Below are 57,671 nucleotides of genomic sequence, written 5' to 3'. Positions count from 1 at the left end.
CACAACGCCATCGTCAGCAAGATCGCCGCAAAAAACAGCGTCGCGATGACCGGTGTTCGGGTTTTATCGTGAATAAAAGCAAAACAAGCGGGAGCTGCGCCCTTTTCGGCCAGACCGTACAGGACCCTGGAAGCCATGACGATCTGCACCAATGCCCCGTTCATGATCGCGATCAGGCTGATTAGACTGATGATCTCGGCCGGAATATCGCTGTTACTTTGAAATATTAACGCAAACGGCGCCTTATGATCGGCCAGGACCGGAATCGGTAAGGTCAGTACCGCCGCCAAAGCAACCAACACATAAAACACCGTCGCAATCAGCAATGCCAAGATGATCCCCGACGGCAGATTCTTTTCCGGCTCGATCACTTCCTCGGCTACGTTAACCATGTCCTCGAAACCGATAAACGCATAAAAAGCTAGAAAGGCGCCGAGGATGATGTTTTGCCAGACCGGCCAGGAAAACGGCGGCAATAACGCGTGCCAATTAGCAGGAATAGACCATAGCTGCTCCCGACTGACAAACAATACCAATAGAATGCCGCTGATTTCAATCAGGGTCACCAGCGCCGCGACGTTGACCGACAGGGAAATGCCGACAATGGCGATGAGGCTGATTAATAACACAAATAACGAAATTGCGATGCCTTCGGAAACGACGATCAATTCATTCAGATAGCCATAAGCTCCCCTCGCCATCACCGCGGCGGAAACGATGCCGGTCAACACGATACCCCAGCCGACCAGCGCTGTCAGCCATCGCGCCTGGAATGCGTGATGAACATAGACGGCCTCTCCGGCGCTCTTCGGATAGCGTCCGGATAATTCCGCATAGGTGAAGGCGACGAACGCCGCGATCAGCGCCGACAGTAAGAATGAGAATGGCGCATATTGACCGCTTAATGCGGCGATTTTACCGATCAGCGCATAAATACCGGCTCCCAGTATCGTCCCCGCGCCGTAAAAAACCAACAGCGGTAATGTGATCGCTCTTTTCAGCGTCGCCTTGACTGCCATGACTGCAAGCGCCGCTGGCTCGGCGCTAATCCATCGCCAAATCACCCTCGATAGTCAACTTAAGGTCGACATCGGGCAACTCCAGCGTCATCTTGACGGGCAGGGTTTCCGAGCCCTGCAAATTGCCGTTTTCGATGGCCTTAAGGATCGCATGTTCGATTTCCCGTTGCGATGTCAATCCGACTTTCTTCAGATATTTTCTCACTTCCAAATTCAGGATATCTTCATTCATGTTGACCTCCTCAGTGATCAAGTTAGACGATTCAGCCGGCGCGCCGGCCTTGTGTTCAGCCTAGAAACAGCGGCCGATATGACAGACGAAGAGTTGCTAAGGATGTCGCATCCAGGCCTATAGGGATGTATTCACCCAGACCTAAATTCCATAGGCTAATGGCTGCGATAAATCATCTTCGTTTATTTAGGTGCTGGGTTCACGGCATCTTCTGGAGCAAGCAACTGATAGTTAAGGCAATATTTTCTCAATACCAAGCGAATAGTTACCTATTGTTAGACCTCTTTGTTTAGCCCCTGAATCGATAAAGGAGAAAGCGATGTCCTCAACCGGCCCGTCTGAGCGAACCCTCCCGTTGTCCAAAGCCCATCGACTGCCGAAGAGAAAATTGTCCGCCCAGGGTTTGCGCGCTCAACGGGTGGTCAATAAATATACCGCACTCGCCGGCGGCTCAGGCCTCATTCCTGTACCTTTATTCGGACAGCTGGCCGTAGCCGGACTGTTAACGAAACTGCTGCATGATCTCTGCCGAATTTACGGCGTTTCATTTTCCGACCATCAAATCAAAATCACCGTCGCCGCCATCCTCGGCGGCGCTCATGCCGAGTGGATCAACCACTACCTGATGAAATACATCCGAGGCTATACGCCTGTATCCAATGCCGCCGGCTCGCTGTTGTTGCGCCCCGCTATTTCCGCTTTACTGGTCTACTATATCGGCAAGATGTTCCTAGGCCATTTTGAATCCGGCGCCTGGGTCAGAGTGAAGGAACAAGGTCTCAGATAATTTCGCTGACAAGCTTCGCATTCATCCACCCGGCTTTTGCAGCATCTTGCGGACCTCGCCCAAATGGGTTTCTTCCAGCGCGAGCATGCGCCGGGCATATTCTTCCAACATGACATCGCGGTCCATCGTCAATTCCAGCAAATTCCTATACTCGGCGACGGCCAACAACTCATGCTCCAGCGATTCTTCCAGTATCGCGCCGATATCGTGACGATGGGTCTCCAGCAACGGTCCGATTCCCAACGAGGGATGGCCGCCCAAGTGCGTAATCATTTCGCCGGCCTCAGTCGCATGATTCAACGATTCAGTCGCCTGACCGCGCATCCAGGACACTATCGGAATGCGGCTGTAACCAAACACCATCAGAGAATAATGAGTGTAACGTACGACGCCGGCCAGTTCCGTTTCCAGGATCTTATTCAATACCTCAATCACCGCGTCTTTATCGATTCCGCTGTCAGTCATGATAGCCTCCTGAATTTGTTTAATGGAAATTTGACTATAACGCTTTTTTCCCGCTGTGAATACAATCTTTAAGCGGCTCACCAAGGCAGACTTGTTAGCTTTCGGCCTACAACCTTCCGCTACGCCGCAAACGGCTATTGACCAGTCGATGATAAAGCGAAGCCAGTAACGGTCGAATCAACGGCAGCCCTATCAGCCAGGCCAAAGGACGCAACAGCGGGGTCTTGCTCATCAGCAGAATATAGGCATCCAATTCCGATAAAATGCGTCCGTCCTGATCCTTGACATGCAATTCCTGCAAAGCCCTGTCCGGATCGATGCCTATCTCCCGCAGTTTTTGTTCCTGTCCGGTGATGTCTATCCAGCACACATCTTCAGCCTGCTTGCCGGCCAGCTTTCGATAGGTCTCCCGGTCACGCACGCATTGCGGACAGGCGCCGTCGTAATATACGCAAATTTTGTCATGTTCTTGAGCCATATCGCCCTCAACAAACCCTTTTATCAAAATGGCTATTAACTTACCGCTGGTTGTTTCCTGCCAGGCTTGCAAGATACAGCGTTAATACCTCCAGGGCTCCCTCATTAAAAAATACCTGAACCAACACATTGGTTAATATCGCGTCATTCCTCTCGGCGGGGCGGGTTATTTAACCCGCCCCAAACGTTTAACTTACTCTAGTCACGGTGGCCGCACTAACTATTCAGTATCTTTCAGGGTTTAGGGAGTAGACCATTGATTTCTCGGGACGCGTGAATACTTCCATGGCAGCTAACGGCATCCTGCCTCACGCGGCACTTGCACTTCCCTGTGCGGCGTAAGCTCTGACTGCAACGTCTGACCGTCAGGGACGATGGAAATGCAGATTTTGCAGGAGCAAAAAATCTGCCTGTTGCAGACAGCCCGATAAATCAATAGCCTACTCCCTCTGATAAAAATACGCTGAATAATTACGTCACGGTTGAATCGTTCAGGACCTCGTTGACCTGCATTTCGCATAGCGACATGCGGCTACTTGCGCTGCGGCTCCGCCAAAGTCTGCCTATAGGAGGCCCGCCCTCGGGCCGAATGGCTCTTTTCGCGCCGAAAGCGGAGCTCCTACGCAACGCACCGTCTTGCCTTCGGATGTGTCGAACTGCGTGAAGCGCATCAAAAACCGGTGCGCTTCCTATCATCAGCAGCAATTCCCACTTTGGCGTTCAAAAAGGGCATGGGGTGTGTTTGGCGTGGATGTCGGCAGCAAGGATGCTGCCGTCAAGCCCCCAGGGATGGGTTTACCCAGCACCTAAATTCCATGGCTACTGGACTATAAGCATAATTTAGGTGCTGGGTGAACGGCGCTCCTCGACAGACACACCCCATGCCCTAAACCCTGCAAAAATACTCAAACTGATGACATTGCTGTATCGTCAGCACACCCTACCCCACCCCTCTGTTTCAGGTAACCTGGGGTTTATATAGCCATTTTTATCAAAGAGACCACGTCGCTAAATCAGGGTTCATAGTCGCTAGTCAACGAGGCGCCGGAAATCGTCAAGCCACGGCTTAAAATCGCAACAATAGTTATAGCCGCAAACCGTCTTCAGCGGCCTCGACTTGATCAGCTTCAGGATAATTTGTGCGCCCTGCCTGGTTTCGCGTTCAGGCCCGAATGGATTCAAGCGCATCGACGAACCGGGCGGAAAGGCGTAATCGCAAATAAACAAAACATCCTGATAAATATACAGGGTGAAGCCGGGTGTATGTCCGCCGATGTGATAGGCCTCTATGCCTGCAAAAACAAAATCGTCGCTGAAACGCTTGTCGACCGGGAATGGTTTAGCCAAGGGATTCTCCGCATCCAGAGCATGCAGATACACGGTTGCCTGCCAAAGCTCGCGGTATTGGTTGGAAGCTCCCATGAAATGCGGATGAGTGAATAAAATCGCCTGTACCGGCTCCAGCGTTCGATTAAAGGCCGAAGGGCAGTCGATCCATACCGTTCCCTGTTTGGTTTCGACCCGATAGGCGGCATGCTCCAGTCCCAGGCGGGGTTCGGAAATAAGCTGAGTCACGTCTGCGTTGACGGGATAGGCGCAAACCCGGTAGGTTTTTTCCGCCTGCTCCCAGCTGATGAAATGATCCCTATCGGCGCCACAAAACGGACAGTGCTCGGGCTGTTCACCGATCATGTTGTAGCCGCACGTTTCGCAAACCCATTGTTTCATATGTCTTCTCCCGCGAACAAACGCCGAATTTTTTTATTGGCCTTACAGATCGAATTGCAGGAAAAACTGCCCGGAACCGGCGGGCGTGTCCTGCTGGTAATATAACGACTTCAATATCATATCGCCCTGCCCGGCCAACGCCGGACCGGTCAATAAGGTGCGAAAATCCAGACCGCCGATCAGTTGATGAGTCAGCGTCAGATAGAGGCGCGACAATTGCCGTTCTCTGACCATCGTATCCAGCATTTTCGGTCCCGCAATCAAATAAATGCTTCGATAGCCCAACTTTTTCAGTTGCCCGATTAACGCCTGTCCCTGCACCATCTGCTGCTCGCCGCTGAACAACACGGGGTAACCCTGTTCCTGCCATTGGCGAACTCGCCCCGCATCGGCTTTTTTTCCGGTGGCGATATAAACCTGCTGCCGATGTTCGCTAAGACTGGCATGCATCGGAAACTCCAGGCTGGCGCTGGCGATAATCACCGCCGGCTGTGCTTTCAGTCCGTTGCTGCGGCGCCATTCGGCCAGATCGGCTTTATTGACCTGGAGAATGTTTCCCAGTCTTTGCTCGCTTAGCGCGCGCATATAGCCGCCATGAGTGATCAGACAATCAGCCTGGGCATGCAATTCCATGAACAGGCTGAAATCCGAAGCCGTGGTGATATGTTTGGGAATATAAGGCGGAGTGTTTTGTCCGCTGTCTTCGATGGCGATGCGGCCGTCCAGGCTGGACAGGAAATTGGCGTAAACGAAAGGAGTCTCGGCGCCGCCCTGTCTCTGCAAGCGATGAGCCAAATAGAGACCGCACAAAGAAACTCGCTCACTGAAATGGGGATAAAGCGCGCATAATTGTTCCGACATTGCAATGACCTCATTCATTTTCCGCGGCAGAAAATTCCACCTGATGATTTCTCGACCCGCGCATGCCTGACTAAATACAGGCCGGACTCATTACCCGCTTACGCCGTCATCACGGTACAGACTATCTTTCGCGAACTGCGCGGACCGTCGAATTCACAAAAAAAGATATTCTGCCAAGTCGACAAGCCCAATTCTCCATCGATGATCGGGATGGTTTCCGACGGCCCTACCAAGCCCGCTTTCAAATGAGAATCGCCGTTGCCGTCCCTGGCGATCATGTAACCAAACGCCCCTAGGAATGAGCTTTCGCAGCAGATCGACGACATCGGCCTGTACGCTGTCATCCCAATTTTCTTGTATCATGATGGCCGCCGTCGCCCCCTGAGCATAAACATTGACCAGGCCGTTGCGTATGCTGCTGTGGCGCAACCAGGCTTTCACTTGTTCGGTAATATCAATCAGCTGCTCGCGTTGATGACTGCTAATTTCGATCATTTGCATCGGTCGGCTCCGTGTATGACTTAGGAATATGCAAAAATAACTTCCCGAAACAGTAGGCTTTGTGGAGGTTCGGTAACTCGCTTGACAGAACGCCGTGAATACATCCGTGTAGGCTTGACGGCGGCTATCCCTGCCGCCGACACCTGTCAATCGAGCCACCGATTCCTCTTCCGACATTTGGAAAAGTTATTTCATACTCGTTCCTTAATCGATCAGCGGCATCATCGTCCACTTTAGCGCCCAATGTGGATACTCGTTTTGCTCAAGACAGACGATGCCTCCATGCTGAAACTTAATGATGGCTGGCTCGGCACGGCCGGTCAACAAATAGGCGGCCAAACGCGCCATGAAAGGCAAATGACCGACCAGCATCGCTTGATCGGGCCATTGAAAATGTTGTGCGAAGACCTCGACATCGTCCAATGGCGCAATGCCGTCAATCGCTTCCATCCGGTCGACGTTAAGATGCTGCGCAAATAGCTCGGCCGTTTGCAAGGCGCGTAGCTTACCGCTATGAAATATGGCGCCGACTTCTATCTGTGCCTCAACCGCCTGCCCCGCCACCTTGATAACTTCTTCCCGGCCTTGGACCGTCAGGCTTCTGTCCGGATCGGCCTCTTTGGCAAAACATTTGCCGTGTTGCACCAGTAAGATGTTCATCAGCCCTCCTTCGTCGATTGAATGACCTCAGCAGCAAAGCGGCGCCAAACTGCGGATGTCGACTTGCGCCTCGATAGCCTGTTGCAACGATTGGGAAAATCCGCCCGGCTCGCTGGAAAACAGATTGCCCGTCGCGCAGGACACCGCCGTTTTGACGACTTCCTCCAACGGTTTTCCGTGCAAAGTCGCCGCCGCCAGCCCCGCCACCAGCGCATCGCCACAGCCGATGTGACTGACCACATCGCCAGGCAAGGACTGAACGCAGGCGGCCAACGACACTTCGCGGCCCACGACCACCAGACCTTGGTCGCCGCGAGAGACACAAACCCAGTCTACGCCTTGCTCTACAATTCTGCGCGCGGCGGCGACGATCGCTTGTTCATCGACCAACGATTCGCCAGCAATTTCTTCGAGCTCAGGCAGATTCGGTTTGATCAAATAAGGCTTGGCCGCTAACCCCGTCCGCAAACCGTTGCCGCTGCTATCCAAAAACGCCATCACGCCTTTAGCGTGACACAATTCGATCAAACTTCGATACAAATCATCGGCGCCGCCAGGCAAACTGCCCGACAAAATCAGCAGGTCTCCGGCCGCAAGCATATCATCCAGCTTTGCGCTCAGTAGCCGACAATCGTCAGCGCTCACACAGAATCCGGCTGTTCTGATATGCGTTTCCCGCCGTTCCGCCGCATCGGACAAGGTGATATTGGTGCGGGTTTTGCCATCGACGGCGGTGAAATCGACATTCAATCCGGCCGAAATGAGTTCGCTAAAAACTTGCCAAGACTGGCGACCGACGAACCCTACACAAGTCACCGGTGTCTGCAACGACGCCAGCCCGCGGGCGACATTAATCCCCTTGCCGCAGGCAAATTCGCGACTGCTGCGGGCCTGAATGTTATCCTGGCGGCACAGTCCTTCGACTTCGATAAAGAAATCGATCGCGGTATTCGCGGTGACGCTGATAATCCTACTCATTTACTCCGGCGCGAGTCATCAACGCGCCGCTTATTTCAGCAACTCGGTCAACTCTTCTCTGCCTATCACTTCTTTTTCCTGCAGCAGCTCGGCTAATCGGTCAAGCAACGCACGTTGCCGGGTCAGTATGCCTTGGGCTCTTTTCTCCGCCTCGTCGATCAGCGCCTTGATTTCGTTATCGATCAAACGGGCCGTTTCATCGCTGTAGTTCCGTTGCTCGGCCTCTTCGGTCGGCAAAAACTGCAGCTGCTGACGCCTGCCATAGACTAAGGCTCCCAGTTTTTTACTCATGCCCAGATAACAAACCATGTTGCGGGCGATTTCGGTGGCTTTTTCCAAATCGTTTTGCGCACCGGTGGAAATAGCGCCCAACACAATCGCCTCGGCGCTGCGTCCTCCTAACAAGATCGCCAGTTGATCTTTCAGCTCTTCCTCGGTAGACAGGAATTTTTCCTCGACCGGCAGTTGCAAAGTAAAGCCCAATGCCGACACACCTCGGGGAATGATGGAAATTTTATGCACCGGTTGACCGGTCGGAACCTTTTCCGCAACCAGGGCGTGGCCGGCCTCATGATAAGCCACCCGGCGTTTTTCCTCGACGCTCAAGGCCCGGCCTTTCTTCTCCGGACCGGTCAGCACCCTATCGATCGCGGCCTCAAAGTTGGCCATCGTGACTTTATCCTGATTGTGGCGGGTGGCGATAATCGCCGCTTCATTGGCGATATTGGCCAAATCGGCGCCGACCAGGCCCGGCGTGCGTTTCCCGATAACCGACAAATCAATATCCTCGGCCATGGTCAGTTGTTTGCAATGCAGTTTCAGGATTTCGATACGATCCTGTAAATCAGGCTTGTCGACAACAATACGCCGATCGAAACGGCCGGCGCGCAGCAAAGCCGTATCTAACACCTCAGGCCGGTTGGTAGCCGCCATCACGACGACTCCGGAAGAGGGATCGAAACCATCCATCTCGGTCAATAACTGGTTCAGGGTTTGTTCGCGTTCATCATGCCCTCCCATCACCACAGGACCGCCGCGTGTACGTCCGATCGCGTCGAGCTCATCGATGAAGATAATACAAGGGGCTTTTTGTCTCGCTTGTACGAACAGCTCTCTGACCCTCGCAGCGCCAACACCAACGAACAGTTCGATAAATTCGGATCCGCTGATATTAAAAAACGGCACCCCGGCCTCTCCGGACACCGCCCTCGCCAACAGTGTCTTGCCGGTTCCCGGCGAACCGACCAACAGCACGCCCTTAGGCATGCGTCCGCCCAGTTTCTGGATTCTTTCCGGAGCCTTGAGAAAATCGATGGTTTCTTTCAGCTCCTGCTTGGCGCTTTCGGCGCCAGCCACGTCGTCGAAGGTGACTTTGGAGCCGGTATCGGGATGGATGCGTATCTTATTGCCGATGTTTAGAAAATCGCGTCCGGGTCCAGCCGCGGTGCGACGAAAAAACCAGGACCAGATAAACACCAGGATCACCATCGGCACCACCCAGTTGAAAATAATATTGCCCAGCCAGCTTTCACCGCTTCTGACCACATATTCAACGTCATGCTTCTCCATCAAATCGGCCAACTCCTCATTCCACAACGGAAACGTCATGAATTGTTCACCGTCTTTCAGCTTACCGATCATATATTTTTCGGTGACGACGACATTATCCACCTGATTTTCCTTGACCGCTTTCAGAAACTGGCTATAGGGAATTTCTTCATGCCTCAATTCCGCGGCGTTGTCAAATATGGACAGCAACAAGATAACGCCCAAGGCAATCGCAACCCAGCGCCAGTTTCCCGGTTTCGATGATTTTTCCTCGGTCGGCTGATTGATATCATAATCGGCTTCTTTCTTTGACAAGCTATTATCCAGCCTTGTAAATGCCTTCTTCAGCAACTGATAAACATTGGCAAAGAAGGCCTTAAGATAGGTCAAGAAATCATCTTTTTTTGAATCGGCCATGTTGCAGTCTCCACACAAAATAATCTTATCCAACAATACACCGTGATTCCGCCTATACGCAATAAAAGACTGTCATTTATGCCGGTTAATTTTTAATGCTGAAATACGTTTTGATGATGTCGCTAAGCAAGGGCTGATTAAATTGGGACAGCCAAAAGCTGTCCGCCAACCATGAGAGAAATCCAGGGATGAATTTTATTCAGCGTTTGTCCAGGAATTCCGCTATCAACCGATAATATTCGCCTCGACGGGAGATGGAGTTATGATTGCTGTCGGACAGCACATGCACATCGACCTGTGGATCCGGAAAAGCCGCGATTAAATGATAGGAATGACAAGGCCGTATAATCCGGTCATTGCCGGCCACCAATATCAAGACATCGGCGTTGATCCTTGCGGCCCTTGCTAATGAGTCATATTTGTCGGTCAGTATCCATGATATCGGATAGACCGGAAATTTCTTTTGTGCGACCTGTTCGATGCTGTCGAAGGGCGTCACTAGCACCAGTTTCTCGATATTTCGCTCCGCCGCCAGATAGGTGGCGACGGCGCTGCCTAAACTCCGGCCGATCACGGCAATACTAGCATGCCGTCGTGCCAGTTCATCATAAATATGCAACGCGTCGCTATATAAGGCCGCCTCGCTGGGTTGACCGGTGCTGCCGCCATATCCTCTGTAATTGATTAAATAAACGCTGCGTTCGGGTAAGGAGGCCTTGAAATAATGGGCATTGTAGCCCACCGACTCGGCATTCCCGCCAAAATACAGGACCGCAGCGTCATGTCCTGGGTTGACGACAAAGGTCTTGATGATGTCGCCGTTAATTCGGAAGTCCGTTTCGATCAGGCCATGATTTTTCACCAACGGAGTTGGATAGTAAAGAAAAGCATGCTGAAAACAATATAAAAAAATCCCGAATAACAAATAATTGATGACGATAAAGGCAACAATGTTCTTATAGGGCTTCATGATGTTATTGTTGCCAGCCGGTAGCTTCCGGATTTGCGAAGACAGACTGATCCGAGCGCTATACTCCGACTATGCTGTCGGTGCTTTACATCTGCGATTGCAGATAATTTTCGATGCCGATTTTATCGATCAATTCCAGTTGAGTTTCCAACCAATCGAGATGCTCTTCCTCACTTTCGAGAATATGCGTAAAGATATCTCTGGAGATATAATCCTTGACGGCTTCGCAATATTCAATCGCTTCTCTTAACAAGGGCAACGCTTTTTGCTCCAGTTTCAGGTCGCAACTCAACATTTCCTCCGGATTCTCGCCTATCATTAATTTGCCGAGGCTTTGCAGATTCGGCAAACCTTCGAGAAACAGGATGCGTTCGATCAACTGATCTGCATGCTTCATTTCATCGATAGACTCATGATATTCCTTCTCATTGAGTTTCTCGAAGCCCCAGTTTTTGTACATCCTGGCGTGTAAAAAATATTGATTGATTGCGGTCAGTTCGTTTTCCAGCGCCTGATTTAAAAATGCTATGACTTTGCTGTCACCTTTCATTCCCATCTCCAGAGTTGTTGATACATTAAGCGGTTGAGTAGACCGGTTTCTTTCGACCAAATAACATCGTACTTGCCATGCTTCTCTGGAACGCCCCGCCGCACGCGGCTACTACGTGATTGCAAATAGTTTGTTATTTCATCAATTGTTACCAAGCCCCTCACAGAACCGTGCTTGCGCTATTTACGCACACGGCTCCTCATTAAGAACCCTATTCACGGATTCAGAATAGATTCACCAAGATTTTAGGTTTCGGCAGTGGAAAACGCGCTAACAATAGAGCAAACTTTGCCCAACTACAGCAGTTTCTCCGACCTCGCCGATTCAGCCATTTGTGTAGAATGCGTTGCACTTGATAAAAGTACAGGTTTATTCCTCGACTGTTATCGGTGACGCCATAGTAGCCGTAATGGCCTCGCAGTTTGCGGGCGGTTCGCTTGAGTATTTCGGCGGTCGGCAGGTTTCGGTTTGCCTTAAGCCATGCACGGTAGGCTTTCAGCTTCGCCGTTAGGCGTTTACCGATCGTCTTCCGCTTCATCCGAAAGCGTTTTCCGTCTCGCGTCCGTGAACAGTAATGGGTAAACCCCAGAAAATCAAAGGTCGCCGCCTTTTCGCCACGCGCTCTCGCACGTTTGACCGCTAACGGGCCAAATTCAATGCATTGCGTTTTCTCCGGTGCTAACGTCAGCTCAAACAGGGCGAGCCGTGCTTCTAGCTCGTTCCGGAATCGTTTGGCATCCGCTTCCTGCTGGAAGCAGACGACAAAGTCGTCCGCATAGCGTATCATTCGGGCGACTCCACCGCAGCTTTTCGCAAACTTGCGGGTCATCCACAAGTCTAGGCTGTAGTGCAAATAGAGATTAGCTAGCAAGGGCGATATCACGCCACCTTGCGGCGTACCTGTTTCACTGGCTTTAAACTGTCCGTCTTCGACGATACCCGCTTTCAAGAAGCGTTTGATGTAGCGCAATACGCGTTTGTCGGCGATACGATGCGCGAGAAAAGTCATCAGCTGCTCTTGGTCAACCGTATCGAAAAAGCCTTTATATCGGCTTCCACAATGTGGTTTATCGGTCGATTTTCGACTGTTTGGCTTAACGCTCGCAGCGCATCATGACAGCTTTACCCGGCCTGAATCCATACGAGTCGTCTATAAAGTCTTGCTCATAGATAGCCTGTAAGATTTTGACCAGCCCGGCTTGCACCAGTTTGTCTTCCAGCGCCGGTATCCCTAAGGGCCTTAACTTATCAGTCCCGGGCTTGGGGATGTAAACCCGTTGCACCGGTTGGGGTATGTAGGCCATTCGGTGCAGTTTACCAACTAGCTGCTGAAGGTTTTCCAGTAAGTTGTTCTCGTACTGTTGCTTGGTGACTCCATCAATACCTGACGCAGCATGATTCCTCAGCGCGTCAAAGCATCCCCATAACATTTCCACTGTCATCAGATGAAACAAGCTGGTGAACTGACAGTTCGGTTCGTTACGGGCTTTCTCCGCTATACGTTGCAGTTTCGTGGTTACCGTTTCTTCGTTTCTGGGCACGTTCGGTATGTCTCCTTAACGTTGTTTCTTAATGTAACGGTCTTCCCTCCCGCAGCATTACCCGCGTTCATCGGTACTACACCGTTATCCGACTACCTATAGGCATTTGTCTTTCTTACTTTATGATCGCTTGTCCGACATACTCGCTTCCTTGTGAGGCCTGATAGGTTCTCCCAGGTTGCCGTTTATTCCCGGTGTCCAACATGCCATGCTCTTCGACCCCGGAGAGGCAGAGTAAGACTTGTCATGACGCCTCACTCTGTGTTGATTTCCGCATAGTTAACTACGTCATCCCTCTCTTGTCTCTGCTTTCGAGGCTCAATCACTTCAGCTTTCGCTTACGGCCTGTTGTCTTGAGTTGCTTTGTGCTTAATCTTTGGGGTTACCCCCGCCGACCCAAAGACTCTACCCAGTGGCTGACCGGCCTTCTGGGACGGGATTCTCGCCCGCTGGAATAAACGACCTTGCCTGGCCGCACTAACTACTCACCCCCCATTCGTAGGGTGGATAAGCGGAGCGCATCCACCGGATCGGCTTTGGTGGATGCGCCCTTCAGGCTTATCCACCCTACATGCTGACCGCCATGGATGGCGGAAATGCCGATTTTTCCATAATGCCAAGGTTGGCATGTATTAGAGCAATGCAGGAGCAATTGCCAATAATGCCAAGGATGGCATGTATTAGAGCAATGCAGGAGCAATTGCCGAGAAGCAAAAATCGGCCCTGCCGCGTTCGATAAGTGGGGCGAGCAGTTACCATTAAGCGACTAATTCATTAACCGCTATTGTGAGCTTATGCTCAGTCTGTTGATTTATCAACTCTCGGATCTCTTTATTGCATTTTCCGCAAGCGCTGCCCACCCCGAAACTCTCGAATAACTGACGACGGGAACACAGCCCTTCATTCATCGCTGCTTGCAGTTGATTATCTGTGACGGCTTTACAAACACAAACGTACATGGAACACCTCTAATAACAAAGCTCATACAAATGATAACAATTATTATTTAGATGTAAAGTATTTTTGACTATCCCGTCATAGAATATCCCCGCTGTCAACGACTTATACCGGATATGATAAATCTCTCGAATGCTCAGTTTGAGTATTTTTTACTTTATTTCGGGCATCGGGAATGCCTGTCGAGTTACCCCATCCATGGGGTTTAATGAAGCTTTCTTGGCGGATGCCGACTAGTGATAATGTTGCTCTATTTCTCTGTTAAATCTTTCCTGAATCATCGCATTGTAATGGCGCTGTAAATTGAAGTCACTTGGACGAGGCGGCAACTTGGCCGCAATTCTTGCCTGCAATTCGGCCAGAAAATGCCTTCTCAGCATCGAGTCTTCAGGAAGTTTCTGGACCGGCTCCTCCGCTACATCATTTTCAGCAGAGGAAGCGAAAAGCAGCGCTTGAATCCGCGTTTCGTACTCGGCATCGACCATCGCGTCATAATGTCGTTTCAATGTTGAATCGGTAGGTCTGGAACCGAAACCCGCTTCGATTTCTCGGCGCAGCTGGGAGAGAAAATGGCGCCTCAACATCGAGTCTTCGGGAACAGCCACGGCAGGCGGCTGTTTAGTCGCGCGTGGTTGCACGGCAACTGACGATACGACCGCCTCCACTGCCGGTTCTTGCGATAAAGTCTGTAAACGTTGCTCAAACTCGCTGAATATCAACGCGTCATGATGTCGTTTCAATATCGAATCGGTCGGTCTGGGAGGCAAGCTACTTACGATCTCGACCACTAAACTAGAGACAAAATGACGCTTCAAGGTCGAATCTTCCGGAACGAGATCATAGCCGCTCGCCACCTGATATAAATTACATAAAGGGATGTCGCTGGACTCCACGGCTGCCGGTTTTGAAGTTATGACTGCTGTAGGCGAGACTTGTTCGGTCGCTTCGACTTTAGGTGTCGCTATTTCCGTGGGTTCGGTCAATGTGTTTTCATAGCGCTCCAACTCAGCCTGTAACTGAGCGTTAGCCGTTCTGGCTTGCAGAATTTTTCTTTTTGCATAAAGCATCGCAAAGACGCAGACTATCGCGAATCCTAATGTCAAGAAGGCCGCCTCGACCAGCTGTAGGTTCATCAGATAGATGCCCCATGCCAAAAAGGCGCAGAAGATAAGCGCGGCAAAGAGGTACGCTGTCCTGCCTTCACGGTGAATCGCGGAAGCTTTCTCCGATTTGATATGAAAAGGCTGCAGTCCCAGGGCGGTCAGATTTTCAGGTTTTCTGGTATCGCACTTCAGTTGTCTAGCTAATTCCAGCGTCTCTAAATCCTGTTTGATTCGCCTTTTCCTAGTGCTGCCCTTTTGCAGAAAATACATGACAATGAAAAAAGCCACCAACATGGCGACAAGTGTAACTACGATTTCTAAGTTGATCATGACGACCTCCTCTTAATCACCAAGTTTTTATAATAATTATATTTACACTCTCACTAACCTCATGATTTATAGATGGTTAGGCTGTCAGTATCCTCTCTGTCACAATTTAATACAAGCAAATTGTCTATTTTTTATACATCCTGAGAGTATGGTTATCGCAATTCCTCTGATAACAAGCTTACCAGCCGTTGCCTGTGGCCGGCATTCGGCGCAGCAATTCATCAAGTTGGCGTTCAAAAAGGGCGTGGGGTGTGTTTGGTGAGGATGTCGGCGGCAAGGATGCGGCCGTCAAGCCCCCACCCAGCACCTAAATTCCATGGCTACAGGACTATATTTTACATTCCAGGATAATTAGGTGCTGGGTGAACGGCGTTCCTCGACAGACATACCTGATGCCCTAAGCACCGTAAAAATACTCAACCTGGGAATTGCTACATTCGGCGACACGAGGATTACCGTCAAACTGGTCGACTTCATCTCGAATAGCCGCCTGACTAGTAGCTAGTGGTCAATCTCTGCCGGCTTAAAAATATCCCCATCCTCGGCGAAAGCGACGGGACCCTGATAATTTTTCCGGATCAACGCGAGCGTCTCCGCTTCCTTTCCTAGCGTGCGATTCATGCGATGCGACAAGATCACCTTGTGAACCTCGGCTTGCGCCGCGATCTTGCCGATTTCCGAAGGCGGCATGTGTAAGGCTCGTCCCGCGCCAGTAGTCTGTTCAGGAATGGCATGGTGGGCGATCAATAGATCCGATTTTTTGGCCAAATCAGCCAAGGTTCGATAACGGTTGCTAGTGTCGCCGGAAAAGGTCAATGCGCAACCGGCCACCTCGACGCGCCAGGCCAACGTCGGAATCGGACCATGATGCACCGGCACGGCGGACAACTTAAACTCATCATTGTGATAAACCTGCTGCGGGCGTTTGTGCTCAAGGGAAATATCGTGCGGATGAATCTTGTAACGACTCGCTTGCTTCTCGTTCAAATATTCATTGAGATAACGATAAACACCTTGCCGGCCCAGCAGGCCGTTAACAAACGCTACGGTAGCCGGCATCACCCGATTGCCCGCCGGGCCGTAAACCGGCAAATCATGGTCTCGGCCGCTGAAGTAAAACGCCTTGATAAACGCCGGAAAATCGGCGCTGTGATCGACATGAAGGTGGGAAAAAAGCATCACTTGTAAATCGTTCAACTTAGCGGCGCTTTTCTCGTAGTTCAATGAGCTGCCGGAACCGGCATCGACGAGCACGATAGCTTTATCATCCAACCAGATCAAATAAGAGCTGGACGCACGTTGATCGCTCAATTCCGGACCACCTGAACCGAGCACCTGCAATTTAACCCGCTGGGGTTGACAGTCTGCATAGAGCACAGGCGCGCTAAGCAAGCAGAGCCCTATCAATAAAAATTTGGACATACATTTCTCCCCATTAGCTGGTTAACACAAGCAATAAATCATCGGACTCCTTGCTGATACAAAAATTCCGGAATCCGTCGCTCCAGCCAGTAATCCGGTTTACATGGATTATGGCCGCAGACAAAGCCGACATGACCGCCCCCTTGCGTCGTTTCGAGCCGGATACAGGCGGACATTTCATCGTTCCCGGGCAGCACCTCGGGCGTCATGAACGGATCATCCAGGTCCTGTATCAATAGGGTAGGAATGGCGATATTTTTAAGATACTGACGTGAGCTGGATACCCGGTAATAATGCGTTGCGCTGTTAAAACCATGCAATGCGGCGACAACTTGGTCGTCATATTGCCAAAATGAACGGATCTTCGATAAATCACCCAGCCGGGCAATCTTTTCGGCCTCGCGGATATTGCCGGCCCTGATTAAGTATTGATGTTTGTCGTGTATATAGGCTTTTAAATCGCGGATCAGTCTATCGCGATAGATTCTGCTAACGCCCCGGTCCATAGTCGTCGCACAAATGTCGAGTTGCAGCGGTACACAGATCGCGGCCGCGGCGGACAGATTCAGCTTCGCTCCCCGCTCTCCCAGCCATTTCAGCAGCGCATTGCCACCCAACGAAAAACCGACGGCGGCCAGTTTCGTGTCCGGTTCTCGTCGCCGCACGGTGCGATAGACAAAATCGATATCCCCGGTATCGCCGGAATGGTAACCTCTCGCCAGACGGTTCGGTTCGCCGCTGCAGCCACGAAAATTGAGCGCAACACTGCGTATGCCTTGATGCCATAAAGCCTTCTGCAGCCCCTGAATATAACCGGAACGGGAACTACCGGTCAGACCATGCAACAGCATCACCAGCGCCCCCGGGCCTTCGCCGCACCAATCGATATCGACAAAATCACCATCCGGGGTTGGTAATCTTTCCCGCTGCAAAGAGTGCGATATCGACTCCCTCCGCAACAAGGCCGGATACACTGTTTGCAAATGAGCATTGCGCAGCCACCAGGCCGGCTTGAAAGAGCTTCGAATTGTCATGATTTACTCCGCGCCTTATCGCCCTATATTCATGTCGCCGTCCTGACAGCCGGATCGATTCCCAGATGACGTCAGCGAGCGACACCCTGTCCGCTCAAGTTTCCTTGCGCCAACTGACGTCGATCAATTGCGTGCGTTCCTGCTCCGACAAATGGACGATATTTTCGCAATCGCGCTTATGAATGGTAATGCCTTTGTGATGGGTAATAAAGCCGATAATGTCATCGCCGATTTCCGGCTCACAACAATGCGCTAACGTAGTCGCGACATTATTGATCCCGTCCACCAAAATTTCCGATTTCACGGTCTTTGCTTTTGCGCGAGAAACCGTCCTGGCCGGTTTCTTAAAGACATTTTGCAATTGCTGCGGAGTGATGTCGCCGCGACCGACGGCAACCAACAATTTATCTTCATCGGCCAATTTAAAGTTATCTAGCAATTGGGCGATATCTTCATGACTGCGCCCCAGTTGCTGAAACAGCTTATCGATAATTTTCCGTCCCGCGGCCAGATTTTTGTCGAAACTCTGTTGTTTTATCCAGCTCTTCACCTTGCCGACGGCGCGGGGCGTCTTTAGATAGCCCAGGTGAGGATCTATCCATTGCCGGTTAGGCCCTCCTTCTTTCGCGGTTAAGATCTCCACCCGTTCCCCGGTCTTTAACGGATATGTCAACGGCACGATACGCCCATTGACCTTGGCGCCGCGGCAACGATGACCGACTTCGGTATGAATCGCATAGGCGAAATCCAGCGGCGTCGCTCCCTTGATTAGATCAATCAGCTTGCCGGCCGGGGTCAACACATAGACTCGATCGCCAAACATTTCGGTTTTAAAGCCTGCCAGCAACTGCTCATCACCGTCCCGATCATCGAGCAACTTTCTCAGCGACGCGATATTCTTGTCCACGGCGGCGCTATGATGGCCGCCTTCCTTGTAGCGCCAGTGAGCCGCGACCCCCAGCTCGGCAAACTCATGCATACTCCGAGTCCGTATTTGCACTTCAATGCGATGCCCCTGTTGGTCCAGGACGACGGTGTGCAACGACTGATAACCGTTAGGCTTCGGATTGGCGATATAATCATCGAATTCCTTGGGGATATATTGCCAGCGTTCGTGAACCATCCCCAAGACTGCATAGCATGTGGTCAACTTATCCACGATCACCCGCACCGCCAACAGATCATAAAGTTCGTCTATGTCCAGCTGCTTACGCTGCATCTTTTTCCAGATGCTATACAAATGTTTGGGTCTGCCGGCGATTTCGGCGCTGATCTGTTCCCGCTCCAAGATCCCCTCTAATTCGGCAATGAAGCGGGCAATGCAATCTTCCCTTTGCACCCGTGTTTCAGTCAGCGATTTCACCAGTTGCAGATAGCTTTGGGGCTGCAGATATCGAAACGCCAAATCCTCCAACTCCCACTTCAACTGACTGACGCCGAGCCGATTAGCGATCGGCGCATAAATATCCAACGTTTCCCGAGCGATATAACGTCTAACCTCATACTCTTCCCCGGCGATATGACGCAAGCGATGAACACGGTAAGCCAACTTGACCAATACCGCCCTGACATCCTTGATTACCGAAAACAACATTCTACGCAAAATTTCCGCCTGATTAGGCTGATCCGCCATTTCGGTCGAATAAACCTTCAAGCGGTTCAAGCCAATGACATCCTTGACCAGCGCTGCGACAGTTTCGCCGAAATGCGCCTTAAAATCGAAATCGGGCCGCACATCATTAAAAAGCGGATCCGACAACACAGCCGCTAACAGGGTCTCCGCGTCAACATGAAAGCCGGCCAGAATCAACGCCACTTCAGGGCCTCTGGGTCGCCGATTGAACTTAGGGCGTTTAACCTCATCGACCAAGGCCAATGCCTGTTTCATCAAGTCCTGATAAGGACCGGAAAAACGTTCCGCCAAGTCATCGATCGCTGAAATTTCTTTATACATAAATATTGCTAGAACCGTCTTTGCCTGTTTAATAAACGGAAAATTAGTTATTTTAACGAATACGCGATAAATATCCCGACTTATTCCGGAAAGATCAAAAATAGTTGCATTTAGCCATAACTGAAAATAGAGTATAGGTCCATTTCGTATCGAAACTTGTTGCAATAATTAAAGATCAGTGAGTGATTCCGGCGAGACCATGAAAGCACCCATCGTATTAATCGGCATCGGAGAATTAGGAGGGGAATTTGCGCGCGGTTTTTTACGCTGCGGGCGCCCGGTTTACCCCATCACCCGGAAAACAGATCTCAGCGCCGTGGCGAACCAATTACCGTCACCAGGCTTGGTATTGATTACGGTACAGGAAAATGAACTCGACGGCGTATTGGCGAAACTGCCGGAATCTTGGCGCGATAAAGTCGGACTGGTGCAAAACGAATTGCTGCCCCGCCATTGGCAACGCCATGCCATCAGTGACCCGACCGTTGCCGTGGTCTGGTTTGAAAAAAAACCGACACTGGCGCTGACTAATATCCTTTATACGCCGGTTTACGGTCCTCGGGCCGCCCTGTTGATGGAGGCATTGGATGCCATAAAGATTCCCAACCGATGCGTGGAAAACGAAGACGAATTGCTCTATCAACTGCTGCGTAAATCCCTCTATATTTTAACCGTCAATATTTGCGGACTGGCCTGCGGCGGCACGGTCGGGGAGCTATGGCGACACCATCGCGCCCTAGCCAGGGAAGTGGCGACAGAAGCGGTCGGTATACTGGAATGGTTGACCGAGCGCGAACTGCCGACGGAAAAGCTGATTGCCGGTATGGTCGAAGGCATAGAGGATTGTCCCGACCGAAACTGTCTCGGCCGCAGCGCCAAACTGCGCTTGGAACGCGCCTTGCACTATGCCCGAGAAGCCGGACTGGAAACGCCCCGACTCAATGAAATCTATCGGCAAATCAACGCGTCATAAACCTGGCAAGAATGCCGCCAACCACAGGAGACGCAACGCTCATGCCCCCTTGTCTTCCTAGACTTTATGCGCAAGTGTCGTTACTGTAATTGGCCAGAACCCATAATTAAAGCTTGAATAAGGTAAATGGTATGAATGAATCATCAAAACTGCGTTGGGGAATTCTCGGTGCGGCCCGCATCAATCAGAAACTGTTGCCGGCCATCGTTGAAGCCGGCAACAGCCGACTAATGGCCATTGCCAGCCGGCGCCCCGGCGCCGCAGCCGAGACGCTGGCGCAATACGCCCCTGAACAGCAGGATGTCAAAACCTATGATGATCCGGAACTCTTGCTGAACGACCCCGACATACAGGCGGTTTATCTGCCGATGGCCAATCATGAACACGCCGAGTGGGCGCTGCGCGCCATCGAACAAGGCAAACATGTACTCTGTGAAAAACCATTGGCCTTGAAACCGACCGATATCGAGGCGATTGAAGCGGCCGCCGCCAAACATCGCGTCACGGTCATGGAAGGTTTTATGTATCGCTTTCATCCTCAACATGGCCGGGTCAAGGAGCTGATTGATTCCGGCCTGATCGGCGAGATTCGTAGCGTGCGCACCTGTTTCTCCTTCATGATGAAGCCGGCTCGGCTATATCGCATCGAAAACGATGTCGAAAACGGCGGCGGTGCGATGTGGGATATCGGCTGTTACGCGATTCATAGCGCGCGAATGTTTTTCGACCATCCTCCGCTTGCCGCCACCGCGATGGCAAAATACGTAGACAGCGGCGCCGATGTCAGCAACAGCGGCGTATTGGATTTCGGCGACGGCAAATACGCCCAGTTCGATTTCAGTTTCGAACGCGCCCGCCGCAGCGAATATGAAATCATCGGCACCGAAGGCGGTTTGAAATGCCATAATGTCTGGGCGATGCCGGAAGATACGCCGGTCATTTCCTGGTGGACCGAAGATGGCCGCCAAGATGAAGAAAAATTAACACCGGCCAGCCATTTTCGCCTGGAAATAGAACATTTCAGCGATTGTGTGCTGAACGGTAAAGCCCCGGCCTTATCGCTGACCGATGCCCAAGATAACTGTCGCACTATCGTCGCCGTCTTGGAATCGGCCGCCAGCGGCCAACGCGTCAAGATCGCCTGATAGCTGCACGATCAACTGCGACCGTTCATTCGTCTGAGGGGTGTCAACCGTCATCGCCCTGAGGCCAGGGCTCCCTCATTAAATGAATGAGTGGCCAAGCAGAAAATTAACAACAAATATGCCAGGCATGATGATGATGTGAACTCCTTTCCGCTGCGCCTGATCCATCTCACGGATGTTGGTAGGGTGTGCTGACGATAGGAAGCGCACCGGCTTTTGATGCGCTTCACGCGGCTCAACATCCGAAGGCAAGACGGTGCTTTGCGTAGGAGCGCCGCCCTCGGCGCGAAAAGAGCCATTCGGCCCGAGGGCGGGCAGACTTTGGCGGAGCCGCGGCGCAAGTAGCCGCAAGTCGCTATGCAAAAGCGGGTCAACGAGGTCCTGGACGATTCAACCGTGACTAAAGTAAGTTAAACGTTTGGGGCGGGTTAAATAACCCGCCCCGCCCAGAGCTTCCTGATACCGGCTGGTTTCTTAACCCGAACTCAGGTTATTTTAATGTAAAGCAGTTTTTAAAGAGAGGCTTGATATGTCGGAATTTAAAAAATACCAATGTATGGAATGCGAACACATTTACGACGAAGCCAAAGGCGATCCCGACAGCGGCATCGCCCCAGGCACACGCTGGGAGGATGTTCCCGACGACTGGGAATGCCCTATTTGCGGGGCGCCGAAAGACTTTTTCAGATTGATCAACTGATAAACGATTTGGCGGAGCCGTAGACGTGAGCCGCCAAATCGATTCGTCGCTTATGCCTACAAACCTTTAACCCTTTCCAGGATGTCCTGGGCATGGCCTTCATGATTGACGCCATACATAGCCTCTTCCAAGACCCCTTCTTTGTTGATAATAAACGTGGAACGCACGATTTTCCATTTCTTCACGCCTTCTTTTTCCACTTCCTGCCAGACGCCGTAACTTTCACACAAGTCCCCGCTGGTGTCGGCTAGCAATTCGACATTGAGATCATATTTTTTGATGAAATCACGATGACAGGCGCTGTTGTCTTTACTGACGCCAACGACAACGGTATCCAATGCGTTAAAGTCATTGGCCAGCGCGGTAAAATCGTTGGCTTCTATCGTGCAGCCCGGTGTATCGTCTTTCGGATAAAAATACAGAACCACATTTTTTTTGCCCAAATAATCATTCAACGACACCATATCGTTGTCTTGATTGTGAGACCTGAAAAAAGGGGCTATATCATTTTTATTTAACATTTTTATTCCCTCTTGGTGATGATGAGTTCAAATTGAACCATAAAACCCGAGTCAATTACTAGGGATTTAATGCACTTTCTACTCGTTTTTTTTGCGCGCGACGATCACGCCATCACGTGTCGGGTTGATAAAGGCGTCGAACTCCGGATCCTCGAAGACCAAGCGGTTGTGCTCCATAATCGCCTCGGTCCAGCCGGGCACGATATCTTCATAATCATCGACGGCAACCCGCCCATGCCAAAGCACATTATCGGCGATATAAAGCCCGCCGGGGCGAACACGCTCTTTGGCCATTTGCCAAATTTGCGGATAATCGCCTTTATCGACATCGTTATAACAAATATCAAACGAACCGTTAGTTGCCGCAAAGACTTCCTGCGCCAAACCGGTATGGAAACTGATTCTGTCTTGTAAACCGGCCGCTTGTAGATATTCTTTCGCCCGGAAGGCATTGGCGCCGTCCCCATCGCTGCATATCACCTCTCCGCCCGGCCCTACGGCCCTGGCGAACCAGTAGGCCGAATAACCATATCCACTGCCGAATTCGAACACTCGTTTGGCACTCACCATCTTTGCCTGCGTTTCCAGAAAAACACCCACTAAACGTCCGACAATAGGAAAATTATGCTGCAGGGCATAGGCCTCCATTTCCGACAAAACCTTGTGATCAGTCGCGCCGACCAGACTGTACAGATAACGTTCAATGGCGGGATCAACCGGAATCAATACAGAAGGATTAGCCATATTGGCGGATTTTATTTCAGTCATCATTGCAGCCCTCGCTGACAAACATTAAAAACTCTCGACGTTGTCGATAACGCACTTCGCTTAAAGCGCGCTTCCTTCCTTTATTCACGATATCGGGCCCTCGGCGCATACACAAGCAGCCGCGCTCGTCGTCAATAGCTTAAGATCAACAACGACAATTTATCTCGATCCAAAAAAGTAAGTAATCGATTAAAAATAACTTTTTAATCGGCCATTTTTTATACAATTTAAATAACAGGCAATAAATCCGCCCTTTCTCGAACAATAAAAACAACCAATCCACAGAGTCATCCACAGCTTCTGTGTATAAGCCAATTTCCTGTTAATTTCCCTATACTTCGCAGAAACGTAGAATAAATATACCCCTGGCTTTCTCAGCAATTGCCGGTGTAACCGTCGTAGATCGCGTAACTATGGCCAGTGTACGTCATCGCGCCACTGACCGACGACTGGATTCCTCCACTAACTTACGCTCATCCATATCGGCCGCGCCGACTTAATCGGCACATCCCCAGCAAAGATGTCATTACTCGTCCAGACTGCTGGCTAACGTGTACCTGACGATAAACAACGTCATCGCGACCGGATATAACAGGAAATGCTGTTTAACAAACAAACCGACTACGACAAAAATCCCAATCAATACCGGGTTGAAACGGCCGGAATCGAACAACCATTGCAGAAACTGCAGCATTTCAGGTTCGATCTGCTCGCGCTTTTTGATAAAAACGAGCGTAAACAAGGCGGTAATCAGCGCAAAGTACAACGGCAGATAAAAAAACAGCGGCGAACCGTCACGAAAATCGGGATACCAAAAAGGTAACCATACCAATACCGAGCCGCTGGCGAACAAGTCATACCAGACATGACAAGACACCTTCCTGAACCAAGCTAACAAGGCGGCGCCGATGATAAAGGCCGCGCCTAAATATATCGGCAGCTCAGAAGTCAGCAGAGCCATCAAGCGGTGTTCGGTCTCCATTAGATAAGCAACCGCCAAGTTCAATATAATAAAACCATACATTTTTAATAATTCACTAATCAACAAGTAATAGACATGATAAACTTATTCTAATAATGTCAGACAAAGACGACTGATAGTAAGATGTAGTCTCGGCGACAGCAATTCCCACTTTGGCATTCTAAAAGGGCATGGGGTGTGTTTGGCGAGGATGTCGGCAGCAAGGATGCTGCCGTCAAGCCCCCAGGGATGGGTTTACGGCGCTCCTCGACAGACACACCCCATGCCCTAAACACAGCAAAAATGCTCAAACTAGGAATTGCTGGTATCGGCGACCGGCCGCTATATTTTTTTGCGCCTGGACCTTGATTCTAGCGCAAAGCAGCGATAACGCTACCAACTGAATTGGATAGATGGGCGATTTTAATATCCTTTATTTGGATAATAATCTTTTTTTATCCCAGCAAGTCAAAATGCGGCTTGAATGGCGGGGTTATCGTGTCGAAATCAGCGACAGCGAACGGGAATGCCTGACTAAACTACGTGGGCAACAGGTTGATCTATTGCTGCTTGATTATGGGACGCCAGAATCAGATGGCTTAAAATTTCTTGACCAGTTGAAAAGACTGGAGCTGATGCCCGCAACCATCATCGTCAATCCGCAGCAAGATTTTCAATTAGCCACTCAAGCGATGAGCCGCGGTTGCCTGGATTATGTCTTAAAAGACACCTTAATTCAGCGCTATGTCGACCGCCTGAACCTCAGCATTTTTCAAATCCATGAACAGCGACGCCTAAGCAAGGCGCAGTTGCGAAAGTCAACGACAAACAATTCCCAATCCCATACCATAGACTGGGAATATTACCCAGACCGCGATATCGTTTATTGGCAACCCCATGACAACGAAAAAACGACGTTCAGTTATGAAGAATTCATCAGCAAAGTCCTGAAAGATGATCTAGCCACCGTCAAGACGCAAAACAACATCTGTTTATTTTCCCAGCAAGCAGTCGAATACCCATTTCATTACCTGACCGCCCCCGACCGGCTCTGTCGTTACCAGGCCAAAATTCAGGCCGAAACGGATGAACAAGGTGGTGTCAAGCGCCTGCACGGAAGATTATTACCCTTAGCGACTCAACCCTATTTCGATGAGACTTCGCGTCTGAAACTGTCTTATCTCGACAACACCTCCGACGCCATTTTTATCAGCGACGCCCGTAAGCGGATCATCAAGGTCAATGACCATTTCAGCAAAATCACCGGCTATGCCAAGCCAGACATCATCAACCGGCCCGTCAGCATTCTCAATCCAGAACACTACGATGCGGAATTTTTCCAACCGATCGCAGCCACATTAAAACACAATCATTTCTGGCAAGGCGAAATAGTGATCCGCCATCGGCAAGGACATAGCGTGCCGGTCTGGCAATCCATTTCCGTATTAAAGGATGACGACGGTAACATCAGTCGATCGATTTCAGTATTAAAAGACATCAGCCAACAAAAGGCCTACGAGGAATCGATACAATTTCAAGCCAATTATGATCCCTTAACACAACTGCCCAACCGAACGTTGTTCCTGGACCGCCTGGCCAATGCTTTGAAACAAAGCAAGCGCAATCAAAGCAAACTGGCATTGATGCTGGTGGATCTGGATAAGTTCAAATGGATCAACGACAACCTGGGGCATCATGCCGGCGACATACTGCTGCAGGAAACGGCGAAAAAACTGCAATGCGCGGTCAGAAACTCCGATACCGTCGCCCGCTTGGGCGGCGATGAATTTTCGGTGATCATTCCGGACCTGGACAAAGCCACCGACACCGAGGTGATCGCCAATAAAATTTTCACCGCCTTCAGACAGCCCATCTCGATCGATCAGCAGGAAGTATTTATCACCGGCAGCGTCGGCATCACCCTTTACCCGGATGACGGCGAAGACATCGAAACCCTGCAGAAAAACGCCGATTGTGCGATGTATATGGCCAAGAACAAAGGGCGCAACAATTACTACTACTACACGCCGTCGTTACAAAAGGAAACTGAACAACGTCTGCAATTGACCCATGACCTGCGCCAGGCCATGCAAAACCAGGAATTCAGCCTTCATTTCCAGCCGATTATGGACATGAAGACCGAAAGAGTCGCCTGCGCCGAAACCCTGCTGCGCTGGAAGCGGCCTAAATCCGGTTACATCCCGTTACAAAGTTTCATCCCGATTGCCGAAGAAAGCGGGCTGATACGCGACATTGGCAACTGGGTGATCGGCGAAGTCGCCGACAACATTCAGCGCTGGAACCACCTGGGCATAGCGCCGATACAGCTTTCGCTGAATCAGTCGGTCGCACAATACAATCGCAGCGAGTGTTATGTTGAGTGGCTGGATATCATCAAGCAGAAACAAATTTCACCGCGCACCCTCGCCTTTGAGATCAATGAAGGCCTGTTCATCGACGACAAAAGCAACTATTCCGCCAGCGTAAAGAAATTGCAGCAAGCCGGCATACAGATTTCCTTGGACCGCTTCGGCACCGGCTATTCATCTCTGAGTTATCTGAAGAAATACCCGGTCGACGTGATTAAAATCGACCGCTCTTACATCCACAGCATGCTGGAGGATAGTTCCGACGCCATCATGGTGGAAACCATCATCAGCCTGGCGAACAAACTGGGCATCAAGGTCATCGCCACCGGCGTGGAAAACCGCCGACAACTGGCGCTGTTGAACCGGCAATGCCGTTACGCGCAAGGTTATTTATTCAGCAAACCCTTGCCGATCAACGAATTCGAAGACTTCCTGAAAGTTAAAAACCGTTAAGCGGATAACCCTGTTGCGCCGCCGTCAACCAGCCGGCTAAAACGGCCACCACGATAAATACAACGACGCCGATGAAGACGCGCCGAGTTAATTCATATCGACCCGAGAACCTGTCCCTTGTCGCCCTGATTGCCGCCCACAATCCCGCCAGCAACGCCAAGACAAACGACAACCCGCCGGCAAACAAAGAAACGCACCACGGACAGCGATATTCGGCTTCAGGAACATGGAAATTACACCCCTCATCCAGCCCCAAGCCGGGCCAAGTGCATCCGCAGTCGAAAATAAAACCGCATAATGGCGTGAATACAATCAAGGCGATCAGCGCCACAATGGCCGACGCCATCCCTTGCTGCCTCGATAATGTCAGATTAAAAAAATTAATGCGCATAGAAACAGATTAAACTATGGACGAGAAGAAATTTTTATTTCCTCGCAATCATGATTGATGTGCTAGATATCGTCATGCCATTTATCTCTGTTTACTTACTGACGTTGATATCATTATGTACTAATACATCATTGTGCATATCATCACATGCAAAACCATATTGTCAAAAAAAAACCGACAATTTGTCAGTGAAAAAGCAACAATGCAGTTCATCTCCCAAAATCTCATCGAAAACTAAATTCTGGCAGTTCTGGAAAACAACGGTGCTGACGAGCCAATATCACTTATTCAAGAACACAATATTTCAGTGAAAAATCCCGTCATGTCTATGGCCTAATGGACTTTAGTAAAGTCAATCAACTACTACGAATATGTCGATTTTTCTTACAAATTTTTAGGTTTAACATTCACGAATCCATTTCAGAACAACATAAGCTATTGTAAATTAATGCCTTTATTTAAATGGCGCAAAATATGCTTCATTCTATAGTAAATTTTATGATTTTTTAAGGAGAAAAAATCTCATTTTTATGTTTGAAGGAGAAAGGGCCATGAACACTAAAACATTTATACATTTAGGTGCAATCATTCTGTCAACATTGCTGTTATCAGGTAGCGCCCAATCCGCATTTATCAGTGCGTCGAATAGCTGTCCGGGAGGTACAGGGTGTGATACGAATATTTCAGGGAGTTATGGTTTTGAATTTATCATAGAACAGGACTCAAATGATCTTACAATATTCTATGCTTCCTTAACCAATACGTCAGATCCGACTGCTGATCCAGAAGCGTTAATTGACGAATTTGGCATGAATATCGATGCAACATTAGGTTTGGACTTTACTGTATATGACTTCGCCCCTTCTTCATGGAGCTTATATGTACCCACCGGCGGTGGCATCCAATTCGATTATGTAGGATCTGATACAACAACCGGCTCTCCTGATAGACTAGGTGCTGAAGACGTATTAACGTTTACTTTCGATTTCGTTTCAATTGACTCATTCACTGTTTGGACCGGTACGGATACAAGCACTGGCGGAGGTCTTGGTGGGGGTGAAGATTCAGGTCAACTCGCTGTCAGCTTTCAACAGCTAGGCCAAAATGGTCAAGGCAGTGATCTGCTAGCTGCTAACTGGTCAGAATTTCCAGGTAACCCAGAGGATCCGCCGACTATCCCGGAACCCGCATCACTGTGGTTGATGGGACTTGGTTTGCTAGGTTTCTATGGAGCATCGCGTAAAAAAGCTGATTAGTCTCTATTCGCAATAAAAAGGGCGCTTAATGCGCCCCTTTTTTATGCCTACCGTTATGCATATCTTCGGAAATCTAAAACAGCGTAGCTGCAAGAATAGCAAGCAGCCGGGTAGGATGTGCTGAACGAAGTGAAGCGCATCATTGCTCGCCGGGATAAACGTGTTTCTTTTTTTTGACCGTCAGGGCGCCCCGTCCAGTCTTCGGAACAACAATGTTAGCTTTACCTCAAGCAAGTGGCTTTACAAAGAACGATGAAAGTTTCGCCATGCTGCTAGCAAATATCATGCTTTAGGAAATCACCGACAACTTGTCAGTTTTTTTTACGATCGGGTGCAGCTAAAAAAGTTCACGCCTGCGCTAATAAAAATAACAGATTGTATTAGCAATATATATCATCTCATGGCATGGAACGTGCTTTGATTCGGCGAGGAAGTTTTAGCCCGATATAGGGAAAGAATAGGAATAAGCACCATAACACGAGGAACAGGATGAATAACAATGTATTGCTAAAGTGCAGCACGGCCTTTGCTATCATATTGCTCAGCGGCGCTGTCGAAGCGGCGACTTGCAGCGTAGACAATTTCACATTTGGCGTTAATGCCCCCAGCGGCACCTCATTGGTCGAATCTAGCGCCGATGCCTGTAACGGGCCTACCAGTGGAAACGATTCCGGAAATAACGCCATTACGTTAAAAACCGATTGGACGGGTTTTACTGGAACCTGGATCGAAGCCGCGAAATATGATTACGCTACTCAATCTTCAGACAATAAGACAGTCGCTACAGAGTTTGGAGACCTATCATTCTCTTTAACAGCAACTGATACAAACGGAGCGACGGATTCATTTCAGTTTGATTGGACATATGACTTCACTGATCCAGAAGATGTCCCAGTATCATTAGACTTTAATTTTGTCACTAAAGCCTCACACGGCCTGGTTGAATACTATTTTGACGACATCGTTTTACTCGCTGACGCATTCTATGAAGGTTTTGGGAGCGGCCGTTTCATAATCGACTTTAGATGCACCGGCAATGATACATGTACCAATCCAGACAATCCCGCCAGTATTTCCCACTTGTCGACTTGGGTGGGAGATATCCAACAGCCCGATAATCCGCCTGATAATCCAAATGATACCGTGCCAGAACCTGCATCACTGTGGTTAATGGGAATTGGCTTGCTAGGCTTTTATACCGCAGCACGTAAGAAAAGTTGATTGAATTGTCATTCCTGTTGCAATAAAAAAGGGCGCCCAAAGCGCCCTTTTCAATAACAACTTAACTCTTTATTTCTTTTTGTCGTTATTCCCTTTTCCGCCGCCTTTATTGCTTCCACCTCCAGAACTGTTGCCGACGGTAATGGAAGTCGTACTGCTTTGGGCGTTACCGACTTTATCAAAGGCTGTTACGGTATAGGTAAACGTGCCGCTGCCCGGTTTATCGTTATAGTTCGTACTGCCGGTCTCCGCAATCAATACCCCGTCCCGCATCACAGCATAGTGATCCAAACCAGATCCGGAATCAGTCGACGAATTCCAGGAAATAGCGACCTGGTTTTTCCTTTTCTCGGCCGCCGTAACATTAGCAGGTGCGGTCGGCGCCGTGCCATCGACAATAATCGTGGCCGATTGGGTAACGTCGTTATGCTCTGCCGCCGTCGCAGTCACCGATTTGGTCGCGATGCCGTCTGCCAGAGGAGCGTTAGTCGACCATGAGGTGTTGATGTAACTGCCGGCGCTCAGAGAATAAGAACCGAGTGTCGCACCATCACTGCTTGTCAGGGTGAAAGTCGTCACGCCACAAACCGAGCTATCCCCATTAGTCAGCGATACATCAAATGTGATGCTCGCACCTGCCTGGCTGTACACTGAGGTCGGCGCCAACGTTAGCGATGGGGCGTTATGAATACAAGTTTCCACGACCGTCGCATCGGTTGTGGCGCTGCCGATGTTGGAATAATTTGAGTTGCCGTTACTGTTATAAGCCCTCGCCCGATATTGATAAGTGGTTTCCGCAACCAGACCGTTATCGGTAAAGCTGCTGACATTGCTGTCCACAACGGCAACTTCAGCCCAATTAACACTGTCCGCCGATCTTTCCAACCTGAATCCTGTTTCGTTATTCGAATTATCGGCCCAGTTAATGACGATTTCCGTATCCGACAATGCCGATGCCGTCAAATTACTGGGAGCCGTTGGCGTTGAAGTGTCGACGCTACCGCGGAATGCCGCAACGATCGCCTTAGTATTCGACATGGAACGGGCGTTATCATCGGCGCTGGTGCCGGTATATTCGCCATTATAAATAACGTTGGGATTGGAAAAATGGCCTACGCGAACGCCGCCGCTGCAACTGTATGACATCACGGTCCTAAAGCCTCCGGTTTCGCATAAGCGGTAGCCGTAGGAGTATTCGTAGGCGCCGGATGTGCTGGCATTGCTTCTGTCATGGTGATCACCTTGGTTATGCCCCAACTCATGCGCTAGAGTATGGTTGGATAAACAAGAATATCGGGAATCATCATGGACAATGCTGAAAGCATAAGGCGCAAAGGAAGTACTGGGGTTACTCATCAAATAACCCGTTCCGCATGCGCTGGTGTCGGTTGTGATCAGCACGACCTGATCCGCCCCGTATTGATTGCGTAATGAATGCACGGCATCCATTTTTCCATCACTGGTGCCGGTAATATCCTGTAGACTGGTCGACATTGAACCGCTTTCTGTATAACTAACCTCGGCCATATGCACCAGGTTTATTTGCATATCGATCTGACTGTTGAGATAAGCTTGGTTAGCCATGGCGACCGCATTGATTATTTTGGCTTCAATACCGCTTTGCCCGGAGGCATTGGCGCGCGCGTTAGGTGTATAAACAACCATGACATCAATGACCGTCCCGGCATTTGTTTCGGCATTCGCCGCTAATGGCTCGGAAGATGTCGCGCTATCGATTTCTCCTCCTGCGGCAATAAAGTCTTCTACGCTTTTAGCATCATCATCGAAATTAGGATTCTTGCCCGGATCAATTTTAGTAATTTCATGCAGATTATTACCCCGAAAATTGATTTCGTATAGGTCTTCTCCAATGCGTACTGTGCCGGACATCGTACGCCCTCTGATTGTCAGAAAGACTGCGCTATCCAGCTCACCTTCCACATGACCAATCCAAGTGGTACTGCCTTTGACTTTATCGATCAGCCGATCACGAACCGCAGTCACCACAACATCGTCAAACAATGTTAATGTCAATGCATCCGACCACATTAAATCGGTATGAACCTGAACCGCACGATTTCTTGCTGCTACCGCTTTAGCTGGTAGACTTATATGAGACGTTTGATCAACGCCTATATCATCGAATAATTCGGGCGCTGATCGACCATTCTGCGCATGATTTTGGCCAATTAATTGCGGCGCATCACCTGCTATGGCAGGTGTTTGAACCACCGGCATCATAGCAGTCATGATAAAGGCTGCCGTGATCGATTTATTGTATTTCATAATCTTTCTCCTGGAAGATTGCTATTCGTTAATGACTAGTCTAGTTTTGCGCAGAAATTAAACTGTGACGTATCTACGGCTGTGGGATTTTTTATGTGAGAATTTTCGCACTTTGCAATGAATGTTCGGCTAATAACCGTTTTGCGGAGACGGCGGCTAAAATCTAGTACATAGCCAATATTATTCTGTCGGCCATTGTGAAAGTAGCTGCAGATTTAGCCGCGCAATGCGAATAAATCCGCACCTACCGCAGCATTTCCTGTTTGGCGTTCAAAAATGCTCAAACCGCGAATAGATGGCGCCTGCCGAGTACTCGTCATATATAAAATGACTACTAGGCCACACAGAGATGCACGTACTCAATGCTAGACCGAAAGCCGTGTATCGACATCCCTATAAAGACATCAATGACCTTACTAATGAATGAACTGAAGTTTCCCAATTTTTTGAGGGCAAGGAATATCAGATAATGCTAATATTCAGCTTAAACATTAGCCGGCTCTAATATTGATTGTTAGGCTATGCCGAATCTCATTAAAAACAATAGCTTATGGGTGAATGAGGTCGCCTTTTGTAGTATAATATTGGTTTCTAAATCATTGATTACACAAACAAAAGGGCCTCATTCATGTTCATTTTACGCGATCTTCTCCGCCCTCTCCAAGCCCATTTTTCCGAGACTGATCTGGGACGGGAGCGAGCTTCTTTGTTTGTCTACACGCTGCTCGCCGTGATTGTTCCGTTTACCTCATCGATGTCGTCTAATTTATGGCGGGCCTTGGAGACTTTGTTCGGGATCGAGATTAAGCAAAAGCGGTTCTATACCTTCATGGCTTCGTCGACACTGCCCTGGGAAAGGCTTTGGACGACGCTGTGGGGATTGATTCCGTCCCCCACGACCGATGGCCGCTTATTGATTGGCTTGGACGATTTTATCAACCTCAAAGTGGGTCAACACATTTTCGGCTGCGCGTCGATTTTCGATCATGCCGCCAAAGCGAATCAAAGCCGTTACCCCTGGGCGCAAAATGTGGTGTCGATCGGCTTACTGAAGCAGGTCAAAGGTCGTTGGGCCTGTTTGTTTTTGGGCTTTCGTTTTTACTTACCCCGTCACATGATCGCCGAACAAAAGGAAACCGCCAAAATCAAAGGCCAAGTCGCGCCGTTTCAAAGCAAACTCACGCAAGCGGCGGAATTGCTAATCGCCGTCGCCGGTCACTTTGCTTCGACACCAATGCTGGCGGTCACCGACAGCTGGTTTGGGAATCAGGGGTTATGGAAGCCGGTGCGCCAAACGGTAGGCGAACGTTTTCACCTGTTATCCCGATTGCGCAGCAACCAGGTGCTCTATGCGCTCCCCGACGCCCGGTCCGCCGATGCCAAGACACGCGGACGCCCCCGTAAATACGGCCAGCGTCTGGGGACCGTGACCGACCGAGCGCACGCGCTCCGGCAGCAAACTGCTGCCTATCAGGTTAACCTGTATGGCAAAGTACGCGAAGTACTGGCGGTTGAGAAAACCGTCATGCTGAAGACCTTAAAATGCCCCATCAAGGTCGTGTGGGTGTTTCGTAAAACCCAGTGGGTCGCCTTGTTTACGACCGATCTCGACTTGTCGGTCACCCAGGTCATCGAATATTATGGCGCTCGCTGGAAGATCGAGTCCGGCTTTAAAGAACTCAAGCAAGACATTGGCAGTCAAAAATGCCAGAGCCGGAATGCCCAGGCCGTGATAAACCACCTGCATTTCTGTATGATGGCCACCACGGTCACCTGGATGTACGCCGATCGCATCAAAGCGGATCCGCAACGTCGGCACAAGGTCAAGGGGCGGACGAGTTTCGCCTTTTCCGATGTCCGGCGCCTCATCGCCGAAGCCTCACTGAGTGAAGATTTTGATAGGCTTTGCCATAAACCCACCAATCCCATGAAAAATTCGCTGGTCGCGGTGTTGTTACGCATGGTGGCTTGAGGCGTTTTTAGGAAACTTCAGTTAATAAACGCAGTTAAATTTCATCATAAATACTGGCGGCGAAGTGTAGATAAGTAAGCTTAGGACTACCTTAAAATATGAAAATGACCATTACCTTATTGCTGATTGCTCACTGCACGGGCATCACTGACCCTCCATAAACATAAGCGAAAAACAAGTTGTCTACACGCACCAGTTAATGTTCAGGCAATCAGCATCATGGTTGACAAAGACAGCCATCCCTAGCCTATGCTATTATTTTTTACAAGCACGCTGAATCCGTACTCCAACCTCAGACAATCACCATGAAAAAACAAGCGCTGGATGCAAATCAACTCTATAAACCCTGTAATGTCGAAAATTTCCATTTCAAGAGTACCGAAGAGCTAGAAGACGTCGATATTTTTCTGGGTCAGGACCGCGCCATCGACTCGATTCAATTCGGCATCAGAATTGACCAACGCGGCTACAATGTATTCGCCCTGGCGCCGTCCGGCACCGGCAAGCTGACGACCATTCAACACCTGCTCAATCAGGAGGCCAGCGAGCATCCGGCGCCGTCGGACTGGTGTTACGTCAACAACTTCAGCGCCCAGGCCAAGCCCAATGCCATTGAGTTCGCTTCCGGCAAGGGCAAGGAATTTCAAGAGGATATGGAACAGTTGATCGATGAACTCAGCGTCGCGATCCCCGCCGCCTTCGATGGCGATGAATATCGCTCCAGAACCGAGGAAATCGAGGAAGCATACCGCAAACGCGAACTGCAGGAAATCAATCAGCTGCGTGACGAAGCCAGCAAAGCCCGCATCATCCTGACGGAAACCCCGACCGGCTATGCCTTCGCCCCGGTCGACGACAAAGACAACATCATCAATTCGGAACAGTTCAACAAACTGGATAAAGAGGAACAGCAAAAATACCAGCAAAGCATACTCGAGTTGCAGCAGCGTCTGCAGAAATTGTTGAAGAAATTTCCGGCCTGGCGCAAGGAAACCAAACGCAAGCTGCAGAATCTCAACCGGGAAGTCGCTGCGTTAGCGGTCAATCATTCCATCCGGGAACTGAAACAAAAATACGCCGATCACCCTCAGGTGCTCAGCTACCTGGACGACGTCGATACCGATATCCTGAAGCATGTTCGCGATTTCATCCCCCATCGTGAACAAATGGTACTGCCTTTCATGGAACCGCCCCAGGAAGCCAATCCGTTCAAGCGCTATCATGTCAACTTGATCATCTCCAACGGAGATCGCAAATCCGCACCGGTGGTGTTGGAAGACCACCCCAACTACGCCAATCTGCTGGGACGAGTCGAACATCAAGCTTACATGGGGGCGTTGGTCACCGATTTCACGATGATCAAACCCGGCGCGCTGCACCGGGCCAATGGCGGCTATCTTATTCTCGACGCCCGTAAGGTACTGATGCAGCCTTATGCCTGGGAATGTCTGAAAAGGGTCTTGCAATCCGGCGAGATTCGCATTGAGTCATTGGAACGCTCTCTCAGCCTGGTCAGCGCCTCTTCGTTGGAACCGGAACCGATTCCGCTGGAGCTGAAACTGATTATCTACGGCGACCCTATCATTTATTATTTACTCAACATGTATGACCCGGAGTTTCAGGACCTGTTTAAAGTCGCCGCCGACTTCGATGACAGCCTGAACCGCGCAGACAGCGAGCTGGAATACGCCCGTTTGCTGGCGACCCTGGCCAGACGGGAAAAGTTGCGCCCCCTCAGTCCGCAAGCCGTCGCCAGACTCATCGAGCAAAGCGCTCGCCTGACCGGCGATGCGGAAAAACTATCCACTCATCTGCGCAGCGTCAAGGATTTGCTAACCGAAGCCGATTACTGGGCGAAGTTTCATGGTCACGACATCATCGCCAACAGCGATGTGCAACAGGCGATCGAACATAAGATTCACCGCCTCGATAAAATGCGCGAAAAAATCTATGAAAACATCCATCGCGGCACCGTAATGATCGACACCGAAAACCGCGTGGTCGGTCAAGTCAACGGTTTGTCGGTAATACAGCTGGGCGAATTCATGTTCGGACAACCCTCCCGCATCACCGCGACGACCCGCCTAGGCAACGGCAAGGTCGTCGACATCGAGAAGGAAACCGAACTGGGCGGCCCTATTCATTCGAAAGGGGTGCTGATCCTGTCCAGTTTCATCGCTTCCCGATACGCCCGCAAGACCCCGTTCTCGCTCGCCGCCAGTCTGGTGTTCGAACAATCCTACGGTCATGTCGAAGGCGATAGCGCTTCGATGGCGGAGTTATGTGTGATCTTATCGTCACTTGCCGATGTGCCCTTGCGCCAGGACCTGGCCATCACCGGATCGGTCAACCAATTGGGACAGGCCCAACCGATTGGCGGCGTCAATGAAAAAATCGAAGGCTTTTTCGATATCTGCAAGGAAAAAGGCCTGACCGGCACCCAAGGCGTGATTATTCCGGCCAGCAACATCAAATATCTAATGTTGCGCTGGGATGTCGTGCATGCCGCAAAAAGCGGCCAGTTCCATATCTATGCCGTCGAAACCGTCAATGAAGCACTGGAATATCTAACCGACATGGAAACCGGCGAGCGCAATGAGCAAGGCGAATTCCCGAAAGATTCATTCAACGCCAAAGTACAGGAACAACTGCAGCATTTCACCACACTGAAGCAGCAGTTCGGTAAGGAAAATAAATCATGACGATTCGGCATTCGTAACTATCCAGCTTGATACTGATAAAATATTTCTTTTACTATCAATTGCTTGCGGAAGAAGTGTATGCGATAGGGATGTCGCATACAAGCCTATAGGGATATATTCACCCAGCACCTAAATTCCATAGGCTAATGGCTGCGATAAATCATCTTCGTTTACGGCGTCTTCTGGAACAAGCAACTGATAGTAAAGTTATTTTGTAACGACTCACCCCCATTCGTGGATAAGCGGAGCGCATCCACCGGATCGGCATATTTGGTGGATACGCCCTTCAGGCTTTTCCACCCTATGAAGGCCAAATAGGCAAACAAACTGCAATCGCTTAATGACCAGATGTTTTAAAAATACTTGCCCAATCAAAAGGTAAATACGCCAATAGAAGCAAAAACAATGCGGCAACAGCCGAATAAACCCTAATATCTTCCGAGACCATTTGCGTGTCGGCGAAATCCTCACTCAACGCTTGAACCAATTTATCCAACGTTTCCAAACGATGATAGCTCCAGCCCATTTCTCGGCTCAGCTGTTGCAGATGCGGTTCGTATAAACGACTCATATGCTGATCGCCAATCACTTTAGCTCCGCCAAACGGCGCATTGCGAGCATGATAATTTCCGGCATCGGCAGGCAGTCGGCTCGGGATGCCGAAGGTGGAACGATGAGGCACGTCATCGACCGAGTAGATCCCCACTTGTTTCCCTTCCTTATCGTATTTCGGTATCGGCACATTGTTCAGCCCCCCGACGCCGACGATCATGCCTTGGGATTTTCCTTTGACGTCGCTGAAATCGGTGTGGTAGCGGGGATTGACCGGCGGCGCTTCCTGTCCATCGGTCAAAAACACGATCGATGTTTTACGGGACATCAACATTGTTACCGTTTCATGCAGTCCTTTGCCGATACGGCTGTCGGCTGCCCAGGCCATGCGCCAGTCTAAAGCGGCGAGCACCCGATCGATTTCGTAGCGGGCGGAACAAATTTCCAACGGTTCGAACAATAAAGCGGATTGGCGATCGGTGAAAACACCCAAGCCGATTTTCGACTGGCACGGTAAGGCAAACAACAACTGACGCAATTCATGCTTGATAAACTCGATCCGACTGACCGATTCGCCGTTCAGTCGATAATCACGCGCATTCATGCTGCGGGTAATATCGACGATAAACGTCAAATTATAAACGGGAGCGATATGTTTCATGCTCGGCTTGATAAACAACGCCAACATCGCGGCCAATGCCAATAACAAGAAGATAAAGCGGCAGTCTTGAAGGTTTTTTTTCAGATGCTTACTTAGCATATTGATATCTTTGTCTCGCTATTCAGTTATCCAGAAGGTCTGCTCGCCTTTGCCGTCCTCGGGCCGAATCAAGCTTTTCGCGCCGAGGACAACGCTCCTACGAGTGTTGCGGTTAATTTTTAGACTCGAAACCCAACATGTCCGACATGCCATGAATTTACCTGATTACCCATAAATTTCCGCCAACTTTAATAAGCGTACTTGCTAAGATAGGTGAAAAACGAGCATTCGGTCACTCGCTCTGCAAGACGCTGTTCACCCAGCACCTAAATAAAGGAAGATGATTTATCGCAGCCATTAGCCTATGGAATTTAGGTGCTGGGTAAATATATCCCTATAAGCTTGGGTTCGGCATCTGACCGCCAGGGATGGTGGAAATGCAGATTTTGCAAGGAGCAAAAATCTGTCATGCCTCACACACTTGCGGATCAAGCCACCGAACACTCGCGCTGTGGGTTATAAGTAGTTAAATTTATTGGATTTCTGGAAAAGTGGAGAACAGAAAATACAAATTAGGGCAAGCCCCGCGGAAATCCCGGAATAGTAGTCCAGGGTTTGCCTTTTTTCTCATTTTCCTGCTCGTCCTCGACATTGATGCGCTCCATCTCCGGCAATAAACGCATCGCCACCTCCAGGTTATATTTGGCATCCCAATAGCGACTGTTTATCGACAGCGCCTTCCGATAGGCGTTTTTAGCCAAGCCCGTCAGCGCCATCGCTTCATCGAAACGCAATTCGGTGGCATAATCTATGGCCTGACTTAAATAGATATTGCCGAGGTTATAGCGGCTCGCCAATCTAATCGATTCATCGCCCTGCCCCATCATTCGGCTGAGCACCGCCAATGCATCATCGTATCGTTGATGTCGTTTCAAATAAGCGGCATAGGCCAATTTAACGGGCGGCGAAGCCAGCCGGCTGCGCTCTACGGCTGTGTCCTGGTCGTTGTTCAAGCGGGTGATCAGCTGATTGTCCCGCTCCAACCGGTACAAGGCTGCTGCGTTGTAAATACCAGCCAATAATGCCAAAATCAACAACGCCCAGCTTCCATAATAAACGATCATTCTCATGGTCTCGCCTCACACAGCTTCAAGCCCAGCAACAGGGACAGTAACAACGCCGCAGCCGCATAACACACTCCGGACAAGTCTTCTCTGGGGATGTTTTCCCGATAATGCAGCGGTTTATTTTCCAGCCGGTCTATTTCGGCAACGGCCTGTTGCAGCGCACTCGGACTCTCCGCCTGGTAAGCCCTGTAGGGAATGCCGAGGCTCTTGAAAAATAAATGCAAGTAACGTTCCGGTCTGGCCTGGGCATTGTCATCCCGCGGATCTTCCGGTTTGTCAAAAATCCCCGGATTGTTCTTGCCGCGCAGAAAAATCCAGTACAACCGTATCGGTTGGCGGGCGATCCATTGTCGCAGTTTACGCTCACTGTCCGCATCGATCGCGGCGGCGCCATCGGAAACCAGCAAGATGATCTTAGAACCGCTCTCGGGCGTTTGTTCTTGAAAAAACGATAAAGCCATCGCCAAACCCTTGCTGATATTGGTATAAGCCAGTCCCGGAGTATCCGTTGCCGAAATCGCCGCCGCCACCGCCTCCTTGTTTTCGGTCAGCGGCATCACATAAAGCGGCGAGGTGCTATAAGCGGCCACTCCGATGCGGTCATTTTTCCTGCGCTTGATTAATTCCATCAGCAGATGCTTAGCGGCGCTGGCCTTCGATTCCTCTCCACCGCCCGGCGCCTGGCCGGCAAAGGTATGATCCATGCTGCTGCTACGATCGAATAGCATGACGATATTAGCGCCGCGCCCCACTCGTTCGACCCATTGTTCGCTGCGATAAAGACCGGCCATGCCCAGAATCAGCGACGCCATCGCCGCCGTCGCCACTAACTTGAGCAGCAGCGAATATAGCTCCGAAAGCCTGTCGTCGGGCAAGACCGAAGCATCGGGATAACGATGAGAACTGACACCGTTGTTGAACAAAGGCAATAACGCCAAAGCCAGGGCGGTGAGCGCCCAAGGATAAACGACGGCAAGATTCATCGCACCCCTCGCTCAATGTTGAGGCATTGCCGACACAGCCGTCGAATTCTTTTCACGGTCTGGTCATCGACGTGTCGCTGATCGGAAAAATGCAAGCGATTGGAAGCATCGAAAAACCATTGCAGCTCCGTATGTAGCGCCTTGAAGCTTGAGTGGCGACGATAGAAATTTTCCAATTGATGCTTGAATAGCGTCGCTTCATTTAATTGATTCAACGCATCATGCATCACCTTGAATTGATCCTGAGGAAAGTCATCGCCGAGTCTCGTCAGCCGCGTCATGGCCTGTTTGAAAATCCGTCGCCGTGGAAAACCGGAAAATACGCCATGCACAAAGCTCAGAGATAGTCCGGCCAGCGCGGCTGTAAACAGGCAGATCAGCAAGCCCAGCCGCCACGGTCCAGTATCGATGAACGGCGCCGAAGCATCCGGTCGCATATACTGCTTATTTCCTTGCTTACGTATCGCCAATTCCCGTAGCGGCGCAACGGTAAAATACCAGGACGGGACGGTTCTTTCGACCAGATTGACTCCTTGCCGCAATTGCAATTGAAAACCGGGCAGGTTTAACATCTTCACTTCCAGCGGCGCGTAGAAAATCTGATAACGCAGATCGATGCGATAGCGTAGGCCATGATTGCCCGCCATCTGTTTGACTTTGATATTTTTCAAAGTTAGCCAGCGGTTGACCCTGCCTTTCGCCGGCAAGCTGCTGTACTGCAATGAGAATCCCCGGCGCACCTCAACTTCGATGCGCTGGCCGATTTCGTCGCCGATTACATAACCGAAAGGTCTCGGCGTTTGCACCGAAAAATGACTGACCGCCTCATCGATGCGGCCGGAACAAGCAGTGATCATCAGCATCAAGCCCCACAACCAGAGTCTCGAACGCCTCAATGAAGAACGCTTTACGCATGAATTGATCTCGCTCAACATCCCCATCCTCGTCATTGTTCAAGCCGATTGCCGTAAAAAATATTGGCTCAATTGTTCGGCGCGATAACCGTCTTGTAAAAATAACGGCTCGCAGCCAAAGGCCCTGAAAATCCTCTGCAACTGCCTATGACGCTGTCGAAAAGCATCGATGATTTTTCGCTTTAACGCCGGCCTTAACAGCAGAGTGCGCTGCTTGCCGCTTTCCAGATCACGCAGGCGCATGCTGCCCCAATCCGGCAACTGTTGATATTCCTGCTTGTCCCACAGCACCAACGGGACGACAAAGTGGTGATTCAGCGACTGCAAAAGCCGCTCAATACTGGTCATCGATAGATAAAAATCGGACAACAGAAAAACCAGGGCCGGCTGCGAGGGTAAATACCGTCTGGCCTGCATCAGTCCTTCGGCGCCGCCTTGCAAAGACGAGGTAAGCAAGTTATCGGCTAATTGCCGAACGCGCCCCTGGCTGTTGGCGGAAGGCGTGACGAGATAGCGTTGTTCCACTGAATCAGAGCAACCTACAAAGCCGAAACGATCGCCGCTCCGCCAGACCGACGCAGCTATAGACAATAAACAGTCGACCAGCGCTTGTTGTTTGTCGTTAACGCCCTGAAAGCCCATCGAGGCCGATAAATCGGCAACTAAATAAACCGTCAATTGCGAGGTTTGTTGAAAAACACGCACATTAAATTGCTCAAATGGATCTAGCGCACTGACCCTCAGATCGATGCGCCGAGGATCGGGACTGGCGATCAGCGGCGCATGGCGTTTGAACAACTGACCTGCCCCCACCATTTGTCCGACATGAGCGCCGGGATAAGCGCCGCGGATCTTCGCGGAAACCCGGTAGTCGAATCGTTGCGGCTCTTTGCTCGTCATCACGACACCTATTATTGTTGGTTGATCAGCACCAGCACGAATGCGGTGGTCAACAACAGATAAGACGGCAGTCTATACTTCAGCGGGCTGCTCAAGGCCCAGGTGACGACGCCGGAATAAGACTTGTCCTGACGGTTATATATTGATTCGCCCAGCCACCATAACAGTGAATTGGCCAGGATCATGGCCGTCAGAATTCCAACGCTGTTAGCGCTGAACAAAAATGATTTGGAAATGATTAAGTCGGCGCGCCCGCTGACGCCGAGCATCGTACCGAGTAAGATGCCCACCATTAAAGCCCCCTCGTCGAAGGCCACCAGAAAAAACATGTAGGTGAAAAATCGCAGACGCTGCGAAATCCAATCATAATGCGGATTAGCCTGCAGCCAATATACCGGCGGCAGCACCAGGCAATACAGCAGAACCCCGATGCTACTGATCAACAACCAGAAATTAAAGCCGATCGCGGCATTCACGGCATCGGTGTAATGTGCGGCATAGGCGACCCCGGACAAGCTATCCAGCCGATCGGCGACCAAGACACTGACAAAACCGACTCCAGACCAATTGATATATACGGTTAGCAAATCCTTCCAGCCGCTTTTCGGCAATAATTGTTTCATCCGCTGTTGCATGTTCGTTTAATCGTTTCTCTGTTAGTTTTTATCATTTCCACGCACCAGCGTGGAAATGTCTCCGGGGAGCGTTCATCGTTATACGCTCATAGGTCGAAAGTTGGGCTTCATTTCATTCTGCCCAACCTACGGTGCGGCGATCTGTTGCAGCATGCCGTCTAGCAAGGCCGGCAACAGCTCATCCTGACGATAGGCGTAGATAGGATTGAGAAAAATCCTGTGCCTCATGACGACGGGAAGAACGGCCTGCAGGTCTTCCGGCAATAAGGTGGTTCTATCATCGAGCCACGCATGGACTCGGGCGGCTCGAATCAAATAACTCATTCCGCGGGGACTGGCGCCGGCCAATATTGCCTGTTCCATATCGACATCGCTTAAGCTGATGCCGTATGCAGCCGGCCGGCTGCTGGCCAGGCACAATTCGACGGCGTATTGCCGCAGCGTCGGGCTGGGCGTAATCGCCAGCTGTATCTGTTCGGCGATGTCATTTAATTGATAGTAAGGAATCGCGCCGGTTTCCGAGTCGGCAACTAGCCGATCGACATCATGAAAGCGCGGATTGAAAATCAACTCATCCAGCATCGCGACATCATCCGGCTTGTCGATGGTGATTTCCATCATGAAACGGTCGCGGGCGGCAGCCGGTAATTCAAAGGTTTCTTCCTTCTCGACCGGGTTTCTATCGGCGAACACCTGAATATGGGGAAAAAGATAGTCGCGATTGAAGGCGCTGACACTGCGTTCAGCCATCACCCTGAGCAGCAGCGAATGTACTTGCGGCCTGGCCCGGTTGATTTCATTGAAAAAAAAGGTCGCCAGTCGGTCTCCCTGCTGCAACAGCGGCCCCGGGTCGACGCTGGGTCTGCCATTGCTGTCCAGGTGGGTGTAATAGATCAAATCAGCCGGCATTAGGTCGATCGTACCCTCGATGCGTTGATAATCGCCGCCCAAACCATGAGCGACGGCCCTGAGCAGGGTCGTCTTGCCCACTCCGACATTGCCTTCCAGCAACACATGGCCGCGCGCAAAAACGGCGATCACGACATCGCGAATAGCCTGTCGTTGGCCCAAAACGGTTTGATTGATTTGTTGTTCAAACTGCAAGGCGCGATCGCGCCAATCACTGAGTTGATGATCTGAATTCATAGAAAAAAACTCCGGCACTTTATTACCGGAGTATGAGGTTATATTAGTCTTTAAACACAATGGAACGCCTGCAAGCTTAAACAGGCGGTTCCTGAGGAAACGCAATCGACTGAGTCTAGTCCGCCAGGAAGGGAAAAGCGGAGCAGGCTCGGTCGTTTGAGTTACCGTTGACATGAATACCGGAGAGACAGGGTATTCATGCCCGAGAAAACCGTTAAATTTCCTCTACGTCATAAACAAACTCGCCGGTTTTGTTCAGATGCTGCCAACGCTTGTGATTGCGGGCCTCCATCTCTTTAATCGACTGAGATTGTTTATTCAGTTCATTGGGGTCATGCTTGGGGTCATACTTGCTGCCGGCTACCTGAGCTGGATAGCCTGGCTTAGGTTCCCAGCACACCCCGGGTTCTTTACAATTGGTGCCGTCATAGGCCTGGGCGGCCAACGGCAAAACTAAGCTCAACAGCGCGCTTGTCATCAATGTTTTTTGCTTCATCGTTCACTCCTCAATCTTTCATTCACTAACGTTACTCAATCGTCACGTAACCGCTAACACGGCAACGTGACCTACGGCCTTCTCGCTAACACCGATCGGTAGGTCAGGGTGCGCGATAGCGTTCCCTGACAATCCCGAAGTGTCACGTAACCCAGCACCTGAGCGCATTAACAGGTTTTATTGTTTATTCCTGTTTCAAACTACAGCGTGGTCCGACGTTTAGGTGCTGGGCAACGTGACCTACAAACAAAACCTATTCGGCGACGTTGTTTAACGGTCTTACTTCAACCATTTGGCTTTCTTGGGATCGCCGTTGTATATGGAGCGTATCCAAGCCATGATGTGCAGCATTTCGTCGGTATTGAAATTGACATATTGCGGCCCCATCATGCCATTGGCGCCACCAAACAGGATTTCGAACAAACCTTGGTCGGTAAGGCCGCGCGGATACGTCCAATAATCATCGCCCAAACCGGGGCCTAACTTGCCCTCGGCTTCGTGGCCGTGGCAGCCCGAGCAACCGGTTAAATAAAGATCGTGCCCTTGTTTCACCGCCTCCTCATCGCCGTTATAGGGGTTTTTACCGGTTTTCAGAAATTGCTTGAAGGCCTCGGTATTACCGCCTTTCTTGGCATAACTGAGATCCAACACTTCCCCAGTCAAAGCATGTCTCGGGGTGATTTCCGCCTGCACATTCGCCGCCATCGATGTGGCGACGATAGCGCCGGCGATCCATAGTTTTTTCACTTTCATTGATTATCCTGTGAGTTTAGGGCCAATTCCGTTTCCGGCACCGGCAACAAGGGAATGCCCTCCTGCTCCAGCACCGCGGTGATTTGGCCTTGGTTTTGTTGAATAAATTGATTCAGTTGTTCCAACAGCTCGCTATCGTCCTTGCGCACTGCCATCGACGTGCTGTAATGAAATCCGACTTTCCGGCCGTCAGAGCGGGTATTGTTGTCCGGGATCACCGTCATCTTCAGCGGCGTGTTAGCCTCTTGCACATATCGCGCTGCTGACGGCCCCCACAACACCGCGACTTCCGCCTTGCCGTCGGCGACATCGTCCACCAGCTTGACGGGTTCGTACTTGACATATTGGTTGCGGCGCGACTTAAAGCCAACCAACTCCTTGTTGTAATTGAACATGTCGTGGTAACGACCGATTTTCTTCAACATCACTTCAGACGGTGTACCGGGAATGAAACCGATACGCTTGGCTCGACGCAACACCTCGCTATCCCAGTTCTGCAAAGCCAGATCGTCCTGCTCGCGGGAAATGAAGACATAGCCGGAACGGTAATAAGGAATCGTCGTCGCGACGCGAGGGTCGCCGGTATCGACGCCGACAGCGACATCGCACCGCCCCTTTTGCAGGAAGTCGCGTACGTAATAACGCGGGTCCTTCCAATACACATATTCAATCTTGCGGTTCAGCTTCGCGCCCATGAACCGAGTCAGCTTGTTCTCAAAACCTTCGCCTTGTTTATTGGAATAAGGCATTTCGTTTTCCGCAGCGCAGACCCTCAACACCGGCCCGTCGACCACGGTATTTTGCACATAACGCTCGATATCCTCGGCTTGCATTCCCGCACAGCCTGGTAGCGCGGCGCAACTGAACCCCACAGTCAAAAAAGAAACTATTTTTTGTTTAAACGTCATCATTCACTTCATTCGTTATCGTTGTGTGATCGTTGCCGGCCATCTGCCCCCGTAAGATCAGATCGTCATGTACCCGCTACCACGGAAACATGACCTACGACTTCCACATCATACTGAGGTGGTAGGTCAGGGTGTGCGGAAGCACTCCCTGACAGTTCAGTCTGGCAACAATGTCAAAAGTTTACAGTGAGAACACCATCACACCGCCACCCATTTGGGTATGATGCGCCAGCTCCTTAAACGCGCCCACCGCGCCTAAACCGGCAGTCGGATCCTGCAGGTCGAAGACCAGACCGACGCCAGGCCAGCCGCCGACGCCATAGTAGATCGCGACATATTGCTTGCCCTCGTGTTTATAAGTAATCGGATGACCGATCACGCCGGACGGCAGCTTGAATTTCCACAACTCCTCGCCGGTTTCCGAATGCAGGGCCTTGATGTAACCGTCCAGCGTACCGTAGAACACCAAATCGCCGGCCGTCGCCAAAGTGCCGCCCCAGACCGCGAATTTCTCCTGCACTTCCCAGGCGAACTCGCCGGTTACCGCGTTCATCGCCTTGACCTGCCCCAAGGTGCCTTTAGGCCCCGGATACATGTTCAAGGTCGCGCCAACGAAAAACTGGCCCGCGCGGTATGGCAACATGAACGGTTCCCAGTCCATGCAGATGTGATTGACGCCCATGAAGAACAGTTTTCTGGCAGGATCGTAGGACTCGATGCCCTGGTTGTGATACCCCATTGCCGACGGGCAAATGCCTTTGGCCTCATGATCCATGCGTGTCGAATATTCGGGATCGCGGATCGGCAAACCGGTTTTCAAATCGACTTTCTTGACCCAGTTGACGGTATCGTCGATCTTGAAGGCATTAACCAAATCGCCGGTTTCGCGATTCAGGGTATAGACGATGCCATTGCGGTCCGGATGGGTCAGCAGCTTGGTCATCTTGCCGTCGACTTTTTGTTCGGACAAACCCATGTAGTTGACGCCGGCATAGTCCCATTCGTCGTGCGGCGTTTTTTGATAGCCGAACTTGGCTTCGCCGGTATCGATATCGCGGCCCCAGATGGTCATGGTCCATTTGTTGTCGCCGGGACGCATCGTTTCGTTCCATGGCGCCGGGTTGCCGGAGCCGTAATAAAGCATTTCCAGGTCGGTGTCATAGGCGTACCAGCCCCAGTTGGTGCCGCCGCCTATTTTCCAGGCGTCGCCTTCCCAGGTTTTCAAGCCCAAACCGAAACGACCGTAATGCGGATTGTCTTTATTGAAATCCTTGGCCAGATTGATGTCTTCGTCGGGACCGGTCGCGTAAACGCGCCATTCCTGCTTGCCATCCTTGATGTTATAGGCGGTCGCATAACCGCGCACACCCAGCTCTGCGCCGGAACTGCCGACGATCACCTTATCCTTGGCGACGAACGGCGCGACGGTCAGGGTCGAGCCCATCGCGATATCGGAGTTTTCCATTTTCCAGCGTAATTCACCGGTCTTCGCGTCCAGCGCGACGACATGGCCGTCCAGTTGGTTCAGAAAAATGGTCGCCGGATAATCCTTGGTGCCCGGCGCGTAAGCCAGGCCCCGATTGACCACGTCGCAACAGGCCACGGCCCTCGCCGCCGGATTCTGTTTCGGCTTGTATTGCCATAAAATGGTATCCGGGCTGTCCAGATCGATCGCGAATACATTATTGGGATACGGCGAATGCACATACATGATGCCGTCGACCACCAACGGCCCACCTTCGTGCCCGTTCAACACGCCGGTCGAAAAAGTCCATGCGGGTTTCAGCTTATGCACATTAGTGACATTGATGTCATACATCGGGCTGTAATGAGTGGACTTGTAATCCTTGGTCTGCATCACCCAATTGGTGTTCTGCATCGACAGCTTATCGAGTTCTTTATTGGCGTAGGACGGCTGTGACAGCGTCAAAATTGCGCCTGACACGACGGCCGTCGCGCTCATGTTCCGAGCAAATTTCGAAATTTGCATGTTTCCTCCAGGTATCTTTTTAATGGTAAGCGTCAGCCAGTGACGTTATTGTTGCAGTGAAATAACAGCCACTTGATCAAGGCAAAATAAGTTTTCCCACTGACCGACGCCAGGTGCATATCATATTTTTTTTAATACGAGCGGCATACGGAATCAGCGCCTAATGAGGCGGGAAAAATCCAGAGAAACTATCAAGAAAAATTCCCGTTTTCCGAATTTCTCGTTAAACGGGAAAAGCTCCTATGGCGTTCGTGACATAAAACACTCATGATAAGCGGCTTTTATATGGATGGACTTACTTGCGGATGTCTAAATACAGTGTTCTGTTGGTTGACGACCATGCTGTGGTCAGAGCGGGATATAAAACCTACCTGTCGCTTTCCGATAAAATCGGCGACATCTATGAAGCCGATCGCGGCGAAACGGCTTGCCAACTCTATCATCAACAAGCAACCGATGTCGTCGTATTGGATTTATCGATGCCCGGAATAGGCGGACTCGAATGCATCCGACGATTGTTGAGCCGCGACAGCAAATGCAAAATCCTAGTCTTCAGCATTCATGACGAGGCGATTTACGCCACCCGCGCGATCAAGGCCGGCGCCAAAGGCTACATCACCAAGAACAGCATACCGGAAACCCTGATCACCGCGGTCTGCGCGGTCGCCCAAGGACAAACCTATATTGATTTGGAACTGGCGCAAAAACTGGCCGTCTCGATGGTGACCGGTGAAGACGAAGAGCAAAAAGTCAGCAAGCTATCGCCGCGGGAATTCGATATCTTCTGCCTGCTGGCGCACGGCCTGACTTCCCGGGATATCGCGGAAAAGTTACATTTAAGCTACAAGACCGTATGCAATCACGCTACTAATATCAAAGAAAAACTGGAGGTCAAGAACATCGCCGAATTGACTTTATTGGCCAACCGGCAGGGCTTGATTGAATAGATTCGCAAGGGTTCGGTGCATGGAATGCACCCTACACCAGACTTGCGCGGAAGCACTGGGTCGCCCGAATATCCTTCATCCGCTGTAGGCGCATTTCATGCACCTTGAATGATTCGCCTCTATCGGTTACTCAAAACGAACCGGCCGAAGGCGCGACTGCCTTCCTCCAACTCCACCGTTTGCAATAAATTGTGATTGCGTGTATCGAATATGCTCAAGGTGGCGTCCAGCCAGTTCAACACATACAGACGTCGATTGTCTTGATCCAGGGCGATGTTTTCCGGATAGGCGCCGGTATTCATGGTCTCGGTGATACGTCCTTTGACCGTGTCGATGACGCTGACAGTATTTTCCAGCTGATTGCTGACATAGAGCCTGTGTCCGGAGCAATCGAGCGCGACGCCGTAAGGCATCCGACCGGTAGCGATGCGCCGGATTTCGATTAAACGATCCAGATCGATTACGCTCAGATCATTGCTGGTGGAGTTGACCACATAGGCGTAGCGGCCATCATGGTCGAGCGCGAACGGCGCCTTACCGACCGGGATGTTTTTCAAGCGTTGCAACGTGCTCGCGTCGATGACCGAAATACTGTCGCTTTCCCGGTTAAGCACCAGCACCAGATCTCTTTCCGTGACGGCAACCAGTCCGGCCGGGGATTGGCCGACCGGAATTTTTTTCAGCAAACGGCCGTCTGCCGGATCGACGACCCCGGCGAAACCGCCGTTCCAGTCGCCGTAAAACAGCTTGCCGGCGGCGATAGCTAAGCCGAAGGGGCTGCCGCCGACGGCGATATGCTCCAACGGAATCAGCCGGCGGCTGTCGATGAAGCTGATCATGCCTTGTTCCGGATAACTGACCGCCAACCAATCGTTTTCGACGTCTATGGCAATGCCGGCCGGACCTTCCAACGCGGGAATGCTGCGCAGCAGACGCATGTTCTGGCCATCATAAACACTGATCGAACTCCCCTGCTGCTGGTTGATGAAGACATAGGAGCCTGCCCCGGTCACTCCAGAGAAGGTCAGCATCATGACCAGAAAAAAAGCCTTCATGCTATTCGAATTTGCCTTTCAGTCCGGCCAAGCCCTGCTTGATGAACGCCGTCATCGCCTCGATCGCTGCGGCGTCATTGAGGTTTTCCGGCGGGAAGTTACTGGTGTCGCCGCGATAAAAACGCCCCTTCCATTTAACCTGGGTTTTTTCGCCTTCGGCGATCAGTTGCAGCGACATGGTATAAAAACTGACCGGCAGCGCCTCGAGGTTTTCGGTCTTCAGACGATAACTGTATTCGTGATCGGCGTCGCTGTAATAATCCAGGCCTTCCTCCAGCACGCCGCCGTTTTCCAGGGTTAACCTGCGCACCGCGCCGGCCTCGTTATTGCCATCGCCGGAACTGTCTGTCACGCCGGGATGCCATTCGGCAATACGGTCGAAATCCTTAACCAACGGCCAGACTTTAGACGCCGGCGCATTGATGACCAAGCTTTCTCTGGCTTTCTGAGGCGTCGGTCCGTGCGCCTCGGCAACAAAGGGCAACAACAGTAGATAAAGATAAATTAAGTAGTATGGCTTCATATCAAACATCCGCTTAACAAAAGGCAGACATTATCGAAGACCCGCGTCAATTCGGTAAGGGAAGGTCTCCCGCGCGTAACCGGGAATTATTCATTCCCCATGCAGACCGGCGAGGTTACAGTTCCGCACGACTTCCCTGCACGGAAGTCGTCAACCCGCAAAACTCCGATTTTCTGTTCTGTCATGCGATCGGGATGCTGGCCTCGACCGTCATTCCCTCGCCTGGCCGTGAATGTAGCGAAAATTCTCCGTCCAATGATTTGATTCTTTCTTTCATGCCCAACAGTCCGAAACCGGTGGCGACCTGATCGATATTGCAGCCCTGACCATCATCGACTATCCGCGCCATCAACAGATTCGGACGCTCCGGATCGATTGCCAGGGTAATGTTAACGCGACTGGCATCGGCATGGCGATTGATGTTGGTCAGGCACTCTTGAATCACGCGAAATAACTGAATGGTGATGGCGCTGTCCAGCGCGTCGATCGCATCGTCGCATTGCAGCTGCACCGATAAGGCCGGATTGCGTTCCATCCAATGTTCGACCAGGTCTTCCAGCGTCGCTTTCAAACCCAATTCGCGCAATATCAACGGATGCAATTGCTGCATCATCGAACGCACCACGGTAATCAGATGATCGCAAATCTCGGTGATCGATTGGGTGATTTTAGGCGTGTCGGCATTCCGGTGCGCCGCCGTCGCCGCCATCACCTTGATTGCCGTCAACGACTGTCCGAGCTCATCATGCAATTCCTGGGATAACCGCTGTCTCTCCTCCTCCTGTATCTGCAAGGAATGCTGGGTCAGCGCACGGTTCAGTTGCCGCGTCTTTTCCAACACATCGGTCATGTGATTGATGGCTCCGGCGATACTGTCATATTCCTGAGTCGAAAAATCCGGCAATTTTTTCCGATATTCGCCGGTTTCAATCAGCTTCAACGTGTCCACGATCGTATCGATGGCCTGTAGGGTTTTATTGAAGACTACATGAACGGCCAGAAAAATCAACAACACCAACATACAGATGGTCATGAAGAATGCGCTGGTTTCCTGCCAAACTTCGGTGATTTCATCCATCGGATTGGCCTGAATGATCAGTGTCAGCGTTTTATCGTCGATCGTCTTGATTTGATGTTCGACCTTCGGATAATCTCCGCTGACCAGGTTCGAAAACCAACGCGGCGGCAAATCGTCTTGTCCCGTTGCGCCACTGCTGCCGGCAATATCGATCAGTCTGCCCGAAGGGTCTTTCAACTGTATATTTAAATGGCGGGTCTGTTTTAACGCGTTCAGGCGATAAATCCAGTCGGTTTGGTCAAGTTCCGGATTCGGCGCCGCCGAAAATCCCAGCTTGACCAATTGCAAAGCAAGATTAATCGAGGATTCGACTTCGTCGTCGACGGCATTGCGCGCCTGCCAGATCGCGACCGCGCCGCCCAGTACCATGATGCCAACGGCAAACAACAATACCCGATAGGTAATTTGAAAACGTAAACTCATACTTTTCATCATTGATTTTTTCCATTTGTCTTATTTCCGCTTCCGCCTAGTACAGCATCTATTGTAACTATTCAATATCTTTCAGGATTTAGGCAGTAGGTGATGATTTCCCGATAAATCAATAAGCTACCCCTGTGACAAAACTACGCTGAATAATCACCTACAGCACGAGGCAGCTGAGCAGGACGAGGTTTGTAACCCCGTCCTGAACGATTCAACCGAACCCAAAGCAAATTGAACGTTCGGGACGGGTTAAATAACCCGCCCCGCATGTGGCGGCATGGACGTATTCACCCAGCACCTAAATTCCATAGGCTAATGGCTACGATAAATCATCTTCGTTTATTTAGGTGCCTGAGCAGGACGAGGTTTGTAACCCCGTCCTGAACGATTCAACCGAACCCAAAGCAAATTGAACGTTCGGGGCGGGTTAAATAACCCGCCCCGCATGTGGGTTTACTTAGGTGCTGGGTGAACGGCGTCTTCTGGAAGCGCTAGCTAATACAGGCTGGTTTCTTACCCCGTACTCAGGTTAAACACAGCAAAAATGCTCAAACCGGGAATTGCTGCAAACTCAAGAGCGTGGAAGCAAACCGCATCGGACGACGATCATCTTAATACCCGAATCGAACCCAGCATGCCGGTCTCGACGGTGACGCTCAGGCGCGTTATCTTACCGATTCGAACCGCATTTTTCGGCTGTGACGGATCGATATTAAATTCATCGCCTTCTCGCACCATAAACGTGCCCACCCCCTTCACTTCGAGCAAGGCGATAAACTCCTTGTCGTCAGGGTTGATCAAACCACGCAGTTTCATTTGCGGGATACGCTCGGCTTCGAGCGAAGGCACGAAGCCGTAAGCCCCTCTCGCCATACCGGATTGCGTTCCCACGATCTCGTACATCTGCCTGCTCGGCGTAAAAGGATCACGCACCCATTGCGCTTCCGTTTGGCCAGGCCTTGGCGAATAATGATCGTTGGCGGAACCATTGGCCGAGGCGGCCTGATATACCAACAACGATGCACACAATACCCAATAAATTTTCATTAAACCCTCATTTTGTCCCAACGGTGATGGCGCTTGACGCCACGCTCCTCTCCCCCTCTTCCACGAAAAGAGGCTTTTGCCGCTCTCCTGAGAAACATTGCAGTTTCGCTTTACGCGCTACACCGTCATTCTTAACTCACACTCGTTTCAAAATCCCGCGCAACCATGACGCCATCATCGGGAAGATGGCAAGTTTATCACCGGGCGCACGTTAGCGCCCGCTCACCAACGAGAACAAGGCCTGGAAGAAGGCGTAATAAACGAACCCGACCATGCCGCCAATCACCAGGATCATCGCCGGTTCGATCAGCGCCGACAGGCGCTTGATCGCGACTTCCAGCAATCTTTCGTAATACTCCCCCAATTCTTGCAAGACATGATCCAGACTGCCGGCGCTCTCGCCCACCGCGATCATCTGCACCACCAACGCCGGCATGCGCGGATGGCGAATGCTGCGGGCCACCTCCCGTCCCTGGAGAATTTTTCCGGCGGCCTCCTGCAACTGATCGCTATAAACCCGATTACCGAGCAGACTGGCGGTGATTTTCATCGCCTCGTATACGGTAACGCCGCTGCGCAACAGAATAGACAAGGCCCAGGTCATTTGCGCCATCGCTCCGGTCGTCGACAACTTGCCCAACACCGGCAGGCGCAGCAGAGCGGCATCGATCCAGCGCCGCCCGACGCGGGTTTGATACAACACCAACAACGCAACGACCACAGCGATCAAAGTACCGACGATAGTCAATCCATTCGCGCGCACCGCATCGGACATGTCGATCAACGCCTGCGTGGACGGTGGCAGCGGTTTGCCCTGGCCAAGCAGGAATTTGGCGAACTTGGGAATGATCTTGACCACCATGAACACGCCCACGCCGATCGCGGCCAACACCACGACGACCGGATAAATCATCGCGTTGATCATCTGTGCGCGCAGCGCCGCCTTCTTGTCCAGATGCAGGGCCAATCGCTCCATGATGGTAGCGAGATCGCCGGTCGTTTCTCCGGCCACCACCAGATTCACCGCCATGTCGGCAAACACGACCGGATGCTTTTTCATCGCCGTGGACAACGATTGCCCGGACTGAATGTCCAGTAATATCAGGCGGATGGTCAAATTGAGCCGGGGGCTCGAAATCTGTTTCTGAGCCAGCTCCAAGGCCTGCGTGATGGAAAGACCGGCGCGCAGCATGAACGCCATCTGGCGGAAGAAAAAAATCATCGAAGCGTTGCCGACCGAGCGCTGCGAGGCCAGCCAATCGGAGAAATTGGCCTGACCGAGAAAGCCTTCCTTTCTGTTGCGCTCCTGCAACTCCATCACCCGTAATCCGCGCTGACGCAACATCAAATTCGCCGCGCCCATGTCATCGGCCTGCACCCGGCCGGAAACCTCTGCGCCGCTGTTGTCCAATGCGATATAGGAATAATGCGGCATCTCAGTTCATTTCCAGCGTCGCATGGGTTTTATACACCGCCACGTCGCGAACTTCATCCAACGTCGTCAAGCCCAGCCGCACCTTTTGGCAGCCGTCCTCCCACATGAAGCGCAAACGCTGGCCGGCGCGCGCCTCCAATACTTCTTCTTCGCTCCCTCTTGCCACCAGTCGCGCCAGGTTGTCGTCGAACCATAAGGTTTCGAACAGTCCCAAACGACCGCGAAAGCCCGTACCCTGACAAACCGCGCAACCGACCGGCTGATAAATCTCGACCCGTTCCTGCTCTGTAGCCAAGGCCTCCCGTTCCTCCGCGGAAGCGGGACGAGGCCGCCGGCAATGCGCGCACAAACGCCGCACCAGGCGCTGGGCGATCACCGCCGTCAGCGTCGAACCGATCAGGAACGGCTCGCAACCGATGTCGACCAGGCGGGTCACGGCGCTGACCGCATTATTGGTATGCAGCGTAGAGAACACCCTGTGACCGGTCATCGCCGCCTTCACCGCCACGTCCGCGGTCTCCTGGTCGCGGATCTCGCCGACCATCAGCACATCGGGATCGTGGCGCAGGAACGAACGCAACGCGCTGGCGAAACCGACCTTCGGCCCGGTCTGAATCTGCGAGACGCCGTCGATGACGTACTCGATCGGATTTTCCACCGTCATGATATTGATATCGGGACGATTGATTTCCTCCAACGCCGCGCACAGCGTCGTCGACTTGCCGCTTCCGGTCGGCCCGGTCAGCAAAATCATGCCGTAGGGTTTGTTGATTGCCTCGCGAAAATAGCGCAGGTCCGTCTCCAACATGCCCAGGTCGACTAGAGTCAAGGCGCTCGATTCCTGCCCCAGCAGCCGCATCGTCACCCGCTCGCCCAGCCGTATCGGTGCGGTCGCGACGCGAATGTTGAACGAGCGGTCGATCGGCGGCGCCAGGCGATAGGAAAAACCGCCATCCTGGGGCTGACGCTGTTCGGCGATATCCAGACCTGCCAACACCTTGACCCGCGAAATCAGCGCCGCCGCGGCCCCCACACCGGCTTCGACCGGATAATCGCGCAGCTTGCCGTCCACGCGCAAGCGTACCCGCAGCCCATGAATCTCGGTCAACAAATGAATGTCTGAGGCGCGATGAAGATAGGCCTCGCGAATAATTGTGTCCAGCAACGCCACCAAATCGGTGTCGTCCTCCGCCGAATCCGTCTCGGGCGCGGCGGCCTTGCCGGCCAGCGCCCGTTCGATGCGCAGGCGCAACTGCGACGGGTCGGCCATCGCCAATGGCAAAGGCCGCCCCAGCAAGCGTTGCACCATATCGATCGCGGCGCGGTCGAAAGGATCGGACAGCACCAGCATGGCTTTATCGCCATCGTTCGCCGGCAACAGTTGTTTGCGCCGCAACAGACTGGCGGGAAGTTTCTTCAAGGCTTCCAGGTCCTCGCTCAGCGAGGTCAAATCGACATAGGCATGGCCGGCTTGCTCGGCCACGGCCCGGTATAAGGCCGACAACGGAAAGCGGTAATGCGCCTGCACCATCGCCAACAACGGCAAGCGTTGACGCCTGGCCTCGAGGCGCAGACGTTCGACCATCGCGGGTTCGATCAGGCCGCTTCGCGCGCCCGCGCTCAATAATTGTTCCTCGGTTAACGCCATGGATTCATCACCTGCCTAGTTTTACAATGCCAACACCAATTTCGCCAACAAGGCTTGCGGATAACCGGCCGGTGAGGCGAGCGGCAATTTTTCGATATTCAACTGCAGCACGGTGACCTGATAAGACAAGTCATCCAGGCCGTGAATGAATTTGCGTATCCCCATAAAGGAGCCTTCCAGCTCGATCTGCTGCATCGGGCGATGAAACATCGTCCCCGGCGACATCCGCACGACCCAGCCTGAGGTTTCCGGCAGAATCAGCGGCTCTGTTGGCTTGGCTGCGGTCTTGCCGCGTTTTTTGCCCGCTCGCTTGGACTTCTGGTCATTTTTCGTTTGCGGCGGAGGCTGCAATTTTTCGTTGCTGCGTATCCTCACGCCGCTGTCGCGCGCCAGTTGCGAAATCCGCACCTTGAGTTCCTGGGAATCGAACGGCGCCAGCCGCAGCTCCATCAATTCCGCCTGATCGCGGACCAACGCCATCGCCCGCTCCAGATCGTCTAGCTGCGCCGTCAACCCTTCCACATTTTCCAGCGGTTCGTCCGGGATACGCGCCTTCAACAGGCGTTTTTGCATCGATTCCGTGCTTTTTTGCAAGTGCTCGATGCGCTCGTCGACCGCTCGATAGCGCAGCAAACCATAAGCGCCGGCCACGATCGCCACGATCACCAGCGCCGACAACAATTGTTCGCGATTGTTCAAATTCGATCGTTTCATCAAACTTTATCCGGTTGCCCCGACTTATCGGCCGACCGTAACTTGACCAACCGCATCGTCACGCTGAAGCCGTCCAATTTCAGCGGCCCCTTACCGCTGAATACCCGGCTATCTCGTACCTCCAGATCCCACGGCGCCGCCGCCTGCTGCATGCGCTGAACGAAGGTCTGCGCCGCCGCCTCGCTGACCGCCCAGGATTCGAGCGTGAAACTTTCCACTTCGACACGCCCGTCTTTCGCCGCGAGCGAATTCGGTGGGAGCGGCATCGCCGGCGTTCTGCTGTCCCGCTCGTGCAGACCGACCATGACGATTTCATCACTGACGCTGTTCTGCAATACGCCCAACACCCCTTTTACCAACGCCGCACGTTCGGGAATGTCGCGGTCATAAAAATCCAGCATCGCCTGCAGCCGATGCTGTTCAAGCTGTTGCTCGAGCAACG

53 protein-coding genes and 1 pseudogene (2 of these 54 only partly in view) are annotated in these 57,671 nt (G+C 51.3%); 10 read left to right on the top strand and 44 right to left on the bottom strand.

The genetic code is table 11. From position 1 onward, the window contains the following. On the bottom strand, positions 1–1,019 hold the 5' portion of the coding sequence (locus Q9L42_RS08735) for an APC family permease (protein WP_305908825.1). 193 nt of this gene lie to the left of the window's left edge; the window shows 1,019 of its 1,212 coding nt (coding positions 1–1,019); its start codon is at positions 1,017–1,019; its stop codon lies off the left edge, out of view. Between the two features lie 25 nt (positions 1,020–1,044). Beyond that, positions 1,045–1,251 carry a DUF6494 family protein gene (locus Q9L42_RS08730; RefSeq protein WP_305908826.1) on the bottom strand — a complete coding sequence of 69 codons (207 nt, stop codon included), beginning with the start codon at positions 1,249–1,251 and terminating at the stop codon, positions 1,045–1,047. Positions 1,252–1,570: 319 nt separating this feature from the next. Between Q9L42_RS08730 and Q9L42_RS08725 the strand changes: the two genes are divergently transcribed. Next, positions 1,571–2,038, top strand: a complete 468-nt coding sequence (locus Q9L42_RS08725) for a hypothetical protein (RefSeq protein ID WP_305908827.1) — start codon at positions 1,571–1,573, stop codon at positions 2,036–2,038. Between the two features lie 21 nt (positions 2,039–2,059). Here the strand turns inward: Q9L42_RS08725 and Q9L42_RS08720 are convergent, their stop codons facing one another. The 18 genes and pseudogenes from Q9L42_RS08720 to Q9L42_RS08640 form a co-directional block, all read right to left on the bottom strand. Beyond that, positions 2,060–2,503, bottom strand: a complete 444-nt coding sequence (locus tag Q9L42_RS08720; RefSeq protein ID WP_305908828.1) for a ferritin-like domain-containing protein — start codon at positions 2,501–2,503, stop codon at positions 2,060–2,062. A gap of 106 nt (positions 2,504–2,609) precedes the next feature. Then, positions 2,610–2,981 (bottom strand): thiol-disulfide oxidoreductase DCC family protein, encoded by a 372-nt coding sequence (locus Q9L42_RS08715; protein ID WP_305908829.1) that lies wholly within the window; start codon positions 2,979–2,981, stop codon positions 2,610–2,612. 1,028 nt (positions 2,982–4,009) lie between these two features. Continuing rightward, on the bottom strand, positions 4,010–4,708 hold the full coding sequence (locus Q9L42_RS08710; RefSeq protein WP_305908830.1) for a rubredoxin-like domain-containing protein: 699 nt from the start codon (positions 4,706–4,708) through the stop codon (positions 4,010–4,012). Between the two features lie 42 nt (positions 4,709–4,750). Then, positions 4,751–5,569 carry a RibD family protein gene (locus Q9L42_RS08705; protein WP_349432637.1) on the bottom strand — a complete coding sequence of 273 codons (819 nt, stop codon included), beginning with the start codon at positions 5,567–5,569 and terminating at the stop codon, positions 4,751–4,753. Between the two features lie 98 nt (positions 5,570–5,667). Next, positions 5,668–5,847, bottom strand: a complete 180-nt coding sequence (locus Q9L42_RS21460) for a YjbQ family protein (RefSeq protein ID WP_432648886.1) — start codon at positions 5,845–5,847, stop codon at positions 5,668–5,670. Positions 5,848–5,866: 19 nt separating this feature from the next. After that, a pseudogene (locus Q9L42_RS21455) lies at positions 5,867–6,064 on the bottom strand (YjbQ family protein); the annotation flags it as partial. A 210-nt stretch (positions 6,065–6,274) separates the two neighbouring features. Continuing rightward, on the bottom strand, positions 6,275–6,730 hold the full coding sequence (gene sixA / locus Q9L42_RS08695) for a phosphohistidine phosphatase SixA (protein WP_305908834.1): 456 nt from the start codon (positions 6,728–6,730) through the stop codon (positions 6,275–6,277). Between the two features lie 27 nt (positions 6,731–6,757). Then, entirely contained in the window at positions 6,758–7,708 is a 951-nt protein-coding gene (locus tag Q9L42_RS08690) for a 1-phosphofructokinase family hexose kinase (protein WP_305908835.1), read from the bottom strand. A gap of 30 nt (positions 7,709–7,738) precedes the next feature. Then, positions 7,739–9,673 (bottom strand): ATP-dependent zinc metalloprotease FtsH, encoded by a 1,935-nt coding sequence (ftsH, locus tag Q9L42_RS08685; protein ID WP_349432636.1) that lies wholly within the window; start codon positions 9,671–9,673, stop codon positions 7,739–7,741. Between the two features lie 199 nt (positions 9,674–9,872). Next, positions 9,873–10,643 carry an alpha/beta hydrolase gene (locus Q9L42_RS08680; protein WP_305908836.1) on the bottom strand — a complete coding sequence of 257 codons (771 nt, stop codon included), beginning with the start codon at positions 10,641–10,643 and terminating at the stop codon, positions 9,873–9,875. An 85-nt stretch (positions 10,644–10,728) separates the two neighbouring features. After that, a complete protein-coding gene (bfr, locus tag Q9L42_RS08675) occupies positions 10,729–11,193 on the bottom strand; it encodes a bacterioferritin (protein ID WP_305908837.1) in 465 nt (154 codons plus the stop codon). A gap of 223 nt (positions 11,194–11,416) precedes the next feature. Continuing rightward, the gene (locus Q9L42_RS08670; protein WP_349432635.1) at positions 11,417–12,202 is read right to left on the bottom strand and encodes a reverse transcriptase domain-containing protein; all 786 of its coding nucleotides are present in this window, start codon (positions 12,200–12,202) and stop codon (positions 11,417–11,419) included. Positions 12,203–12,287: 85 nt separating this feature from the next. Beyond that, positions 12,288–12,734, bottom strand: coding sequence for a hypothetical protein (locus Q9L42_RS08665; RefSeq protein WP_349432634.1), 447 nt, complete (start codon positions 12,732–12,734; stop codon positions 12,288–12,290). A 758-nt stretch (positions 12,735–13,492) separates the two neighbouring features. After that, the gene (locus Q9L42_RS08660) at positions 13,493–13,693 is read right to left on the bottom strand and encodes a (2Fe-2S)-binding protein (protein WP_305908838.1); all 201 of its coding nucleotides are present in this window, start codon (positions 13,691–13,693) and stop codon (positions 13,493–13,495) included. Between the two features lie 231 nt (positions 13,694–13,924). Then, positions 13,925–15,124: a hypothetical protein gene (locus tag Q9L42_RS08655; RefSeq protein WP_305908839.1), complete on the bottom strand. Its 1,200-nt coding sequence runs from the start codon at positions 15,122–15,124 to the stop codon at positions 13,925–13,927. A gap of 501 nt (positions 15,125–15,625) precedes the next feature. Beyond that, positions 15,626–16,546, bottom strand: a complete 921-nt coding sequence (locus tag Q9L42_RS08650; RefSeq protein WP_305908840.1) for an MBL fold metallo-hydrolase — start codon at positions 16,544–16,546, stop codon at positions 15,626–15,628. 38 nt (positions 16,547–16,584) lie between these two features. Then, positions 16,585–17,580, bottom strand: a complete 996-nt coding sequence (locus tag Q9L42_RS08645; RefSeq protein ID WP_305908841.1) for a hydrolase — start codon at positions 17,578–17,580, stop codon at positions 16,585–16,587. 94 nt (positions 17,581–17,674) lie between these two features. Next, positions 17,675–19,534, bottom strand: a complete 1,860-nt coding sequence (locus Q9L42_RS08640) for a RelA/SpoT family protein (RefSeq protein WP_305908842.1) — start codon at positions 19,532–19,534, stop codon at positions 17,675–17,677. 199 nt (positions 19,535–19,733) lie between these two features. Here Q9L42_RS08640 and Q9L42_RS08635 point away from each other — a divergent pair, with 199 nt between their 5' ends. The 3 genes from Q9L42_RS08635 to Q9L42_RS08625 all read left to right on the top strand — a co-directional run bounded on the left by Q9L42_RS08635 (position 19,734) and on the right by Q9L42_RS08625 (position 22,352). Next, the gene (locus Q9L42_RS08635; RefSeq protein WP_349432633.1) at positions 19,734–20,507 is read left to right on the top strand and encodes a hypothetical protein; all 774 of its coding nucleotides are present in this window, start codon (positions 19,734–19,736) and stop codon (positions 20,505–20,507) included. A gap of 131 nt (positions 20,508–20,638) precedes the next feature. Beyond that, on the top strand, positions 20,639–21,652 hold the full coding sequence (locus Q9L42_RS08630) for a Gfo/Idh/MocA family protein (RefSeq protein WP_305908845.1): 1,014 nt from the start codon (positions 20,639–20,641) through the stop codon (positions 21,650–21,652). Between the two features lie 529 nt (positions 21,653–22,181). After that, a complete protein-coding gene (locus Q9L42_RS08625) occupies positions 22,182–22,352 on the top strand; it encodes a rubredoxin (RefSeq protein ID WP_305908846.1) in 171 nt (56 codons plus the stop codon). Positions 22,353–22,408: 56 nt separating this feature from the next. On the opposite strand, the gene Q9L42_RS08620 is transcribed toward Q9L42_RS08625, so the two are convergent. The 3 genes from Q9L42_RS08620 to Q9L42_RS08610 form a co-directional block, all read right to left on the bottom strand. After that, positions 22,409–22,873, bottom strand: a complete 465-nt coding sequence (locus Q9L42_RS08620; RefSeq protein WP_305908847.1) for a peroxiredoxin — start codon at positions 22,871–22,873, stop codon at positions 22,409–22,411. Between the two features lie 78 nt (positions 22,874–22,951). Then, positions 22,952–23,644 carry an O-methyltransferase gene (locus Q9L42_RS08615; protein WP_349432632.1) on the bottom strand — a complete coding sequence of 231 codons (693 nt, stop codon included), beginning with the start codon at positions 23,642–23,644 and terminating at the stop codon, positions 22,952–22,954. A gap of 523 nt (positions 23,645–24,167) precedes the next feature. Further along, positions 24,168–24,665 (bottom strand): hypothetical protein, encoded by a 498-nt coding sequence (locus tag Q9L42_RS08610; RefSeq protein WP_349432631.1) that lies wholly within the window; start codon positions 24,663–24,665, stop codon positions 24,168–24,170. 350 nt (positions 24,666–25,015) lie between these two features. Here Q9L42_RS08610 and Q9L42_RS08605 point away from each other — a divergent pair, with 350 nt between their 5' ends. Next, positions 25,016–27,424 (top strand): EAL domain-containing protein, encoded by a 2,409-nt coding sequence (locus tag Q9L42_RS08605; RefSeq protein ID WP_305908850.1) that lies wholly within the window; start codon positions 25,016–25,018, stop codon positions 27,422–27,424. Here Q9L42_RS08605 and Q9L42_RS08600 read toward each other — a convergent pair. Further along, on the bottom strand, positions 27,411–27,815 hold the full coding sequence (locus Q9L42_RS08600) for a hypothetical protein (RefSeq protein ID WP_349432630.1): 405 nt from the start codon (positions 27,813–27,815) through the stop codon (positions 27,411–27,413). The genes Q9L42_RS08605 and Q9L42_RS08600 overlap by 14 nt on opposite strands. Before the next feature lie 551 nt (positions 27,816–28,366). Between Q9L42_RS08600 and Q9L42_RS08595 the strand changes: the two genes are divergently transcribed. Both Q9L42_RS08595 and Q9L42_RS08590 read left to right on the top strand, forming a co-directional pair. Continuing rightward, complete coding sequence (locus Q9L42_RS08595; protein WP_305908852.1) at positions 28,367–29,071, top strand: PEP-CTERM sorting domain-containing protein; 705 nt, start codon at positions 28,367–28,369, stop codon at positions 29,069–29,071. 489 nt (positions 29,072–29,560) lie between these two features. Continuing rightward, positions 29,561–30,292, top strand: a complete 732-nt coding sequence (locus tag Q9L42_RS08590) for a PEP-CTERM sorting domain-containing protein (RefSeq protein ID WP_305908853.1) — start codon at positions 29,561–29,563, stop codon at positions 30,290–30,292. Positions 30,293–30,361: 69 nt separating this feature from the next. Here the strand turns inward: Q9L42_RS08590 and Q9L42_RS08585 are convergent, their stop codons facing one another. Then, complete coding sequence (locus Q9L42_RS08585; protein ID WP_305908854.1) at positions 30,362–32,578, bottom strand: M12 family metallo-peptidase; 2,217 nt, start codon at positions 32,576–32,578, stop codon at positions 30,362–30,364. 628 nt (positions 32,579–33,206) lie between these two features. Here Q9L42_RS08585 and Q9L42_RS08580 point away from each other — a divergent pair. Both Q9L42_RS08580 and Q9L42_RS08575 read left to right on the top strand, forming a co-directional pair. Next, positions 33,207–34,550, top strand: a complete 1,344-nt coding sequence (locus tag Q9L42_RS08580; protein ID WP_305906698.1) for an IS701 family transposase — start codon at positions 33,207–33,209, stop codon at positions 34,548–34,550. A 305-nt stretch (positions 34,551–34,855) separates the two neighbouring features. Next, on the top strand, positions 34,856–37,252 hold the full coding sequence (locus Q9L42_RS08575; RefSeq protein WP_305908855.1) for a Lon protease family protein: 2,397 nt from the start codon (positions 34,856–34,858) through the stop codon (positions 37,250–37,252). Positions 37,253–37,589: 337 nt separating this feature from the next. Here the strand turns inward: Q9L42_RS08575 and Q9L42_RS08570 are convergent, their stop codons facing one another. The 11 genes from Q9L42_RS08570 to Q9L42_RS08520 all read right to left on the bottom strand — a co-directional run bounded on the left by Q9L42_RS08570 (position 37,590) and on the right by Q9L42_RS08520 (position 48,356). Continuing rightward, on the bottom strand, positions 37,590–38,564 hold the full coding sequence (locus tag Q9L42_RS08570; protein WP_349432629.1) for a vWA domain-containing protein: 975 nt from the start codon (positions 38,562–38,564) through the stop codon (positions 37,590–37,592). 512 nt (positions 38,565–39,076) lie between these two features. Then, a complete protein-coding gene (locus Q9L42_RS08565) occupies positions 39,077–39,634 on the bottom strand; it encodes an MxaK protein (RefSeq protein WP_305908857.1) in 558 nt (185 codons plus the stop codon). Then, complete coding sequence (locus tag Q9L42_RS08560; protein WP_305908858.1) at positions 39,631–40,614, bottom strand: vWA domain-containing protein; 984 nt, start codon at positions 40,612–40,614, stop codon at positions 39,631–39,633. The genes Q9L42_RS08565 and Q9L42_RS08560 overlap by 4 nt, the downstream gene beginning before the upstream one ends. After that, complete coding sequence (locus tag Q9L42_RS08555) at positions 40,611–41,477, bottom strand: nonribosomal peptide synthetase MxaA (protein ID WP_305908859.1); 867 nt, start codon at positions 41,475–41,477, stop codon at positions 40,611–40,613. The genes Q9L42_RS08560 and Q9L42_RS08555 overlap by 4 nt, the downstream gene beginning before the upstream one ends. Before the next feature lie 90 nt (positions 41,478–41,567). Further along, positions 41,568–42,428, bottom strand: coding sequence for a DUF58 domain-containing protein (locus Q9L42_RS08550; RefSeq protein ID WP_305908860.1), 861 nt, complete (start codon positions 42,426–42,428; stop codon positions 41,568–41,570). An 11-nt stretch (positions 42,429–42,439) separates the two neighbouring features. Continuing rightward, complete coding sequence (locus tag Q9L42_RS08545; protein ID WP_305908861.1) at positions 42,440–43,063, bottom strand: MxaP protein; 624 nt, start codon at positions 43,061–43,063, stop codon at positions 42,440–42,442. A gap of 126 nt (positions 43,064–43,189) precedes the next feature. Beyond that, entirely contained in the window at positions 43,190–44,209 is a 1,020-nt protein-coding gene (locus Q9L42_RS08540; RefSeq protein WP_349432628.1) for an AAA family ATPase, read from the bottom strand. 214 nt (positions 44,210–44,423) lie between these two features. Continuing rightward, positions 44,424–44,705 (bottom strand): methanol dehydrogenase [cytochrome c] subunit, encoded by a 282-nt coding sequence (locus Q9L42_RS08535; protein ID WP_305908862.1) that lies wholly within the window; start codon positions 44,703–44,705, stop codon positions 44,424–44,426. Between the two features lie 279 nt (positions 44,706–44,984). Next, complete coding sequence (gene moxG, locus Q9L42_RS08530; protein WP_305908863.1) at positions 44,985–45,458, bottom strand: cytochrome c(L), periplasmic; 474 nt, start codon at positions 45,456–45,458, stop codon at positions 44,985–44,987. Beyond that, positions 45,455–46,291: a methanol oxidation system protein MoxJ gene (moxJ, locus tag Q9L42_RS08525; RefSeq protein ID WP_305908864.1), complete on the bottom strand. Its 837-nt coding sequence runs from the start codon at positions 46,289–46,291 to the stop codon at positions 45,455–45,457. The genes moxG and moxJ overlap by 4 nt, the downstream gene beginning before the upstream one ends. 256 nt (positions 46,292–46,547) lie before the next feature. Next, positions 46,548–48,356 carry a methanol/ethanol family PQQ-dependent dehydrogenase gene (locus Q9L42_RS08520; RefSeq protein WP_305908865.1) on the bottom strand — a complete coding sequence of 603 codons (1,809 nt, stop codon included), beginning with the start codon at positions 48,354–48,356 and terminating at the stop codon, positions 46,548–46,550. 305 nt (positions 48,357–48,661) lie between these two features. On the opposite strand from Q9L42_RS08520, the gene Q9L42_RS08515 reads away from it, so the two are divergent. Further along, entirely contained in the window at positions 48,662–49,303 is a 642-nt protein-coding gene (locus Q9L42_RS08515; RefSeq protein WP_305908866.1) for a response regulator, read from the top strand. A 119-nt stretch (positions 49,304–49,422) separates the two neighbouring features. Here the strand turns inward: Q9L42_RS08515 and Q9L42_RS08510 are convergent, their stop codons facing one another. From Q9L42_RS08510 to Q9L42_RS08475, 8 genes are all read right to left on the bottom strand, one after another. Next, entirely contained in the window at positions 49,423–50,358 is a 936-nt protein-coding gene (locus tag Q9L42_RS08510) for a YncE family protein (RefSeq protein WP_349432627.1), read from the bottom strand. 1 nt (position 50,359) lies between these two features. Then, positions 50,360–50,881 (bottom strand): SRPBCC family protein, encoded by a 522-nt coding sequence (locus Q9L42_RS08505; protein WP_349432626.1) that lies wholly within the window; start codon positions 50,879–50,881, stop codon positions 50,360–50,362. 181 nt (positions 50,882–51,062) lie between these two features. Further along, positions 51,063–52,394, bottom strand: a complete 1,332-nt coding sequence (locus Q9L42_RS08500) for a histidine kinase (RefSeq protein WP_349432625.1) — start codon at positions 52,392–52,394, stop codon at positions 51,063–51,065. Between the two features lie 597 nt (positions 52,395–52,991). Beyond that, positions 52,992–53,432, bottom strand: a complete 441-nt coding sequence (locus Q9L42_RS08495; RefSeq protein WP_349432624.1) for a hypothetical protein — start codon at positions 53,430–53,432, stop codon at positions 52,992–52,994. A gap of 211 nt (positions 53,433–53,643) precedes the next feature. Next, entirely contained in the window at positions 53,644–54,867 is a 1,224-nt protein-coding gene (locus Q9L42_RS08490) for a type II secretion system F family protein (protein ID WP_349432623.1), read from the bottom strand. A gap of 1 nt (position 54,868) precedes the next feature. Beyond that, complete coding sequence (locus tag Q9L42_RS08485; RefSeq protein WP_349432622.1) at positions 54,869–56,515, bottom strand: GspE/PulE family protein; 1,647 nt, start codon at positions 56,513–56,515, stop codon at positions 54,869–54,871. Between the two features lie 21 nt (positions 56,516–56,536). Beyond that, the gene (locus Q9L42_RS08480) at positions 56,537–57,229 is read right to left on the bottom strand and encodes a hypothetical protein (RefSeq protein WP_305908873.1); all 693 of its coding nucleotides are present in this window, start codon (positions 57,227–57,229) and stop codon (positions 56,537–56,539) included. Then, a protein-coding gene (locus tag Q9L42_RS08475; RefSeq protein ID WP_349432621.1) for a hypothetical protein crosses the window boundary here: on the bottom strand, positions 57,229–57,671 show its end. 1,336 nt of this gene lie beyond the right edge of the window; the window shows 443 of its 1,779 coding nt (coding positions 1,337–1,779); the start codon falls outside the window, past its right edge; the stop codon is at positions 57,229–57,231. Before Q9L42_RS08475 ends, Q9L42_RS08480 begins: the two co-directional genes overlap by 1 nt.

Origin of the sequence: Methylomarinum sp. Ch1-1 (assembly GCF_030717995.2) — a bacterium.
GTDB lineage: Bacteria > Pseudomonadota > Gammaproteobacteria > Methylococcales > Methylomonadaceae > Methylomarinum > Methylomarinum roseum.
This window is presented reverse-complemented; position numbering and strand designations above follow the sequence as displayed.

Bases quoted from the DNA above. Each gene is read 5' to 3' on its own strand.
- Q9L42_RS08580 (WP_305906698.1), top strand. From the start codon at position 33,207: ATGTTCATTTTACGCGATCTTCTCCGCCCTCTCCAAGCCCATTTTTCC.
- Q9L42_RS08575 (WP_305908855.1), top strand. From the start codon at position 34,856: ATGAAAAAACAAGCGCTGGATGCAAATCAACTCTATAAACCCTGTAAT.
- ftsH (WP_349432636.1), bottom strand. From the start codon at position 9,673: ATGGCCGATTCAAAAAAAGATGATTTCTTGACCTATCTTAAGGCCTTC.
- Q9L42_RS08550 (WP_305908860.1), bottom strand. From the start codon at position 42,428: ATGACGAGCAAAGAGCCGCAACGATTCGACTACCGGGTTTCCGCGAAG.
- Q9L42_RS08540 (WP_349432628.1), bottom strand. From the start codon at position 44,209: ATGAATTCAGATCATCAACTCAGTGATTGGCGCGATCGCGCCTTGCAG.
- Q9L42_RS08555 (WP_305908859.1), bottom strand. From the start codon at position 41,477: ATGCTGATGATCACTGCTTGTTCCGGCCGCATCGATGAGGCGGTCAGT.
- Q9L42_RS08720 (WP_305908828.1), bottom strand. From the start codon at position 2,503: ATGACTGACAGCGGAATCGATAAAGACGCGGTGATTGAGGTATTGAAT.
- Q9L42_RS08590 (WP_305908853.1), top strand. From the start codon at position 29,561: ATGAATAACAATGTATTGCTAAAGTGCAGCACGGCCTTTGCTATCATA.
- Q9L42_RS08515 (WP_305908866.1), top strand. From the start codon at position 48,662: ATGTCTAAATACAGTGTTCTGTTGGTTGACGACCATGCTGTGGTCAGA.
- Q9L42_RS08670 (WP_349432635.1), bottom strand. From the start codon at position 12,202: ATGACTTTTCTCGCGCATCGTATCGCCGACAAACGCGTATTGCGCTAC.
- Q9L42_RS08545 (WP_305908861.1), bottom strand. From the start codon at position 43,063: ATGCAACAGCGGATGAAACAATTATTGCCGAAAAGCGGCTGGAAGGAT.
- Q9L42_RS08520 (WP_305908865.1), bottom strand. From the start codon at position 48,356: ATGCAAATTTCGAAATTTGCTCGGAACATGAGCGCGACGGCCGTCGTG.
- Q9L42_RS08705 (WP_349432637.1), bottom strand. From the start codon at position 5,569: ATGTCGGAACAATTATGCGCGCTTTATCCCCATTTCAGTGAGCGAGTT.
- moxG (WP_305908863.1), bottom strand. From the start codon at position 45,458: ATGAAAGTGAAAAAACTATGGATCGCCGGCGCTATCGTCGCCACATCG.
- Q9L42_RS08480 (WP_305908873.1), bottom strand. From the start codon at position 57,229: ATGAAACGATCGAATTTGAACAATCGCGAACAATTGTTGTCGGCGCTG.
- Q9L42_RS08490 (WP_349432623.1), bottom strand. From the start codon at position 54,867: ATGCCGCATTATTCCTATATCGCATTGGACAACAGCGGCGCAGAGGTT.
- Q9L42_RS08645 (WP_305908841.1), bottom strand. From the start codon at position 17,580: ATGACAATTCGAAGCTCTTTCAAGCCGGCCTGGTGGCTGCGCAATGCT.
- Q9L42_RS08585 (WP_305908854.1), bottom strand. From the start codon at position 32,578: ATGAAATACAATAAATCGATCACGGCAGCCTTTATCATGACTGCTATG.
- Q9L42_RS08625 (WP_305908846.1), top strand. From the start codon at position 22,182: ATGTCGGAATTTAAAAAATACCAATGTATGGAATGCGAACACATTTAC.
- Q9L42_RS08650 (WP_305908840.1), bottom strand. From the start codon at position 16,546: ATGTCCAAATTTTTATTGATAGGGCTCTGCTTGCTTAGCGCGCCTGTG.
- Q9L42_RS08640 (WP_305908842.1), bottom strand. From the start codon at position 19,534: ATGTATAAAGAAATTTCAGCGATCGATGACTTGGCGGAACGTTTTTCC.
- Q9L42_RS08595 (WP_305908852.1), top strand. From the start codon at position 28,367: ATGAACACTAAAACATTTATACATTTAGGTGCAATCATTCTGTCAACA.
- Q9L42_RS08500 (WP_349432625.1), bottom strand. From the start codon at position 52,394: ATGATGAAAAGTATGAGTTTACGTTTTCAAATTACCTATCGGGTATTG.
- sixA (WP_305908834.1), bottom strand. From the start codon at position 6,730: ATGAACATCTTACTGGTGCAACACGGCAAATGTTTTGCCAAAGAGGCC.
- Q9L42_RS08495 (WP_349432624.1), bottom strand. From the start codon at position 53,432: ATGAAAATTTATTGGGTATTGTGTGCATCGTTGTTGGTATATCAGGCC.
- Q9L42_RS21460 (WP_432648886.1), bottom strand. From the start codon at position 5,847: ATGATCGCCAGGGACGGCAACGGCGATTCTCATTTGAAAGCGGGCTTG.
- Q9L42_RS08710 (WP_305908830.1), bottom strand. From the start codon at position 4,708: ATGAAACAATGGGTTTGCGAAACGTGCGGCTACAACATGATCGGTGAA.
- Q9L42_RS08690 (WP_305908835.1), bottom strand. From the start codon at position 7,708: ATGAGTAGGATTATCAGCGTCACCGCGAATACCGCGATCGATTTCTTT.
- moxJ (WP_305908864.1), bottom strand. From the start codon at position 46,291: ATGCAAGCCGAGGATATCGAGCGTTATGTGCAAAATACCGTGGTCGAC.
- Q9L42_RS08485 (WP_349432622.1), bottom strand. From the start codon at position 56,515: ATGGCGTTAACCGAGGAACAATTATTGAGCGCGGGCGCGCGAAGCGGC.
- Q9L42_RS08730 (WP_305908826.1), bottom strand. From the start codon at position 1,251: ATGAATGAAGATATCCTGAATTTGGAAGTGAGAAAATATCTGAAGAAA.
- Q9L42_RS08560 (WP_305908858.1), bottom strand. From the start codon at position 40,614: ATGAATCTTGCCGTCGTTTATCCTTGGGCGCTCACCGCCCTGGCTTTG.
- Q9L42_RS08505 (WP_349432626.1), bottom strand. From the start codon at position 50,881: ATGAAGCCATACTACTTAATTTATCTTTATCTACTGTTGTTGCCCTTT.
- Q9L42_RS08635 (WP_349432633.1), top strand. From the start codon at position 19,734: ATGAAAGCACCCATCGTATTAATCGGCATCGGAGAATTAGGAGGGGAA.
- Q9L42_RS08615 (WP_349432632.1), bottom strand. From the start codon at position 23,644: ATGATGACTGAAATAAAATCCGCCAATATGGCTAATCCTTCTGTATTG.
- bfr (WP_305908837.1), bottom strand. From the start codon at position 11,193: ATGAAAGGTGACAGCAAAGTCATAGCATTTTTAAATCAGGCGCTGGAA.
- Q9L42_RS08570 (WP_349432629.1), bottom strand. From the start codon at position 38,564: ATGCTAAGTAAGCATCTGAAAAAAAACCTTCAAGACTGCCGCTTTATC.
- Q9L42_RS08535 (WP_305908862.1), bottom strand. From the start codon at position 44,705: ATGAAGCAAAAAACATTGATGACAAGCGCGCTGTTGAGCTTAGTTTTG.
- Q9L42_RS08630 (WP_305908845.1), top strand. From the start codon at position 20,639: ATGAATGAATCATCAAAACTGCGTTGGGGAATTCTCGGTGCGGCCCGC.
- Q9L42_RS08655 (WP_305908839.1), bottom strand. From the start codon at position 15,124: ATGATCAACTTAGAAATCGTAGTTACACTTGTCGCCATGTTGGTGGCT.
- Q9L42_RS08660 (WP_305908838.1), bottom strand. From the start codon at position 13,693: ATGTACGTTTGTGTTTGTAAAGCCGTCACAGATAATCAACTGCAAGCA.
- Q9L42_RS08680 (WP_305908836.1), bottom strand. From the start codon at position 10,643: ATGAAGCCCTATAAGAACATTGTTGCCTTTATCGTCATCAATTATTTG.
- Q9L42_RS08510 (WP_349432627.1), bottom strand. From the start codon at position 50,358: ATGAAGGCTTTTTTTCTGGTCATGATGCTGACCTTCTCTGGAGTGACC.
- Q9L42_RS08725 (WP_305908827.1), top strand. From the start codon at position 1,571: ATGTCCTCAACCGGCCCGTCTGAGCGAACCCTCCCGTTGTCCAAAGCC.
- Q9L42_RS08605 (WP_305908850.1), top strand. From the start codon at position 25,016: ATGGGCGATTTTAATATCCTTTATTTGGATAATAATCTTTTTTTATCC.
- Q9L42_RS08715 (WP_305908829.1), bottom strand. From the start codon at position 2,981: ATGGCTCAAGAACATGACAAAATTTGCGTATATTACGACGGCGCCTGT.
- Q9L42_RS08620 (WP_305908847.1), bottom strand. From the start codon at position 22,873: ATGTTAAATAAAAATGATATAGCCCCTTTTTTCAGGTCTCACAATCAA.
- Q9L42_RS08565 (WP_305908857.1), bottom strand. From the start codon at position 39,634: ATGAGAATGATCGTTTATTATGGAAGCTGGGCGTTGTTGATTTTGGCA.
- Q9L42_RS08600 (WP_349432630.1), bottom strand. From the start codon at position 27,815: ATGCGCATTAATTTTTTTAATCTGACATTATCGAGGCAGCAAGGGATG.
- Q9L42_RS08610 (WP_349432631.1), bottom strand. From the start codon at position 24,665: ATGTATGGTTTTATTATATTGAACTTGGCGGTTGCTTATCTAATGGAG.